General features: G+C 68.5%; 44 protein-coding genes and 2 pseudogenes (1 of these 46 running past the window's edge). 18 read left to right on the top strand and 28 right to left on the bottom strand.

Annotated features, from left to right (window positions below; genetic code table 11):
• The 3 genes from RHCRD62_RS24045 to RHCRD62_RS24035 all read left to right on the top strand — a co-directional run.
• Positions 1-3,230, top strand: partial view of an arabinosyltransferase domain-containing protein gene (locus tag RHCRD62_RS24045; RefSeq protein WP_253277468.1) — the 3' portion only. 55 nt of this gene lie to the left of the window's left edge; only the last 3,230 of its 3,285 coding nucleotides appear in the window; its start codon lies off the left edge, out of view; the stop codon is at positions 3,228-3,230.
• 122 nt (positions 3,231-3,352) lie between these two features.
• Positions 3,353-6,637 carry an arabinosyltransferase domain-containing protein gene (locus tag RHCRD62_RS24040; protein ID WP_050067298.1) on the top strand — a complete coding sequence of 1,095 codons (3,285 nt, stop codon included), beginning with the start codon at positions 3,353-3,355 and terminating at the stop codon, positions 6,635-6,637.
• A 202-nt stretch (positions 6,638-6,839) separates the two neighbouring features.
• A complete protein-coding gene (locus RHCRD62_RS24035) occupies positions 6,840-7,820 on the top strand; it encodes a hypothetical protein (RefSeq protein ID WP_050067297.1) in 981 nt (326 codons plus the stop codon).
• 87 nt (positions 7,821-7,907) lie between these two features.
• Here RHCRD62_RS24035 and RHCRD62_RS24030 read toward each other — a convergent pair whose 3' ends face one another.
• The 7 genes from RHCRD62_RS24030 to RHCRD62_RS24000 form a co-directional block, all read right to left on the bottom strand.
• Positions 7,908-9,452, bottom strand: a complete 1,545-nt coding sequence (locus RHCRD62_RS24030; RefSeq protein ID WP_050067296.1) for an acyl-CoA carboxylase subunit beta — start codon at positions 9,450-9,452, stop codon at positions 7,908-7,910.
• Positions 9,453-14,435, bottom strand: coding sequence for a polyketide synthase Pks13 (gene pks13, locus RHCRD62_RS24025; RefSeq protein WP_050067295.1), 4,983 nt, complete (start codon positions 14,433-14,435; stop codon positions 9,453-9,455). It abuts the gene before it with no gap.
• A gap of 67 nt (positions 14,436-14,502) precedes the next feature.
• On the bottom strand, positions 14,503-16,386 hold the full coding sequence (gene fadD32 / locus RHCRD62_RS24020) for a long-chain-fatty-acid--AMP ligase FadD32 (RefSeq protein ID WP_050067294.1): 1,884 nt from the start codon (positions 16,384-16,386) through the stop codon (positions 14,503-14,505).
• Between the two features lie 171 nt (positions 16,387-16,557).
• Entirely contained in the window at positions 16,558-17,550 is a 993-nt protein-coding gene (locus tag RHCRD62_RS24015) for an LLM class F420-dependent oxidoreductase (protein WP_050067293.1), read from the bottom strand.
• Positions 17,551-17,651: 101 nt separating this feature from the next.
• Entirely contained in the window at positions 17,652-18,617 is a 966-nt protein-coding gene (locus RHCRD62_RS24010) for a cutinase family protein (protein ID WP_050067292.1), read from the bottom strand.
• A gap of 3 nt (positions 18,618-18,620) precedes the next feature.
• Positions 18,621-19,166 carry a DUF732 domain-containing protein gene (locus RHCRD62_RS24005; RefSeq protein ID WP_050067291.1) on the bottom strand — a complete coding sequence of 182 codons (546 nt, stop codon included), beginning with the start codon at positions 19,164-19,166 and terminating at the stop codon, positions 18,621-18,623.
• A 125-nt stretch (positions 19,167-19,291) separates the two neighbouring features.
• Entirely contained in the window at positions 19,292-20,998 is a 1,707-nt protein-coding gene (locus RHCRD62_RS24000; RefSeq protein WP_084734460.1) for an alpha/beta hydrolase-fold protein, read from the bottom strand.
• Here RHCRD62_RS24000 and RHCRD62_RS23995 point away from each other — a divergent pair.
• Complete coding sequence (locus tag RHCRD62_RS23995) at positions 20,928-21,365, top strand: hypothetical protein (RefSeq protein WP_157051049.1); 438 nt, start codon at positions 20,928-20,930, stop codon at positions 21,363-21,365. The two genes, RHCRD62_RS24000 and RHCRD62_RS23995, sit on opposite strands and share 71 nt — an antisense overlap.
• 289 nt (positions 21,366-21,654) lie before the next feature.
• Here RHCRD62_RS23995 and RHCRD62_RS23990 read toward each other — a convergent pair whose 3' ends face one another.
• The 7 genes from RHCRD62_RS23990 to RHCRD62_RS23960 all read right to left on the bottom strand — a co-directional run bounded on the left by RHCRD62_RS23990 (position 21,655) and on the right by RHCRD62_RS23960 (position 30,285).
• Positions 21,655-22,650, bottom strand: coding sequence for an alpha/beta hydrolase (locus tag RHCRD62_RS23990; RefSeq protein ID WP_050067289.1), 996 nt, complete (start codon positions 22,648-22,650; stop codon positions 21,655-21,657).
• A gap of 288 nt (positions 22,651-22,938) precedes the next feature.
• Positions 22,939-24,852 carry an arabinofuranosyltransferase AftB family protein gene (zomB, locus tag RHCRD62_RS23985; protein ID WP_301280734.1) on the bottom strand — a complete coding sequence of 638 codons (1,914 nt, stop codon included), beginning with the start codon at positions 24,850-24,852 and terminating at the stop codon, positions 22,939-22,941.
• The gene (locus tag RHCRD62_RS23980) at positions 24,830-25,735 is read right to left on the bottom strand and encodes a decaprenyl-phosphate phosphoribosyltransferase (protein WP_050067288.1); all 906 of its coding nucleotides are present in this window, start codon (positions 25,733-25,735) and stop codon (positions 24,830-24,832) included. Before RHCRD62_RS23980 ends, zomB begins: the two co-directional genes overlap by 23 nt.
• Complete coding sequence (locus RHCRD62_RS23975; RefSeq protein ID WP_050067287.1) at positions 25,732-26,247, bottom strand: phosphatase PAP2 family protein; 516 nt, start codon at positions 26,245-26,247, stop codon at positions 25,732-25,734. Before RHCRD62_RS23975 ends, RHCRD62_RS23980 begins: the two co-directional genes overlap by 4 nt.
• Positions 26,231-28,150 (bottom strand): glycosyltransferase, encoded by a 1,920-nt coding sequence (locus RHCRD62_RS23970; RefSeq protein WP_050067286.1) that lies wholly within the window; start codon positions 28,148-28,150, stop codon positions 26,231-26,233. The genes RHCRD62_RS23975 and RHCRD62_RS23970 overlap by 17 nt, the downstream gene beginning before the upstream one ends.
• A complete protein-coding gene (glf, locus tag RHCRD62_RS23965; protein ID WP_050067285.1) occupies positions 28,147-29,367 on the bottom strand; it encodes a UDP-galactopyranose mutase in 1,221 nt (406 codons plus the stop codon). The genes RHCRD62_RS23970 and glf overlap by 4 nt, the downstream gene beginning before the upstream one ends.
• Positions 29,368-29,502: 135 nt before the next feature.
• Positions 29,503-30,285 (bottom strand): MerR family transcriptional regulator, encoded by a 783-nt coding sequence (locus RHCRD62_RS23960; protein WP_050067284.1) that lies wholly within the window; start codon positions 30,283-30,285, stop codon positions 29,503-29,505.
• A gap of 102 nt (positions 30,286-30,387) precedes the next feature.
• Here RHCRD62_RS23960 and RHCRD62_RS23955 point away from each other — a divergent pair, with 102 nt between their 5' ends.
• Both RHCRD62_RS23955 and RHCRD62_RS23950 read left to right on the top strand, forming a co-directional pair.
• Positions 30,388-31,200, top strand: coding sequence for an arylamine N-acetyltransferase family protein (locus tag RHCRD62_RS23955; RefSeq protein WP_050067283.1), 813 nt, complete (start codon positions 30,388-30,390; stop codon positions 31,198-31,200).
• Between the two features lie 57 nt (positions 31,201-31,257).
• Positions 31,258-31,992 carry a VIT1/CCC1 transporter family protein gene (locus RHCRD62_RS23950; RefSeq protein WP_084734459.1) on the top strand — a complete coding sequence of 245 codons (735 nt, stop codon included), beginning with the start codon at positions 31,258-31,260 and terminating at the stop codon, positions 31,990-31,992.
• Here the strand turns inward: RHCRD62_RS23950 and RHCRD62_RS23945 are convergent.
• Both RHCRD62_RS23945 and RHCRD62_RS23940 read right to left on the bottom strand, forming a co-directional pair.
• A complete protein-coding gene (locus RHCRD62_RS23945; protein ID WP_050067282.1) occupies positions 31,968-32,549 on the bottom strand; it encodes a TetR/AcrR family transcriptional regulator in 582 nt (193 codons plus the stop codon). The genes RHCRD62_RS23950 and RHCRD62_RS23945 overlap by 25 nt on opposite strands.
• Positions 32,546-33,781 (bottom strand): cytochrome P450, encoded by a 1,236-nt coding sequence (locus RHCRD62_RS23940; RefSeq protein WP_050067281.1) that lies wholly within the window; start codon positions 33,779-33,781, stop codon positions 32,546-32,548. The genes RHCRD62_RS23945 and RHCRD62_RS23940 overlap by 4 nt, the downstream gene beginning before the upstream one ends.
• A gap of 211 nt (positions 33,782-33,992) precedes the next feature.
• Between RHCRD62_RS23940 and RHCRD62_RS23935 the strand changes: the two genes are divergently transcribed.
• Positions 33,993-35,315 carry a lipase family protein gene (locus RHCRD62_RS23935; RefSeq protein WP_253277478.1) on the top strand — a complete coding sequence of 441 codons (1,323 nt, stop codon included), beginning with the start codon at positions 33,993-33,995 and terminating at the stop codon, positions 35,313-35,315.
• A 13-nt stretch (positions 35,316-35,328) separates the two neighbouring features.
• Here RHCRD62_RS23935 and RHCRD62_RS23930 read toward each other — a convergent pair whose 3' ends face one another.
• The 4 genes from RHCRD62_RS23930 to RHCRD62_RS23915 form a co-directional block, all read right to left on the bottom strand.
• Positions 35,329-35,973 (bottom strand): TetR/AcrR family transcriptional regulator, encoded by a 645-nt coding sequence (locus tag RHCRD62_RS23930; protein ID WP_050067279.1) that lies wholly within the window; start codon positions 35,971-35,973, stop codon positions 35,329-35,331.
• A gap of 32 nt (positions 35,974-36,005) precedes the next feature.
• The gene (locus RHCRD62_RS23925) at positions 36,006-37,202 is read right to left on the bottom strand and encodes a methyl acetate hydrolase AcmB (protein WP_050067278.1); all 1,197 of its coding nucleotides are present in this window, start codon (positions 37,200-37,202) and stop codon (positions 36,006-36,008) included.
• Between the two features lie 147 nt (positions 37,203-37,349).
• Entirely contained in the window at positions 37,350-38,333 is a 984-nt protein-coding gene (locus tag RHCRD62_RS23920; protein WP_050067277.1) for an AraC family transcriptional regulator, read from the bottom strand.
• 69 nt (positions 38,334-38,402) lie between these two features.
• The gene (locus RHCRD62_RS23915; protein WP_050067276.1) at positions 38,403-39,926 is read right to left on the bottom strand and encodes a SpoIID/LytB domain-containing protein; all 1,524 of its coding nucleotides are present in this window, start codon (positions 39,924-39,926) and stop codon (positions 38,403-38,405) included.
• Between the two features lie 202 nt (positions 39,927-40,128).
• Here RHCRD62_RS23915 and RHCRD62_RS23910 point away from each other — a divergent pair, with 202 nt between their 5' ends.
• A complete protein-coding gene (locus RHCRD62_RS23910; RefSeq protein WP_050067275.1) occupies positions 40,129-42,309 on the top strand; it encodes an N-acetylmuramoyl-L-alanine amidase in 2,181 nt (726 codons plus the stop codon).
• A gap of 60 nt (positions 42,310-42,369) precedes the next feature.
• Here RHCRD62_RS23910 and RHCRD62_RS23905 read toward each other — a convergent pair whose 3' ends face one another.
• The 4 genes from RHCRD62_RS23905 to RHCRD62_RS23890 form a co-directional block, all read right to left on the bottom strand.
• Positions 42,370-43,767, bottom strand: a complete 1,398-nt coding sequence (locus RHCRD62_RS23905; protein ID WP_050067274.1) for a cytochrome P450 — start codon at positions 43,765-43,767, stop codon at positions 42,370-42,372.
• 133 nt (positions 43,768-43,900) lie between these two features.
• Entirely contained in the window at positions 43,901-44,734 is an 834-nt protein-coding gene (locus tag RHCRD62_RS23900) for an HAD family hydrolase (protein ID WP_253277466.1), read from the bottom strand.
• A gap of 81 nt (positions 44,735-44,815) precedes the next feature.
• On the bottom strand, positions 44,816-45,484 hold the full coding sequence (locus RHCRD62_RS23895) for a SanA/YdcF family protein (protein WP_172671130.1): 669 nt from the start codon (positions 45,482-45,484) through the stop codon (positions 44,816-44,818).
• 1 nt (position 45,485) lies between these two features.
• The gene (locus RHCRD62_RS23890) at positions 45,486-46,238 is read right to left on the bottom strand and encodes a lysophospholipid acyltransferase family protein (protein ID WP_050067272.1); all 753 of its coding nucleotides are present in this window, start codon (positions 46,236-46,238) and stop codon (positions 45,486-45,488) included.
• A gap of 153 nt (positions 46,239-46,391) precedes the next feature.
• Here RHCRD62_RS23890 and RHCRD62_RS23885 point away from each other — a divergent pair, with 153 nt between their 5' ends.
• Positions 46,392-47,939, top strand: coding sequence for a Rieske 2Fe-2S domain-containing protein (locus tag RHCRD62_RS23885; protein WP_050067271.1), 1,548 nt, complete (start codon positions 46,392-46,394; stop codon positions 47,937-47,939).
• A 114-nt stretch (positions 47,940-48,053) separates the two neighbouring features.
• Positions 48,054-48,494: a hypothetical protein gene (locus RHCRD62_RS23880; RefSeq protein WP_050067270.1), complete on the top strand. Its 441-nt coding sequence runs from the start codon at positions 48,054-48,056 to the stop codon at positions 48,492-48,494.
• Between the two features lie 88 nt (positions 48,495-48,582).
• Here the strand turns inward: RHCRD62_RS23880 and serS are convergent, their stop codons facing one another.
• Positions 48,583-49,842, bottom strand: coding sequence for a serine--tRNA ligase (gene serS, locus RHCRD62_RS23875; protein ID WP_050067269.1), 1,260 nt, complete (start codon positions 49,840-49,842; stop codon positions 48,583-48,585).
• Between the two features lie 24 nt (positions 49,843-49,866).
• On the opposite strand from serS, the gene RHCRD62_RS23870 reads away from it, so the two are divergent.
• The 7 genes from RHCRD62_RS23870 (at position 49,867) to RHCRD62_RS23840 (ending at position 55,274) form a co-directional block, all read left to right on the top strand.
• Positions 49,867-51,111 carry a septum formation family protein gene (locus RHCRD62_RS23870; RefSeq protein ID WP_253277465.1) on the top strand — a complete coding sequence of 415 codons (1,245 nt, stop codon included), beginning with the start codon at positions 49,867-49,869 and terminating at the stop codon, positions 51,109-51,111.
• A complete protein-coding gene (locus tag RHCRD62_RS23865; RefSeq protein ID WP_050067268.1) occupies positions 51,111-51,461 on the top strand; it encodes a metallopeptidase family protein in 351 nt (116 codons plus the stop codon). Before RHCRD62_RS23870 ends, RHCRD62_RS23865 begins: the two co-directional genes overlap by 1 nt.
• Positions 51,462-51,564: 103 nt before the next feature.
• Entirely contained in the window at positions 51,565-51,873 is a 309-nt protein-coding gene (locus RHCRD62_RS23860) for a PE domain-containing protein (RefSeq protein ID WP_050067267.1), read from the top strand.
• A 30-nt stretch (positions 51,874-51,903) separates the two neighbouring features.
• Complete coding sequence (locus tag RHCRD62_RS23855; RefSeq protein WP_050067266.1) at positions 51,904-53,073, top strand: PPE domain-containing protein; 1,170 nt, start codon at positions 51,904-51,906, stop codon at positions 53,071-53,073.
• Positions 53,070-53,864 (top strand): ESX secretion-associated protein EspG, encoded by a 795-nt coding sequence (locus RHCRD62_RS23850; RefSeq protein WP_050067265.1) that lies wholly within the window; start codon positions 53,070-53,072, stop codon positions 53,862-53,864. The genes RHCRD62_RS23855 and RHCRD62_RS23850 overlap by 4 nt, the downstream gene beginning before the upstream one ends.
• 70 nt (positions 53,865-53,934) lie before the next feature.
• Positions 53,935-54,561 (top strand): TetR/AcrR family transcriptional regulator, encoded by a 627-nt coding sequence (locus RHCRD62_RS23845; RefSeq protein WP_050067264.1) that lies wholly within the window; start codon positions 53,935-53,937, stop codon positions 54,559-54,561.
• Between the two features lie 143 nt (positions 54,562-54,704).
• The gene (locus RHCRD62_RS23840) at positions 54,705-55,274 is read left to right on the top strand and encodes a DUF6630 family protein (protein WP_050067263.1); all 570 of its coding nucleotides are present in this window, start codon (positions 54,705-54,707) and stop codon (positions 55,272-55,274) included.
• 40 nt (positions 55,275-55,314) lie between these two features.
• Here the strand turns inward: RHCRD62_RS23840 and RHCRD62_RS23835 are convergent, their stop codons facing one another.
• Both RHCRD62_RS23835 and RHCRD62_RS23830 read right to left on the bottom strand, forming a co-directional pair.
• Positions 55,315-56,106, bottom strand: a complete 792-nt coding sequence (locus RHCRD62_RS23835) for an enoyl-CoA hydratase (RefSeq protein WP_050067262.1) — start codon at positions 56,104-56,106, stop codon at positions 55,315-55,317.
• A 14-nt stretch (positions 56,107-56,120) separates the two neighbouring features.
• A complete protein-coding gene (locus RHCRD62_RS23830; RefSeq protein ID WP_050067261.1) occupies positions 56,121-57,089 on the bottom strand; it encodes an NADPH:quinone oxidoreductase family protein in 969 nt (322 codons plus the stop codon).
• Positions 57,090-57,263: 174 nt separating this feature from the next.
• Between RHCRD62_RS23830 and RHCRD62_RS25645 the strand changes: the two are divergent.
• Positions 57,264-57,521 (top strand): annotated as a pseudogene (locus tag RHCRD62_RS25645) (enoyl-CoA hydratase/isomerase family protein); the annotation flags it as partial.
• Here the strand turns inward: RHCRD62_RS25645 and RHCRD62_RS26770 are convergent.
• Positions 57,513-57,671 (bottom strand): annotated as a pseudogene (locus RHCRD62_RS26770) (enoyl-CoA hydratase-related protein); the annotation flags it as partial. The pseudogenes RHCRD62_RS25645 and RHCRD62_RS26770 overlap by 9 nt on opposite strands.

Below are 57,671 nucleotides of genomic sequence, written 5' to 3'. Positions count from 1 at the left end.
GTTCGGCTCCGAGGATCGCGCGCCTGATCGCGGTCGTCGCGGGGCTCGTCGGATTCCTGCTGGCGATCGCGACGCCGTTGCTTCCGGTGTCACAGCAGTCCGCGAGCGTGTCGTGGCCGCAGAACGGGGAACTGACGGGCGTCGATGCGCCCCTGGTGACATACGAGCCGCTGTCCCTGGACATGCACATTCCGTGCTCCGTGTTCGCGGGCCTGCCCGACGGCGGGACCGTCGTCTCGACCGTCCCGAAGAACGCCCCCGACGCCGACGAGGTCGGACTCTCCGTCACCGTCGGCTCAGACGCCGAGCGAACCGTCGCCGTGGATCTGCGTGGAACCCGCCTGGTGTCGGCGCCGCTCGCCGAGGTCGGTGGATGCACCGCCCTCCTCGTCCGTTCGGACGCCGATGCCACCACGGCGTCCTTCGCGCCCGTGAGTGCTTCGGGCCCGGAGGCGGACGAGAAGGACTCACGGGTCGAGGGTGACCAGCGCCCGCAGATGGTCGGGTTCTTCACGGATCTGCAGGGCGGCGCGCCCAACGCTTCGGGGGGCACCGCCCCCGCGGGCCTCCAGGTGACCGCCGACATCGACTCCCGATTCACGTCGACCCCCACTGCCTTCAAGGTGCTCGCGATGGTCGTCGGGGTGCTCGCGACCGTGCTGTCGCTCATCGCGTTGCACCGCCTCGACCTCACCGACGGCCGCCGCGCGCGCCGCTTCCTCCCGCGGCACTGGCTGCGGTTCACCGGAGTCGACGCCGTCGTCATCGGCACCTTGATCGTGTGGCACTTCATCGGCGCCAACACCTCCGACGACGGCTACCTGCTGACCATGGCCCGCGCGTCCGAGCACTCCGGCTACATGGCCAACTACTACCGCTGGTTCGGGGTGTCGGAGGCCCCGTTCGGCTGGTACTACGACGTCCTCGCCGCGATGACGAACGTCTCCACCGCCAGCACCTGGATGCGCCTGCCTTCCCTCGTCGCGGGCATCCTCTGCTGGCTCGTCATCAGCCGTGAGGTGATCCCCCGCCTCGGACGCGCCGTGCGCCGCAACCGGATCGCCGTGTGGACCGCCGGGCTGGTGTTCCTCTCCTTCTGGCTGCCCTACAACAACGGGCTGCGCCCCGAACCGATCATCGCGCTCGGCGCACTCCTGACCTGGTGCTCCATCGAGCGGGCCATCGCCACCGGCCGACTCCTCCCGGCAGCGATCGGTGTGCTGATCGCCGCGTTCTCCCTCGCCGCCGGTCCGACCGGCGTCATCGCGGTCGCCGCCCTGATCGTGAGCCTGCGGCCGCTCGTGAACCTCGTCGTCGCGCGCGCCCGCGTCGTCGGTGTGGCGGCCCTGCTCGCGCCCGTGCTCGCGGCGGGCGCCGTCGTGCTGATCGCGATCTTCGCCGATCAGACCCTCGGCGGTGTCCTCGAGGCGATCAAGGTGCGCACCGCGATCGGCCCGAACGTGCAGTGGTTCGGCGAGTACCAGCGCTACGAGGCACTGCTGAACATCTCGCCCGACGGCTCGCTCGCGCGTCGGTTCGGTGTGTTCGCGATGTTCCTGTGCCTGATCGTGTGCGCGATGCTGCTGCTGCGCGGTCGCGGGCGCATCCCCGGCGCCGCAGCGGGCCCGTCGCGACGCATCCTCGGCATCGTCTTCGTGTCGCTGCTGCTGATGATGTCGACGCCGACGAAGTGGACGCATCACTTCGGCGTCTACGCAGGCCTCGCCGGATCGATCGCCGCCGTCACCGCAGTCGGGCTCGCGGCCGCGACAGTCCGGTCGAGCCGCAACCGGGCACTGTTCGCGTCCGGCGTGCTGTTCCTGCTCGCGTTGGCGTTCACCGGATCGAACGGCTGGTGGTACGTCTCCAGCTACGGGATCCCGTGGTGGGACAAGCCGCCGTCCATCAGTGGCAAGCCGTTCTCCACCGGGTTCCTCGTTCTCGCCGTGCTCGCGCTGCTGTACGCGGGCTGGCAGCACCTGCGCGAGCCGTACCGCGGACCCGAACAACCCGTCCGCCCAGGACTGCGCACCCTCGTCGCGTCACCCCTCACCGTGGCGGCGGCGTTCATCGTCCTCGTCGAGGTGCTCTCGCTCGCCAAGGGCGCGGTCGGTCAGTACCCGGCGTACTCGCTGGCCCGCTCCAACATCGACACCCTCACCGGCGACACCTGCGCGCTCGCCAACGACGTCCTCGTCGAACCCGACGCGAATGCGGGCATGCTGACCCCGGTCGACGCGACACCCGACCCGCTCGGGGCGGGCGAGAACACCGGGTTCACCCCCAACGGCGTCGCGGGTGACCTGACCGCCGACGAGGAGTTCAAGGCCGCGGGCGGCGCCAACACCGTCGACACGGGATCGAACGAGACCACCGGAACCACCTCCGCGGGCACCGGCGGCGGGTCCGGCGACGCAGGCGTCAACGGCAGCACCGTCGCGCTTCCGTTCGGCCTCGACCCCGCGACGACACCGGTCCTCGGCAGCTACGGCGCCAACGAGCCCGCGCACCTGACCAGTGGCTGGTACGCGCTGCCCGAGCGTTCCGAGGACACCCCGCTGCTCGTGGTGACCGCGGCGGGACGGATCCGCTACGTCGATCCGGACGGCATCGTCACCGAGGGTCAGGAGCTGCTCGTCGAATACGGCTCCCGGCGTCCGAGTGGCGACGTCGAGGTCCGCGGCGCCGTCGCTCCGATCGACATCGGCCCGGCGCCGTCGTGGCGGAACCTGCGTATCCCGATGGAGCAGATTCCCGCCGACGCCGATGCCGTCCGCATCGTCGCCGACGACACCGACCTCACCCCCAAGCAGTGGCTCGCCGTCACTCCGCCCCGACTGCCGCAGACGCAGACGCTGCAGGACGTCGTCGGATCCGAGGCACCGGTGCTGCTCGACTGGTCCGTCGGCCTGTCGTTCCCCTGCCAGCGTCCGTTCGACCACCGGTACGGCGTCGCCGAGGCGCCGGAGTTCCGCATCCTGCCCGACCGGGTCGGGGCCGACTCCACGAACGCCTGGCAGGACGCGTTCGGCGGCGGCCCCCTCGGCTGGGTGGACCTGCTGCTGGTCGCGGAGACGATGCCGAGCTACCTGAACGACGACTGGGCCAGGGACTGGGGATCGTTGGAGCGCTACGAGCCGATCGACCCGTCCGCGACCACGGCCACCGTCGACACCGAGACGGTGACACGGTCCGGCCTGTGGTCGCCGGGCCCGATCGCCGCCAGGTAGGACGTCCGCCCGTCGGCGATGTGACAGCACCTGGTCGCCGACGGGAGCGCCGCCGCGGGACCGAAAATCGCATCGTCGATGTGGTGCTGCCCTCTCAGGTCGCTCGCCTACCATCGACACTCGTGCCCGACGCCCTGACAACCCCCGCACCCGCGCCTGCGCCTGCGCCGGTTCCCGATCTGCGCACGCAGTATCGGACTGCCCGACTGATCGCGATCATCACCGGTCTGCTCGGATTCGTGCTCGCCGTTGCGACCCCGTTCCTGCCCGTCAAGCAGACGACGTCCGCGTTGAACTGGCCGCAGGGTGCCGTCGGCAGCGTCGACGCGCCGCTGATGGCGCAGGTGCCGATCGACCTGACCGTGTCGATTCCCTGCCGCCTCGTCGACGACCTTCCCGCGAGCGGCGGACTCCTGCTGGGGACGGCACCGCCTCAGGGCACCGATGCGCCGCTGAACGCGCTGCTCGTTCGTGTCACCGAGTCGAGCGTCGACGTCCTCGACCGCAACGTCGTCGTCGCGTCCGCTCCTCGTGACGCCGTCGCGGGCGGCGAATGCTCCGCGATCACCGTCACCTCCGACATCGCAGACACCACCGCCACGTTCGAGGGCATGTCCGTCGACGGCAACCCCGTCACCGGCAGTCTCACCGGAGACCTCCGCCCGCAGGTCGTCGGCGTGTACACCGACCTCCCCGACACCGCGTCGACGGCTGATCTGTCCCTGAACGCGAACATCGACTCCCGCTTCTCGTCGACGCCCACCGTCCTGAAGCTCCTGTCGATGGCGCTCGCGGTGCTGCTCACGATCACCGCACTCGTCGCGCTGCACACCCTCGACGGAACCGACGGACGCACGCCCCGTGGGTTCTTCCCGACTCACTGGTGGCGACTGCGGCCCCTCGACGGCGTCATCGTCGGTGTCCTCGCGCTCTGGCATTTCGTCGGCGCGAACACCTCCGACGACGGCTATCTGCTGACGATGGCGCGGGTCTCCGAGCATTCCGGCTACATGGCGAACTACTTCCGCTGGTTCGGTGTCCCCGAGGCCCCGTTCGGCTGGTACTACGACGTTCTCGCCGCCATGGCGAAGATCTCCACCGCCAGCCCGTGGATGCGCCTGCCCGCGCTCCTCGCAGGCATCCTCTGCTGGTTCGTCATCAGCCGCGAGGTGATCCCCCGCCTCGGCCGCGCCGTCCGCCTCAACCAGGCCGCGGTGTGGACCGGTGGCCTCGTGTTCCTCGCGTTCTGGCTGCCCTACAACAACGGACTGCGCCCCGAGCCGATCGTCGCGCTCGGCGCACTCCTGACCTGGTGCTCCGTCGAACGATCCATCGCCACCGGACGCCTGCTGCCCGCCGCGGTCGCGATCATGATCGCCGCGTTCTCCCTCGGCGCGGCGCCCACCGGTCTGATGTGCGTCGCGGCACTGCTCGCCGGCGCCCGGCCGATGGTCCGGATCCTGGTTCGCAGGCACCGAAGCGTCGGCACCTGGGCGCTCGTCGCGCCCCTGCTCGCGTCGGGCGCCGTCGTCCTGGTGGCCGTGTTCGCCGACCAGACGTTCGCCGGTGTCCGCGAAGCGACTCGCGTGCGGACGCTCATCGGGCCCAACATGAGCTGGTACCAGGAGTTCCTGCGCTACTACTACCTGTTCGTGCAGACGGTGGACGGGTCGGTCTCCCGCCGCTTCGCTTTCCTGGTGATGATCCTGTGCCTGTTCACGACGCTGTTCGTGTTGCTGCGCCGTAAGCGGGTACCGGGCGCCGCGGTCGGACCGTCGTGGCGTCTGCTCGGTGTCGTGTTCGGCACCATCTTCTTCATGATGTTCAACCCCACGAAGTGGACCCACCACTTCGGGGCGTACGCGGGCATCGCGGGCTCCCTCGCCGCGCTCACCGCCGTCGCGGTATCCGCGACGGCCCTTCGGTCGAGGCGCAACCGGACCATGTTCGCCGCGGGACTGCTTCTGGTGCTTGCCTTCTCGTTCTCCGGCATCAACGGCTGGTGGTACGTCTCCGCCTACGGCATCCCGTGGTTCGACAAGACCATTTCGCTCGCCGGGATCCAGGTGAACACCGTCATGCTGGCCCTCTTCCTCGCGGCCGTGGTCCTCGTCGGCTGGCAGTACTTCCGTGAGGACTTCATCGGCAAGGAGGTCACGGCGTCCGGCCCGCGTGGCCGACGGATCAAGGCGCTCGCGGCGATGCCGCTGACCGTCATCGCCGCGCTGATGGTCCTCTTCGAAGTGCTGTCCCTGGTCAAGGGTGCGGTCGCGCAGTACCCGGCGTACTCGTTGGCGCGCTCCAACATCGACGCCGTCACCGGGTCGCCGTGCGGCCTCGCCGACTACGTCCTCACCGAAGCCGACGCGAACGCCGGGCGGCTGCAACCCCTCCCCGGTTCGGCCGCCGACCCGCTCGGTGGCGTCGATCCCGTCGGATTCGGCCCCAACGGAGTGCCGTCCGACCTGTCCGCCGACTACACCGAAGTCAAACCCGGACAGGCCAACACCGACGGCCAGTCCGTCGGCGCCGAGTTCGTCAACGGCGCCAGCGCCGGAACCGAAGGCGGCGTCGGTGCGCGGGGCGTCAACGGTTCGACCGTGAAACTCCCCTTCGGGCTCGACCCCGCCACCACGCCCGTGCTCGGCAGCTACCAGACCGGCGTCCAGGAACCGGCATACCTGACGTCGAGTTGGTACGCGCTGCCCGAGCGCAGCGGCGACGCTCCGCTGGTCGTCGTGTCCGCCGCCGGACGCATCTGGTCCGAGAGCAAGGACGGCGAGGTCACCTACGGTCAGTCACTGCGCCTCGAATACGGCCGACGCGAAGCCGACGGCACCGTCACCGTCCTCGGAAACTACCTGCCCAAGGACACCGGACCTGCACCGTCGTGGCGCAACCTGCGCATCCCCCTCGACGAACTGCCCGCCGACACCGACACCGTCCGCGTCGTCGCCAACGACCCCAACCTCACCGGCGACCAGTGGCTCGCGTTCACCCCGCCGAGGGTGCCGCAACTGCAGTCACTGAACGACTACATCGGCTCCGAGCAGCCGGTGCTGCTCGACTGGGCCGTCGGCCTGCAGTTCCCCTGCCAGCGTCCCTTCGACCACCACTACGGCGTCGCCGAGGTCCCCGGCTACCGCATCCTCCCCGACCGGCCCCTCGCCGTCAGCTCCACCGACACCTGGCAGGCCGGAGAGAACGGCGGTCCCCTCGGCTGGACCGAGATGATCGCGGAAGCGTCCACCGTCCCCACCTACCTGCGCGACGACTGGGGCCGTGACTGGGGTGCCCTCGAGCGGTACACCCGCCACTTCCCCGACGCCACCGCGGCCACCATCGACACCGACGAGGTGACCCGCTCCGGCTTCTGGAGTCCCGGCATGATGCGGGTCTACCCCTAACCCTCCACTCCCCTCCCCCTTGGGTTTCCTGAATGGCCCATTCATTCAGTCCAAGTGAATGAATGGGCCATTCAGGTAAAGGTGGCGGGGTTGCAACCCATTCGCGGCGCGGGTTTGTCCACAACCGACAGGTTGTCCACATCTGGCCCGATTCGACGCCCGGAACGGCCTTCGGCCGGATGCCATGCCCCATCCTTGCCTCATGCGACGAGGCAGGTGGGCCGACGATCTCGACATGATCCGTGCGCACGCCCACAATGGCGTGATTCGCTCAGCAGTTCTCGGCGAAATGGGGCTGGCACCGGCCACCATCGCCGCACGGTGCCTGCCGGGTGGACCATGGCAACGCATACTGCCGGGATACGTACTGCTGCACAACGGTTCCCCCACGCAGCTCGAGCGGGCCGGCGCGGCTCTGATGTATGGCGGGGATGACAGCATGCTCACCGGGCATGTAGCTCTCGCTGCGCACGGCTACCGCCGATCTGCATCGATGAATGACGTGCTCATGCTCGTCCCTGCCTCCCGGAAGCGGGCTTCTACCCACTTCGTCACCGTGGAACGAACCTGGCGGCCACCTGAACCAGTACTTCGTGGGACGCTCCGCTGCGCACCCGTCACGCGGGCAGTCCTCGACGCGTCCCGCCGGATGCGGTCACGGGATGCGTGTCGCGCCCTGCTCGCCGCCGTGATTCAGCGCGGGGACACCTCGATCGAGGAACTGGCGATGGAACTGGCCGAGGGCACGACGCACGGCACGGCATTGCCGCGGTCGGTACTACGCGAACTCACAGGCGGTGCGCACTCCGTCGGGGAGGTTCACGCGCAACGCCTGTATCGACGCAGCGGACTGCCGACGATTGTGCACAACCGTGAGATCGAAACTCACAGGGGCGAATTCATCGCCATCCCCGACGGCTGGATCGACGACGTCGCAATGGCCTGGGAAATCGACTCGCTCGACAATCATTTCACCGTCCCGGACCACGAGGCGACCCTCGAACGCCGTGAGCGCATGCAGAGCTTCGGAATCATTGTCGTCACGCATTTGCCGCGCACCATTCGCGACAAACCGGATCTGGTGATCCGTGAGCTGCGCTCGAGCTACGAACTTGCCCGCTCCCGAGCCAGGCCGAGCGTGCGGCTCCGCGCTGATCGGTCCCCGCGCCGGCCCGCTTCCTGAGCGCGGAGCCTCTTCCTGAATGGCCCACCCATTCAGTTCAGTTGAATGAATGGGCCATTCAGGAAGAAAGGCGGCGGGATAGAACGGTCAGAACGGCAGCAAGTGATGCTTGCGGGGGTTCTTGTAGACCGTCTTGTCGCGCAGCAGGGTCAGTGCCTTGCGGATCTCGAGGCGGGTGGCCGACGGGTCGATGACGGCGTCGACGTAGCCGCGCTCGGCCGCGATGTAGGGCGTCGCGACGTGCTCGTTGTAGAAGTTGATCAACTGCTGACGCACGGCGGGTGCGTTGTCGCCAGCGGACTCGATCTGCTTGCGGCCGATGATGTTGACGGCACCTTCGGCTCCCATGACCGCGATGCGGGCGGTGGGCCAGGCGAAGTTGACGTCGGCACCGAGCTGCTTGGAGCCCATCACGGCGTAGCCACCACCGTACGACTTGCGCACGACGACGGTGACCTTCGGGACGGACGCCTCGACGTAGGCGAACAGGAACCGACCACCACGCTTGATGACGCCGATCTTCTCCTGTTCGACGCCGACGAGGAAGCCGGGGGTGTCGACGACGAAGACGAGCGGAATGTTGTAGGCGTTGCAGACGCGCACGAAATGCGCTGCCTTGTCGCCCGCTTGGGCGTCGAGTGCTCCGGAGAGGTACATCGGCTGGTTCGCGACGACTCCGACGGGGCGGCCGTCGACGCGGGCGAATCCGGTGATGACGTTCTGCGCCATCTGGGAGCGGATCTCGTGGAAGTCGCCGTCGTCGAAGATCCGCATCAGGATGTCGTGCATGTCGTAGCCGGCGTTGTCGGCGTCGGGCATGAACGAGTCGAGGGCGAGGTCGTCCTCGGTGATCTCGGGTTCGAGGCCGGGGTTGATGATCGGCGGCTGTTCGGTGCAGCTCGACGGCATGTAGCTCAGGTACTTGCGGACCCACTCGAACGCGGCCTTCTCGTCGGGCGCGACGTGGTGAATGTTGCCGTATTCCACCTGGTTTCGGGCGCCGCCGAGTTCGTCGAGGCTGACTTCCTCGCCGGTGACCGACTTGATCACGTCGGGGCCGGTGACGAACATGTACGAGTCCTCGGTCGCAACCACGACGTCGGTGTTGATTGGCGCGTACACGGCGCCGCCCGCGTTCTTGCCGAGGATGACGGAGATCTGTGGGCACATGCCCGACAGCGGTTCCTGGCGTCGTCCCATCTCGGCGTACCACGCCAGCGACGTGACGGCGTCCTGGATACGGGCGCCTGCCGACTCGTTGATGCCGACGACGGGGCAGCCGATCTTGATGGCGAAATCGTTGACGGCGGCGACCTTTCGGCCGAATATCTCGCCTGCGGCACCACCGAACACGGTCTGGTCGTGCGCGAAGACCGCGACGGGGCGGCCGTCGACGAGCCCGTGCCCGGTGACGACGCCGTCGCCGTACGGGTTCGACGGGTCGCCGGGCTGACGGGCGAGCTGACCCAACTCGACGAAGGTGCCCGGATCGAGCAGCATGTCGATCCGCTCGCGCGGGGTCGGCAGGCCCTTCTCCTTGCGCCGCTCGATGGCACGGGGGTTGCCCGGGGCCTTCGAGATCTCGAGCTTCTCCCGAAGCTCGGCAAGCTTTTCGGCGGTGGTGGTGCTCACTCAGTTACTCCGCTTCTCGGCCTCGATGGCGGCCAGTTTCTTGGTCAGGTCGGCCCCCACCTTCCCGATGTACGGTTCGTCGACGATCTGGATGTGATCGCCACCGACGTGCACGATTTCGAGGTCCGACGCGACCTTCGCCCAGCCGCCGTCGGGCGTGCGGGTCCCGAACGCGGGCTCGAGCGCGATGGCGTCGTCGTGGTACTTGTCCGCCATGTAGAGCACCACGGGACCGTCGTACTTGCCGGGCTTGACGGTCTGCAGGGCCCTGTTGTCCAGCCACGACGTGCGCTGGTGCTCGATGATGCCGCCGGGGATCTTCGCACCGCTCACCTTGAGCAGGTTCATCAGGATTTCGATCTGCTCTTCGTCGGTCTCGGCGGCGGCGAGCATGTCGAACGGCAACGGCGCGTCGACGTTGTAGGTCTTCTTCGCGAACGCCGCGTACCGCTGCCAACGCTTCTTGATCTCGTCGGGCGTGTCCTCGATTTCCTCGCCCGCCATCACGGTGTCGATGAGGCCGACGATCCGGACGTCCTTGCCCTGTTCGCGCAGGAGCGTCGCCACTGCGTAGGACAGGGCGCCGCCCAGGGACCAGCCGTACAGCACGTACGGACCGTCGCCCTGGATCTCCGTGATGAGCGGCAGGTACTCGCGGGCACGCACGTCGAGCGGGCCCTCGGTGCGTTCGAAGCCGTACATCGGGGTGTCGGCGGGCAGCCGCTTGAGCAGCGGCTCGTAGGCGACGGTCGACCCACCTGCCGGATGGAACACGAAAACCGGTACGGCAGTGGATCCTTCGGGTCGGGCACGCAGCACGCGCACGAGGCCTTCGATCTTGCCCTCGTCCTCGAGGTGCGGGCGCACCTTCTCCGCGAGCTGCTCGACGGTCTCGCTGTCGAGTACGTCGTCGAAGCTCACCTCGCCGCCTGCTCGTTCGGTCAACCGGGCGGCCAGCTTCTCGGCGGTGACGTCGTCGAGGACGGGCAGGATGTTGAAGATGCCCTTCGCGGACTTGCCCGTCACGACCGCCCACGTCGCGAACGTCAGACGTTCGGCGGCGTCACGCGGCGGGACGTTGACCTCCTCGTCGGACGCGTCGCCGACGGTCGGTGCGGCGTCGGCGACGATCTGCTCGGCCTCGGCGACCGGACTCGTGGTCTCGTCGTCGAGCACGGAATCGAGTGCGGGGGCGTCCTTCTCGGCCTGCTGCGCAGCGGCGAGCGCCTCGACCTCTTCGCGGTTCTCGACTGCGTAGCGCAGGTACTTCTCGACCTCGCGCAGGTTCGCGTCCTTGACGGCCTGCAGCTGCAGCTGCGGGATGTCGAACTCGTACTCGACACGGTTCTTGATCCGCACCGCCATCAGTGAGTCGAGCCCCAGCTCGATCAGCGGGATCTCGGCGGGCAGGTCCTCGACGGCGTATCCCATCGACTCCGCGACGATCAGGGCGAGCCGGTCCTCGAGTGCCTGGGTGCCGTTGGGATCCCACTTGTCGCCGAAGGATTCGACGACCTCGGGCAGTTCCTCCATCGGCGAGCTCGACCGCTGCGGCGAGGCCGCACCTGTGCGCGGTTCCGGTGCGGCGACGACCAGTTCGGGCAGTGCCTCACCGGAACTGACGACCGCGTCCAGCAGCAGCGTGAAGGCACCGTTCGACTTCGCGTGCACCTGCAACGAACCGCCGCCGGGGTGGGGGCTCAGCGTGGTGGTCAGCGTTCCCGATGCAGGCACGTCACCGCGCGGGACGGCAGCGGTCAGGGTCACGTCCGAGAGCACCTGCGCCGCAGCGGAAGTCACGAGCTCGTTCAGGTTGGAGACGGCAGAGGCGGCAACCTCCCACACGTGCCGACCGTCGGGAAGCGACACGTGCGACCCGGGCGCGCGACCCGATCCGGATGCGCTGACCTGGACGTCGAGCCAGAACTCCTTGCGCTGGAACGCGGTGCGCGGGGCGTTCGCGTACCCGCCGGCAGGCAGCAGCGACGCCAGGTTCACCGGCTGCCCGTGCACGTACAGCTGAGCGAGCGCGGTGAGGACGCCGACCTCCTCGTCCTCCTTGCGCTTGAGCGTCGGGATCAGCTGGGCGTCGTGCAGCCCGGCGTCGAATGCGGTGGCGGCCACCGACATCAGCGTCGCCGGGTTCGGTGCGAGCTCGACGAAGGTGGTGTGGCCTGCGTCGACGGCCATGCGCACGGCGTTGGTGAAGTAGACGCTGTGCCGCATGCCCTTGGTCCAGTAGTCGACCGGGTGAATCGGGGCGTGTCCGGCACGGTAGTACGTCTCCTTGTCGACGGACGAGAACAGTCCGACGGTCAGGGTGTGCGGTTCGATGCCCGCGAGCTCGGCGGCGAGTTCGCCGAGGATCGGGTCGACCTGCGAGGTGTGGCTGGCACCCTTGGTCTGCAGGATCCGGCCCATCTTCTCCTCGGCCTCGGCGCGGGCGACGATCGCCTCGACCTCGGGCTGGGGACCGCCGATGACGGTGTGGGTAGGCGCGGCGTAGACGCAGACCTCGAGGTGCGGGAAGTCGCCGAGGACGGCTTCGATCTCGGCCGCGGTGTACTCGACGAGCGCCATGAGGCGGATGTCGTCGCCGGACAGCGTCGCCTCGGCCTCACCCATCAGGCGCGAGCGGGCGGTGATGACGCGGACGGCGTCCTCGAGGGACAGTCCCCCGGTGACGTACGCGGCGGCGGCCTCGCCCATCGAGTGGCCGACGGCGGCTTCCGGTTCGGCGCCGTGGTGACGCAGCAGTGCCGCGAGCCCGATCTGGATGGCGAAGATGCCGACCTGCGAGGTCTCGACGTCGTAGTCGAGGGAGTCGTCGAGGAACTTCTCGGCCATCTTGTAGCCGGATTCGAACTCGATCAGCTCGTCTACCTGGTCGATCGCGGCGCGGAAGACGGCGTTGTTCGTGTAGAGCTGCTTGGCCATCTTGCGATGCTGCGACCCAAAGCCGGAGAACACCCAGACGGGGCCCTTGCCCGCGGGCGAGTCGGCGGAGAAGACGCCCTGCCCGGGCTTGCCCGCCGCAACCGCGCGCAATCCGGTGATGGCCTCGGCGTGGGTCCGGGCGAGCACGACGGCGCGGGAGCGGCCGTGGTTGCGTCCCGCGAGTGTCCGGGCCAGGTCCGCCAGCGCAGTGGTGCTGCCGGCCTCGGTCTCGAGCCAGTCGGCGAGGTCCGACGCGGCGCGGCGGCGTCGCGACGGCATCGACGCGGACACCGGCAGCAGCACCGGCAGCGGTTCCTCGCGCTGCGGCGTCACGAGCGGTTCGACGCCCATCGACGCGGCGGCGTCGGCCAGCACGGCCTCCGCCTCGGTCTCGACGTCGACGTGCTCGGCGTCGAGGGACTCCGTCGCCTCCGACGGTGATTCGTTCGCGGACGCCTCGGGCGCGACCGCGCCGTTGTACTCGCGTACGACGACGTGCGCGTTGGTGCCGCCGAAGCCGAAGCCGGAGATGCCTGCGACGGCGCGGCCCGTGTAGCGCGGCCAGTCGGTGGCTTCGGGGATGACACGCAGGTGGGTGCCGTCGAAGTCGATGTACGGGTTCGGGCCTGCGTAGTTCAGCGACGGCGGGAGCTTGTCCTCCTGCATCGCGAGCACGACCTTGATCAGGCCGGCCGCACCGGCCGCGGATTCCAGGTGCCCGAAGTTGGTCTTCGCGGAGCCGAGCAGCGCCGGCTTGTCGGCGTCACGGCCACGTCCGACGACGCGACCGAGAGCGTCGGCCTCGATGGGGTCGCCGAGGATGGTGCCGGTGCCGTGGGCCTCGATGTAGTCGACGCCGGACGGCACGATGCCCGCGTCACGGTAGGCGGCGCGCAGGACGTCGGCCTGGGCGTCGGGGTTCGGGGCGACGATGCCGTTGGACCGGCCGTCCTGGTTGACGGCGGAACCGGCGATCACGGCGAGGATGGTGTCGCCGTCCCGTTCGGCGTCCTCGAGTCGCTTGAGGGCGACGAGTCCGCCGCCCTCGGCTCGCACGATGCCGTTCGCATCCGACGAGAACGCCTTGATCTTGCCGTCGTCGGTGAGCACACCGGTCTCGTTGAAGCCGAGGGTCGCGGCGGGCGCGACCAGCATGTTGACGCCACCTGCGAGTGCGATGTCGGACTCGCCGGATCGCAGCGACCGCACAGCCTGGTGCACGGCGACCAGCGACGACGAGCACGCGGTGTCCAGTGCGATCGACGGACCGCGGAAGTCGAAGTAGTAGGAGACCCGGCCCGCGACGATCGATGTCGACGTGCCGGTGAGCGCGTACGGGTGCGCCTGGAGCGGGTCGCTGATCGCGAGCAACTGGTAGTCGTTGGCGGAGGTGCCGATGAAGACACCGACCTGCTCGCCCTTGAGTTCGTTGGCCGGGATGTGCGCGTGTTCGAGTGCTTCCCAAGCCAATTCGAGTGCGAGACGCTGCTGCGGGTCGACGTTACGGACCTCGAGCGGGGACATCGCGAAGAACTCGGCGTCGAAGCCCTTGACGTCGTCGAGGTAGCCGCCCTTGGTGTTGGCCTTCTCGATGGCGGCGGCGATCTGCGGGTCGGCCGCGAACTCGGACCAACGCCCCTCGGGCAGGTCGGTGACGGCGTCACGGCCCTCGATCAGCAGTCGCCACATCTCGTCGGGCGTGTGGCCGGAGCCGGGGAAGCGCGATGCCATACCGACGATCGCGATGTCGTGGGACTGCGAGGTGTCCTTGACCGCGTAGTACGCGTCGTCCGACCCCGCGGGCAGCTCCGGCTCACCCTCGATGATCCGCGTCGCGAGGGACGCGATCGTCGGATGCTGGTAGGCGATCGTCGCGTTCAGCGTGATGCCGAGCAGGTCCTCGATCTCGCCCGACAGGGCAACGGCGTCGCGGGACGACAGACCGAACTCCTCCATCGGGCGGTCGTCGGAGATCTGCTCCACCGGCTGCCCGGTCACCCCGGCAACCCAGTTGCGTAGCCATTCGCGCAGCTGCGCGACCGTCATCTCAGTTTCAGCCATCAGTGCACCACGCTACTCGTCGTCGGAGGTCTCGTCGGGGACGTAGTCGATCTCAGACGCTGTCCGGGAACGCTGTCTGCTGGTACCCGCCGCGCAGGGTGCCCTCGATGTACGCGGCCTTGCAGGCGCGGCGCGCGATCTTGCCGCTGGAGGTACGCGGGATCGACCCGGCGGGCACGAGCAGCACATCGCGCGCCGTCACGCCGTGTCGCGCCGAGATCGCGGCGCGGACCGCGTCGGCGATCGGCCCCGGTTCGGCCTTGCCCGCACCGGGGGCGCGTTCGGCGACCACCACGAGCTGCTCGGCGCCGTCGTCGGGGTCGTAGCTCAGTCCGGATCCGAACTCGAACACCTCCTTGGGCAGCTGGTTCGCGGGCACGGCGAACGCGGCCACGAAGCCGGGACGCAGCGCGGTGGACGCCTCCTGCGCGGAGTACTCGAGGTCCTGCGGGTAGTGGTTGCGTCCGTCGACGATCACCAGGTCCTTGACGCGACCGGTGATGTACAGCTCGCTGTCAACGTAGACGCCGTAGTCGCCGGTGCGCATCCAGTTCGCGTCGTCGGGCGCGCCGTCGGTCTTGCTGCCGTCCGCCTGCCGCGAGGTGATCCGGTTGTGGAAGGTCTGTGCGGTCTCGTCCTCGCGACCCCAGTAGCCCTGGCCCATGTTGTTGCCGTGCAGCCAGATCTCTCCGACGTGCTCGTCGGGCAGCTCGGCGCCGGTCTCGGGGTCGACGATCGCGGCCCACTGGCTGCGTGCGACGTGCCCGCAGGACACCTGGGAGATCGCTCCGGGCGCGTCGGGGGAAACCTTGACCATCCGGCCCTGGTTGAGCTGGTCGCGGTCGACGTAGATGACGCGGGCCTCGTCGGCCTGGTCGGTGGTGGAGACGAACAGGGTCGCCTCCGCCATGCCGTAGGAGGGCTTGATGGCGGTCTTGGGCAGCCCGTACGGCGCGAACGCCTCGTTGAACTTGCGCATCGACGAGGTGGTGACGGGCTCGGACCCGTTGATGAGCCCGATGACGTTGGAGAGGTCGAGCGTCTCGCCGTTCTTGGGCAGTCCGCGGGCCGCGGCATGCTCGAACGCGAAGTTCGGCGCGGCGGCGAAGGTGCCCGCACCGTCGGAGACGGCGGCGAGTTCGTTGATCCAGCGGGACGGCCGGGCGACGAACGCGCGCGGGCTCATGATGGTGATGTACTTGCCGCCCAGCGCGGGCAGGATCACCGTGAGCAGGCCCATGTCGTGGAACAGCGGTAGCCAGGTGACACCGCGCGACTCGGTGCTCAGCCCGATCGCGTCGGCCATCTGCACCGCGTTGGTGCCGACCGCGAGGTGGGTGATCTCGACGCCTGCGGGAGTGCGGGTCGAACCGGACGTGTACTGCAGATACGCGATGTCCTCGAGCTTCGGCTCCGGGTTCACCCACGTCTCGCCGACGGTGTCGGGGATCGCGTCGACGGCGATGATGCGGGGACGCTGCGCGGCGGGCAGCGAGCGGAACAGCTGACGGACACCGGCCGCGGACTCCGTGGCGGTGAGGATCGCGGCAGGTTCGCAGTCGCCGAGCACGGCGTGCAGCCGATCGGTGTGACCGGGCTCGTCCGGGTCGAACAGCGGCACCGCGATGGTGCCCGCGTGGATCGCAGCGAAGAACGAGATGACGTAGTCGAGGCCCTGCGGGGCGAGCACGGCGACGCGGTCGCCGGGCTTGGTCACCTGCTGCAGTCGGGCCGCCACGGCGCGCAGCCGGATACCGAACTGGTTCCAGGTGAGCTCCTGCGCCTCACCGTCACGTGCGGTGGAGTAGTCGATGTAGCGGTATGCCAGATCGTCGGCATTCTCTCGGGAATGCTGCTCGACGTAGTCGACGAGTGTGTTCCCGGGCTGCAACTTGATATGCCCGGTCTCGTCGATGTAGTCATCGAAGTTCTTCATACCTTCTCCTCCAAGGCAAGCCCTCGACGCCTGTTTCTGCACCGGTGGGCTTCAACTCCCTGCTCCCGCGGGAATCATGCAATCAATGTCTAGCGGCAACATGCAGATCTCGTTACGGTAACGAACCGCTTCGCATCCCAAACCAACAGGATGTTACAGAAGCCCGCCTCGTCATTCACCCTTGAGCAGGTCGATGACGGGGGCGAAGGCCTCCATCTGGGTCGGGAAGATGCCGACGTACGACATCGACGTCCGATCCCGAACTCTTCTTATCTGATCGGCGATTTCGTCGTACGTGCCGATCGCCAGATAGGGCGAGTCGAGGATGTCCTGGACGGTCAGCGTGACGTCCGCCTCAATATTCGGCGGGTACCCGTTGGAGATGGCCCCCAGTGCCATCTCGGCCATCGCCTCGCGATCTTCGGTCGGCATGACCGCGGTGATCGTCCAGTTCAGCTCGATGTCCTTGAAGCGGTCACCCGCGGCCGCACGAATTCCGTCGACACGGGCCGCGGTCGCTTCCATCGTGATCCCGGAGAGCAGCATCTTGCCCTCCTTGGTCGACGGAGGCGCGACGGACACGATGTCGGCGTACTTCGCCGCGAGCGCGAGCATCTTCGGTCCCCCACCGCCGACGGCGATCGGCGGACGCGGACCCTGACGCGGCCGCGGGCTGCCCTTGAGTCCCGAGATCCGGTAGTACTCGCCCTCGAAGTTGCACTCCTGGCCACGCAGCAGCGTGTCCAGGATCTGCAGCGACTCCTCGAGCTTCGCGATGCGCGCACCGGGCCGCTCGTATGCGATGCCCGCCTGATCGAACTCGTCCTTCATCCAGCCGGCACCGATACCGAGCTCGAGCCGACCACCGGAGAGCACGTCGATGGTGGTCGCGTCCTTAGCGAGGATCGCCGGATGACGAAAACCGTTGGCCAGCACTGCAGTTCCGATACGGATCTTGTCCGTTGCCACAGCGAGCGCACCGAGTGCGGCGATCGGGCCGACCTGGTTTCCGACGTGGTCGGGGATCATGAAGCTGTCGTACCCGAGCTCCTCGGCCTTCTGGGCCAGCTTGACGAAGCGCCTGGCCCCGCCCTCCTCGGCGTTGCCCTCGCCACCGGCTGCAAACCGGAACTTGCGCGGCGCGGGCGCGTCGGCGGAACTCATCTATCAATTCTCCTGGTGGCGGGCAGTGGTGAAAAGTGCAGGTAACCGGTTGTCCACTCTAACTGCTGGACACGGTCCCCCCTATTCCTGTCAGGACTCGATCACTCATGGGCGGGGGCGGGCGCGGAGCGCACCTTCTCAGCGGCCCAGTTTGTCATCCACTGCGTAGCGGTGGTGCCGTTTCCATCAACACTGAAGCTGTTGTACATCGCATGCACAGGGTTGTTGACGTACTCGAGCAGACGCGACGCGCTCCCCAGCCAATTGCCAGGTTTGAATGCACCTTCCGGAGCGTCGCAGATGCCGTCCGTGGGCGCACAGATCTGCACGACCCGGTCGCCGACCGACCCGAAGCCGCCCGGCCTGGCACCGGTCATCGTGATGCCCGGCAGCTTGACACCGGCCAACGCAACCTCGGCACCGACACCGGCGACACCCGGACCGACGTCCTCCGCCGTCCCTGGATCCCGACGACCGTCCGCGATGAGCCCGGCCCCCAACAGGAGGTCGGCAGGGACGGGCCCGTTGCCCGCTCCGATGCTCGCAGCGAGATCACCGGCAATGACGGCGCCCTGCGAGAACCCGGTGAGCACGTAGCTCGTCAACGGGCACTCGGTGTGCATCGCCGACATCACCTCGGTCGCCTTCGCGGTGCCATCGCCTCGGCTGACGTTGTACGACACCTGACCGTCCGGCGGAAGCGCGACCGGATTCGAGAACTGCGCCACGTACGGCACCGTGTACACCTGCGCCCGCTCCGGCCCGAACTGCGCCTGCAGCGGCCTCGTGACGTTGAGCATCAGCGACGCCGGATTCGCGGTCGGATTGAACGGGTCGTCAGCGGCGCTCGACTCCCAGGTACCCGGGATCGCGACCACCTGGACATCCGGACAGCTGGCCGGCTGCGCGGACGGCCGCTCCGGCCCCGGCGGCGTCACCGGCGGCTTCGGCACCCGCCCGGCAAGCAGGAACCACGCCAGCAACGCGACCAGCGCGACGACGAGTAGGACGATCAGGACGAGCAACGTCCGCAGCAGGCGGCGTCCCCGACTCTTCCGGGCTGCCATCGGCTACGAGCAGTAGGTCGAGGTCGCGGCGTCGATGTACACCTGCGCCATCCGGGCGGCGTCCGCCTCGGACGGCGTTCCGCCTGCCAACCCGGCCTCGACACCTGCCATACCCGTCACGTAGGCGAGAATCTCCTCGCTCGCGACCCCGCTCTCCTTGGCCGAGCAGATGTAGTTGGCGGTGGAGATCGCGATGTCACCGTTGGCGGCGGGCGTGACGCCTCCCTTCTTCAACGCGTCCAGGTAGGCCTGTCCACGGGCGTCGATCGGGGGCGCCTCCGTCGGACCGGGGAACCCGCTCGGCACCGACTGCGGCGTCTCCGGCGGCGCGGTCGCCGCCACCGACGGGGTCGTGTACTCCGGTACCTCGATGCCGGTCGCGAGCGGCGGCGCGGTCGGCGAACCCGACCCCGCTGCCGTCGTCAGTGTCGGCGTGTTCGACGCCGTGGAGTCGTCACTGCCGCATCCGGCGAGGACGCCTGCCGAGACGAGCGTGAGCGCGCCGACGGCGAGCACACGGGTAATCGGGGTACGAGAAGAAACGCGCATCAATTTCACAGTCCTCTTCGGTCATCGGCGGGACGTCCCGCCGCGACTGGGGTCATCGGTGTCGAGGGTACCGACGTGCGTCGGGCCGGGTTCGCGCCGCGAACCCGGCCCGCCACGTCATTCACTCAGGCGACCTGGATGTTCCCGCCCTTGACGGTGATGGTGCCGAACTGGAAGTTCTGGCGGACGCCACCCTCGAAGGCATATTCGTCACTGATCGGGTAGCCGAGTCGGCCGCCCTCGTAGCCCTGGCGTCCCCATTCCTCGAAGATCGCGCCGTGCCTGATCGACCAGGCACCGCTCGCCGGGCTCCAGTAGATGTTGCCGCCCTCGAACTCGTTGAAGCGGCCGTTGTCCCGGATCGGGCCACGCTCGCTGGACCGCGGGAAACCGAGCCAGCTGTTCTCGTAGCCCATCTCGCCGTACTTGCGCATGATCAGGCCCTGGACACCGTTCGCCCCCGTGGTGGGGCTCCAGTAGATGGCTCCGATCTCGAAGCCCTGCACGGCGCCGTCCTTGGACGGGGTGTTGATCTCGTCGCCGACGGGGTAGCCGAGCGGACCGGTCTCCCAGCCCTGCGAGGACCACAGGTCGCGGATCGCGCCGCGTACCGCATGGGCTCCGGTCTGCGGGGTCCAGTAGATCGAACCGGCCTGGAAGTGGTTGCCGCGGCCACGGCCGTCGGGGGTGCCGAACTCGCTGGTGGTCGGCAGGCCGAGGGGTCCGGACGGGCCGCCCATCGCCTGGTACTCGCCGCCGATCATGCCGGTGACGACCTGTGCGCCGGTGCCACCGGACCAGAAGATGCGGCCGTTGCGGAAGTCCTGGGCGAGCCCGCCCGCGACACCGTATTCACCGGTGACGCAGCCGCCGAGCCACGGGTTCGCATTCGCCATCGCGCCGATGTCGCCGTTCAGGCCGCACGCGGGTGCCGAGACCTGGACACCGAGGGCGTTGGCGACCTGCGGCCACGCCTGGTGCATCTCGAACTGCCAGTACGGCCACGAGTGGGTGCCCGACGGCCGGTAGTTCACCTGCGCGGCGATGCCGAGCTTGTTCAGCTTCGTCGCGAACGACTGCGAGGTCAGACGCGAGAGGATCTCCAGACCCATGCCCGCGTAGTTCGTGGACACGCCGGGGATGCCGGACGGCTGATCGTACGGACCGGTCATACCGCTGCCGCTGGAGATGTACAGGCTCGTGCCCTTGAGGTTCTCCGCCTGGATGTACGGGTCGTGCGCGGCCCATTGCGGATTGCTCGGCTGGCCCCACATCTTGGTGACGTTGTATCCGCCCGCGTCCTGCATCGCGTACTGCAGGGCCTGCGGCATACCGAGGGACGTGGTGCTGAGGTAACCGGAGAACGAGCCGGCGAACTTGAAGAAGCCGGGATTGCGGGCCGCGAGGAACATCGCGGACGTGCCGCCCATCGACAGGCCGATCACACCACGCGTGCTGGTGGTGCGCATGCTGTTCTCGAGCACCGGCGGCAGTTCCTTCGTCAGGAACGTCTCCAGTTGGTAGAACTTGCCGTTGTCACCTTCGAGCCAGTCGGAGTAGAAGCTGGACTGACCGCCGACCGGGAGGATGACGTTGACGTTCTTGTCGGCGTAGAAGCTCGCCGCGTCGGTCTCGATGGTCCAGCCGCTCTCGTCGTCGCGGGCGCGCAGACCGTCGAGCATGTAGAGGGCGGGGAACGTGGCGTCGGGCCGGGAGTTCCAGTCACGTGCCAGCAGGATCTGCACCTGGAACGGTGCGCCCATGGACGGGGAGTCGACCCACAGCGCGACGCGGCGGTCGGTGATCCACTGCACCTTCGACACACCCGGCATCGACCGACCGGGTGCGGCTGCGGATCGCGCCGAGATGACCGGTGCGGGTGCGGGGGCCGCGACGGTGGTCGTCGGGGCGACCGTGGTGGTCGGCGCGACGGTCGTCGTGGGCGTCACCGCGGTGGTGGTCGGCGCAGCAGCGGTAGACGTCGCGGCCGTCGTCGTGGTCTTCCCGGCGCTGGACTTCGGCGCGACGGTTTCCTGGACGTCCTCGGGGGACTTCTTCGCGGGGGTCGAGGTCGGCGTCGCGGTGATCGACGTGCTCGTCGCCGGCTGTGCGGCGGCGACACCGGCGGTCGTCAGCCCAGCCGCGGTCGGCAGAACAAGCGCAGCGGCCAACAGTGCGAACGCACGCCCCTTGCGGTGATGCGATCGGGCGCCCGATCTTGTTGATCCTGGTCGCATGTGAGGTGACTCCTCTTTCTTCTGTCGGCCGGTCTACTACCCGGCACCGTCGGTTGACTGACCCGACCCGCGCGTCACGCTGCTGTTACGCCTGGACACTCGCGTGTCCCCTTTGTACACGGCGGACAGGAGTGACGCGTGTGACGCGCGGCATCTACGAGGTTTTGTTATGTGCAGGAAACGGCAGATGCCGCCCTGCTCACCCCCGGAGGGGTGTGCAGGGCGGCATCGTGGCGATCATGGTTATCCGGTCACCAGGCGTTCAGGGAGTCCAGAATCTGGGTGCGGGCCTTGAACAGCTCGCCCGACCAGTACGGCCACGAGTGGGTGCCGTTGGACGGGAAGCTGTACGTGGCAGGAATCTTGAGGGCGGCCATGCGCGCCTGGAAGGCCCGTGTGTTGACCAGCGAGATGGCCTCGAGGCCCATGCCGTTCGCGGTGTTGTAGTAGTCGATCGGCTTCTGCGGCTTGTCGAACTCACCGGGCAGACCACTGGCCGCCGAGATGTACAGGGACAGGCCCTCGAGCTTCGGCGCGAACACGAACGGGTCGTTGCGCAGCCATGCCTTGCTCCACGGCGGGCCCCACATCGCGTCGACGTTGAACCGACCGGCATCGAGCATCGCCACGCGGATCGCCTCACGCATACCGGGCGCTGAGATGTTCAGGTAGCCCGACAGCGAAGACGCGAACTTGAACTGATCGCGGTGGTAGGCCGCCAGCGTCAGGGCAGCCGAGCCGCCCATCGACAGGCCGAGCACACCGTTGTTGGTGCGAGAGACACCACGGGTCTCCAGGTAGTCGGGGAGCTCCTTGGTCAGGAAGGTCTCCCACTTGTAGGTGGTGTCCTGGCCGTTGAAGTTCGACGACGCGATCCAGTCGCTGTAGAACGACGACTCGCCACCCACCGGCATGACCAGGGTCAGGTTGTCGTTCGCGAACTGCTCGAGCGCGTTGGTCTCGAAGGACCACGCGTTCCTGTCGTCGCGTGCGCGGAGTCCGTCGAGCAGGTAGAGGGCAGCTCCACCGCCACGCTTGGCCCACTGGATCTGCACCTTGATCGGGCCCATGGAGGAGGGCACCGAGACCTCTTCGTAACCACCGGACGGCGCCCGGTGCGTGACCGGTGCGGCGCCGGCGACGGCGGTCCCCGCGATACCGGCAGTGACGGGCAGCACGAGCGCTGCGGCCGAAAGGCCGAGGAGGCGTCGCTTGAGGTTCTGGAACCTCGGTCTGCCAATACGCATGAATACTGCTCTCTTTCTCTCCTGCGGTACCCGCCTGAGCTGGCCCGGAAGTCTGGCACTAGGCCACGGCTCTGCCGTACGCACACATGCGCGTCCGGCAGTGGAACGGATCAAGGTCACACTGCGCTCGCAGGAGCGTATGCGAACGGGTGTGACGTGACAACCGCGGTTCTTCCCCCTGAAACCCGCCGCGCCGGACGAGTTGCAAGGGCCTTCATGTATCTGTACATCGCGTTACGGTTACGACCGTTACGTAAACGTGATTTGGAATACAGTTTTGTGATTTTCCTAGCGGGGACGCTCGGGTGGCATCTCCAAACCGCAGCGCTGGATCTCGTATGCGGGCACCCGGTCGATGCGATACCCCGCGTAGTGGAACGCCCGTTTGAGGTTGCGGATGAACAACTGGCGGGTCAACTCACCCCGCGACGACGCCAGCAACTCCTGAGTGTCCGGACAGGTCAGCGCGACCTGCGCCTGCGCCACCCAGTTCTCGTCGAGATACCAGGGCATCCACGGATGCTGATCGACCATGCCCGTGTCGGCGACCACCCAGTCCGGGTACAGGGCCTTGTCGTGACCGATGCGTCCGTCACCGAGGCGCTCGGTGTGAGCCGCCAGCGGGTAGGCGAGACCCATCTGGTCGATGACCTTCACATCCAGACCGACATTCATGCTCGTCATGCCCAGATTCAGGAAGTACACCGTGTGACCTGCCCCGCCCTCCGGAATCGGCAGCGGCGGCGGCACCAGATCCCAGTAGGTGTAGTACGCCGCGGGCAGCAGCAGACCACCGTCGGGGTTGTTGTTGATCGTCTCGACCATCGCCCGCATCCGCGGATAGTCGAGGTAGTCCTCGGCCCGGATCGGATGGTCGCGTCCGGTCCCGAGCATGTAGAAGTTCCGCTCGTCGACGATGCCGGACTTACCGACGAACGTGCCGTTCGGCATGCCCTGCGCGGTCGAGGCGACGATCGCCCACACCACGACTGCAATCCAGGCCAGCGATCCCGCGGCGAACACGGCGATAGCCGGGGTCGAGCCCCACTGGTCGCGCCGCGGCACCCGCACCGGCAGCACGGCGATCGGGAGGATCAAACAGAACAGCACCGGCAGCAGGACGCGGCCGTGCATGAAGTCACCACCGACCCGCACCGAGTAGATCCCGAGCAGGATGCCGGTGCCGACGAACAGCGCGATCACCGCCGCGGGGGTGTGCAGGCGCGCGAGTCCGGTGACGCCGGAGCCGTCGCCGGGTCGCCCGAGTCCGTAGCGCCGGTACGCCAACCACCCCAGATAACCTGCGAGAACGGCGAGCGGAAGCCACAACCAGTACGGACCGACGAGGTTCCACAGGTAGGTCATGCCCTGCGACCACTTGGCGCCGCCCGCATCCTTCGACACGGCGGTGTTCGGGTAGGGCAGGCCGTAGTAGCCCATCCGCCAGATCTGATAGCCGACCGGCACCGCACCCGCGACCGCGACGATCGCCACCCGACGCCGCCACGACCCCGGTGTGAGAAAGATCATAAGGAGGACGAGCCCGGCGAGCATCACCATCTCGGGACGCACCAGCGGACCGAGACCGGCGATGAACGCCAGGATCAGTACACGCGTGGTGGACGGCTCACGCTGTGCCCACTGAACCATCAGCAGCCACAGCAGGCCGATCCAGAAGATGACGAGGCAGCTCTCGAGTCCGGACGTCGCGAAGTCGCGCGCCGGGGGAACGGCGATGTAGACGAGGGCGCCCGCGGGGAGAAGCAGCAATCCGGCACCGGTCCTGCCACCGCCGGCCCGCCAGAGGGAACCGGTCCCGACCATCGCCAGCACGATGGCGGCGACGGACAGGACCAGCGCGAGGGTGAGGACCACGTACTCGAGGCGGATCTGCGTGATCCAACCGAACGCGTAGACGAGGTAGGTCCACAGGGTGCTGGTGTTCGCCTCGACCCGCTCACCCGCGTTGAACACCGGACCGTTTCCGGCGAGCAGGTTGCGGACGGTCCGCAGCACGATCAGTCCGTCGTCGGCGATCCAGCGACGCTCCCAGGCACCCCAGAAGAACAGGGCGCCGGTGAGCGCGATCCCCGCAACGTAGACGAACCGGGCAACGGTCGACGACACGGACTCCGACGTGCCGCGATCAGGGATCGCGACGTCGTCGGCCCGCGTCGTGTCAGGCGATGTAGACAGCGACACCCACCACTCCGATCCACGCGATCGCGAGGACTTGGAGCACCCGGTCCCGGAAGGCGATCTCTTCGGGTTCGCCCGCTTCTCCGCCGTCGATGTCGACGGCGTACCGCAGGATCGCGATGGTGAACGGGATCATGGAGACGGCGAACCAGTTGGAGCCCGTCGCCTGGTCACGTTCGAAGGCCCACAGGCCGTAGCAGATCACCACGGCGGTCGCGGCCAGCGTCCACACGAAACGCAGGTACGTGGCGGTGTAGTACTCGAGCGACTTCCGGATCTTCGCGCCGGTCGACTCGGCGAGCGACAGTTCCGCGTAGCGCTTGCCCGCCGCCATGAACAGCGAGCCGAACGCCATGATCAGTAGGAACCACTGCGAGAGCGGGATCTCGGCGGCGACGCCACCGGCGATGGCCCGGAGCAGGAATCCCGACGACACGATGCAGATGTCGAGGACGGCCTGGTGCTTGAGGCCGAAGCAGTATGCGAGCTGGATCGCGATGTAGACGGCCATGACGAGCGCCAGTTGCCAGTTCGCGAGGAACGACAGGCAGATCGATCCGCCGAGCAGGGCGACCGCCATCGTGTACGCCAGGTTCACGGGCAGAACGCCGGCGGCGATCGGGCGGAACCGCTTGGTCGGGTGTGCGCGGTCCGCCTCGACATCCATCGCGTCGTTGACGAGGTAGATGCCGGACGCCGCCATGCAGAACACCACGAAGGCGAGCGCGACCGGCATCAGGACGTCGGTCTCGGTGACCGAACCGGCGGCCAGCGGCGCAGCGAGCACCAGGACGTTCTTCACCCACTGACGCGGGCGGAGCGCCTTGACGATGCCGGATGCCAGGGACTTCGGCGGTCCGGCGACCTCGGTCGGGTGCTCGCTCATCTCTCTCCAAACTTCTGTTCGGCACGCAGAACCACTGCGGCCGAGGCAGCTCCGAGGGCGGACCCCGCGAGCACGTCGGTCGGGTAGTGGACGCCGAGCACGAGCCGCGATAGCAGCATCGGAGGCACCAGCACCGCGGGCAAGGGTAGCCCGGTGAGCCGGCCGAGCAGCACCGCGGCAGCCGTGGTGGACGTCGCATGCGACGACGGGAAGCTCAGCTTGCTCGGCGTCGACACGTTGACCTGCACCGACGGATCGTTCGGCCGGGGGCGTCGGACGACGCGCTTGATCACGATGGACGCGGCGTGGGCGCCGACTGCGCCCACCGCGACTCCGGCCCACTGCCTGCGCCGCGGCTTGTCGAGTACGGCACCGACACCGGCGACCGCGATCCAACCGAGCGCGTGCTCACCGAAATGGGACATGCCGCGCGCGGCCTTGATCACTGCGGGTTCGGCGCCGATCGTCGACTGCACCCGGTTCAGGATCCTGACCTCAGATGCCGAAGACACTCTCCCACCTCTCCTTGCTGGTCAGCGCAGGCACGGCGGCCGCGTACTCGTCCTTGAGTGCAGGGAAGCGCTGGGCGAGTTCGCGGCGCAGGCGCATCGCCTCCTTGAGCAGTCCCCACGCCTGGCGCGGGTCGCGCTTGCGGTAGACGACGCCGCGCCCGTCGGCGGTGGTGACGGTGACGCCGTCGACCTGCGAGAGCAGGAACCAGCGGGCGTCGATGGTCGGCACGTTCAACTGCGGGCGCTCGTGGTGTTCCTCGTGCGCGGGCTTCGCGTTGTGGACGAGTCCCTTCCCGAGGCGGACCAGCTTGGCGAGCGGGTTGCCGGGGTCACCGACGGCGCCGACACCGGCGCCGGACGGCAGCGGCAGCTCCGTCGACGACGGCAGCACGACGGCGTCCGGGTACTCCTTGCGCATCGCGTGCACCTGGCCGAGCGCGGTCGGCAGCAGGTCGAAGATGTGCTCGGGGCCGCCGAGGAAGTCGCGGATGGCCTGGTTCTGGATCGCGACGGTCGAGTACTCGAGGCACAGCAGGTGCTTGAGGGTGGCCTTCACCGTGTTGACGACGAGCCCGCGGCCGTTGCCCGGCATGTGCAGCGACGCGACGACGAGACGGTTGCGCAGGTGGAAGTAGGCCTGCCAGTCGATGGCGTCGTCCTTGTCGGACCAGGCCATGTGCCAGATCGCGGCGCCGGGCATCGTCACCGTCGGGTAGCCGGCGGCGCGGGCGCGAAGTCCGTACTCGGCGTCGTCCCACTTGATGAACAGCGGCAGCGGCTGCCCGATCTCCTCCGCGACGACGCGCGGGATCATGCACATCCACCAGCCGTTGAAGTCGACGTCGATGCGGCGGTGCAGCAGTTTCGAGTTCTCGCGGTCGCTGAGCGGGAAGCGGGAGAAGTCGTGGTCGTACTCGACGTTCGGTGCGGCCGACCACATGAAGATGGACCGGTTCACGACCTCGCCCATCGTGTGCAGGTGGCTGCGTTCCTGCAGGTTGAGCATCTGGCCGCCGACGAGCATCGGGGACTTCGCGAAGCGGGACATGGCCAGCGCACGCAGGATCGAGTCGGGCTCGATCTCGATGTCGTCGTCCATGAACAGGATGTGCTCGGCGGAGGTCGTCTTCAGCGCCTCGTACATGACGCGGCTGTAGCCGCCCGAACCGCCGAGGTTCGCCTGGTCGTGGATCGCGAGGCGGTCGCCGAGCACGGCGGCAGCTTCGGCGAAGCCGGGTTCGTCGCGGACCTTGCGGGTGCCCTGGTCCGGGATGATGACGGCGTCGATCACGTCCAGCACCAGCGGGTCGGCGCCGAGCGCCGTCAGCGCCTTGACACAGTCGGTGGGCCGGTTGAACGTCGGGATGCCGAGGGCGACGCGACCCGAGCCGGGCGCCTCGATCGGGGCGTACCACCCCGCGGCGACCAGTTCGACGTCGGTGTCGGTGGTGATGTCGAACCAGATCCAGCCGCCGTCCTCGAACGGCGCGAGCTCGACCTCGAACTCCACCAGTGCAGACGTGCCCTCGCCACGGAATTCCTTGCCCTGCACGTGAATCCGCGAGGAATCCGCCTTCGAGCGGTACACGTCGACGCGGCCGTGCCCGACCAGCTCCAGCCGCAGCACGACCGTCTTCAGGATCGTCCAGCGCCGCCAGTAGCTGGCCGGGAAGGCGTTGAAGTAGCTCGCCATCGACACCTCGGACTCCGCGACGAGCGAGAGGGAGGTGCGGGAGAGCGAGTGCGCGCGACGCGAATTGGTCGGCGATTCCTCCAGGTACAGGGTACGCACGTCGAGCGGCTCACCCGGTCGCGGCAGGATGACCCGCTGCAACAGGGCCTTCCCGAGCAGTTCCTGATCGCCGAACAGGGTGTCCTGCTCCAGCAGGTGCTTCGGGGTCATGCCTCGACCCCGCCGCCGAGAGGGGCGCCGGACTCGAGGTGCGCGCGCAGGGTGTTGTCGAACATGCTCAGCGCGCTCGCGATCGCCATGTGCATGTCCAGGTACTGGTAGGTGCCGAGCCGGCCGCCGAACAGGACCTTCGCGTTCTCGGTCTCGGCCTTCGCCCGCGCCCGGTACGCCTCGAGCTTCGTCCGGTCGTCGGGCGTGTTGATCGGGTAGTAGGGCTCGTCGGTGGACTCCGCGAACCGCGAGAACTCGCGCATGACGACCGTCTTGTCGGCCGGGTAGGTGCGTTCGGGGTGGAAGTGACGGAACTCGTGGATGCGGGTGAACGGCACGTCCGCGTCGTTGTAATTCATCACCGGGGTGCCCTGGAAGTCGCCAGTCGGCAGCACCTCGGTCTCGAAGTCGAGGGTGCGCCAGCCCAGCTCGCCATCCGCGTAGTCGAAGTAGCGGTCCAGCGGCCCGGTGTAGACGACGGGGGCGTCGGGGCTCGCGGCGCGCAGCTCGTCGCGGACGTCGAACCAGTCCGTGTTCAGCCGGACCTCGATGTTGTCGTCCTTCGCCATGTTCTCCAGCCACGCGGTGTAGCCGTCGACGGGCAGACCCTCGTAGGTGTCGTTGAAGTAGCGGTTGTCGAACGTGTAGCGGACGGGCAGCCGGGTGATGTTGCCCGCGGGCAGGTTCTTCGGGTCCGTCTGCCACTGCTTGGCGGTGTAGTCGCGGACGAACGCCTCGTAGAGGGGGCGACCGATCAGGGAGATCGCCTTCTCCTCCAGGTTGGCCGCGTCCTTGGTGTCGAACTCGGATGCCTGCTCGGCGATCAGGGCGCGGGCTTCGTCCGGGCTGAAGTACTTCCCGAAGAACTGCGACACCAGACCAAGGCCCATCGGGAACTGGTAGGCCTGGCCGCCGTGCATCGCGAAGACGCGGTGCTGGTAGTCGGTGAACTCGGTGAACTGGGTGACGTAGTCCCAGACGCGCTTGTTGGAGGTGTGGAACAGGTGCGCCCCGTACTTGTGGACCTCGATGCCCGTTTCGGGCTCCGCCTCGGAGTAGGCATTGCCACCGATGTGGTGCCTGCGGTCGAGGACGAGGACCCGCTTACCGAGCTGCGTCGCGGCCCGCTCGGCGATCGTCAGTCCGAAGAATCCTGACCCGACGATGATCAGGTCGTACTGGCCGGAGGTCACGGAGTCTCGAGATACAGAGGTCACGGGCAACCAGGGTATCGGACAGCGGCGGTGCCGCTTGTGTGTGCTGTCGGCGGCACCGCTCGTGCATGGCGGCTCCGCCGCTCGTGCGCGGTTTCCGGGTCCGGGGACCCCGAATCGCGCACGAGCGCGAAGCGCCTACTTCATGTATGTGCGCAGGGCGTCGCGGACGAACTCGGCACCCGCCCGTCCGCCGTAGTTGGCGGCGAACCGCTCGTCGTCGACATACATGTCGGCCAGGCCGAGCACGTATTCGCGGACCGGGGCCCTGCTGTGTCCGGGAGTGGAGCCTGTGGAATGACCCGACCAGGCTGGTGTGCCCGGCACCGACGACAGCCACTGGACGTGCCTGCGAGCCAGGTCCTGCGCGTGCGCGCTGTCGGGCGCGACCCCGGACTCGGCGGCCGCGATCCAGTCCTGCGAGAGGCGCGCCACGTCGGCTTTCCAGTCGCGGCGCTGCGCGTCGTCCATCGACGTCCACCAGCGGTTGCCGTCGGCGTACGCCTTCGTTCCCCAGCGCTGCTCGACCTCGTCCTTGTACTGGGTGTGCTCGAACCCGTCGAACATTTCCTCCGCCATGAGCGGTTCTCCCTTCTCGGTTCGGTACAGGGTGGTTCGGACGGCGTCGATCTGCCGTCCGAGCCGTTCGCGCTCGCGTTCGAGCAGGTCGAGGTGGGTCTCCAGAGCCGAGGCGGCGTCCTGCCTGCCGGCGAGAACACCGGCGATCGCGGTCAGTCCGAGCCCGAGGTCGCGGAGCAGCAGGATCCGCTGCAACCGCAGGAGCGAGTCCGCGTCGTAGTAGCGGTACCCGTTCGACCCGATCCGGCTGGGTTCGAGCAGCCCGCGGTCGCCGTAGTGCCGCAGCGTGCGACTGGTGACGCCGGCCGCCCTGGCCAGGTCCTGTATCGACCATTCCTGCATGAACCCAGCGTGCACATTGACGCTGCGTCAATGTCAAGGTGCTTCGGGTCCCGTGTGGTCCCCCACGGACACACCGGCGGCGGAGCCGCCTAGCCTGGCGACGTGAGCCTCGACCTCGACGCGTACCTGACCCGGATCGGTTTCGCCGGAGACCGGGCGCCGACCCGCGCGACGCTGGACGCCATCGCGGCGCACCACACCGCCGCGATTCCGTTCGAGAATCTCGACCCGTTCCGCGGGGTGACGAACCGTCTCGACCTGGAGTCGCTGCAGGCGAAGCTGGTTCGCGGCGGGCGCGGCGGCTACTGCTTCGAGCACGGACTGCTGCTGCGGGCGGCGTTGCGGGAGATCGGGTTCAGCGTCACCGGGCTCGCGGCCCGCGTCCTGTGGGGCTCCGCGGACCTCGACGCGCTCGCCCCCCGCACCCACATGCTGCTGCTCGTCGACCTCGGCGACGAGCGCCGCGTCATCGACACCGGGTTCGGCGGCATGACGCTGACCGGGACGCTCCGCCTCGAACACGACACCGAGCAGCCCACGCCGCTCGAACCGTTCCGGTTGGTCAACCTGCACGGCGACTGGGCGATGCAGGCCCTCGTCGGCGGCCGGTGGCGCACCACCTACCGCTTCGACCTGCATCCCCAGCACGCCGTCGACTACGAGCCGACGAACTGGTACCTGTGCACGTGGCCGCAGTCGAAGTTCGTCACGACGCTGATGGCGGCGCGCGCGACCGCGGACTGCCGCTACGCGCTGGCAGGTCGCCGGCTGACGGTCCATCATCTGGACGGACGGACGGAGCGGCACGAGCTCGCCGACGGCGACGAACTGCGAGTGGTTCTCGAACGCGACTTCCGCATCGACACATCGGCCCTGCCAGGGCTGGACGAGGCATTCGCCAAACTCGACCGATGACTTCGGCAAGCCTTCCTTTGCTGGTGACGGACGTGGCGCGTCGCTAGCGTCGACAGTATGGATTCGGTTGAGCGACAACGCACCGAGGACGAACCTCGGGAGCCGGAAGCGTCGGGGCAGGGTCTGAACGCGAAGCTGAACTGGCTACGGGCGGGTGTGCTGGGCGCGAACGACGGCATCGTCTCGACCGCGGGTCTGGTGGTCGGTGTCGCGGCGGCGACGGTGGACCGCGGACCGATCCTCACCGCGGGGATCGCGGGCCTCGCCGCGGGTGCGGTGTCGATGGCGCTCGGCGAGTACGTGTCGGTCAGCACGCAGCGGGACACCGAGCGGGCGCTGCTCACGAAGGAACGCGCCGAGCTGCGGGAGCTGCCGGAGCAGGAGCTGGAGGAACTGGTCGACCTCTACGAGGCGAAGGGCCTGTCCCCGGCGACGGCCCGCCTGGTTGCGGAGGAGTTGACGGAGCACGATGCATTCGCCGCGCATGCCGACGTCGAACTGGGTATCGATCCCGACGACCTCACCAATCCGTGGCAGGCGGCGGTGTCGTCGGCGATCTCGTTCACGATCGGTGCACTGCTGCCGCTGATCGCGATCCTGTCGACGCCGCCGCACCTGCGCATTCCGGTCACGTTCGTCGCGGTGCTGGTCGCGTTGGCGTTGACCGGCAGCATCAGTGCCCGCCTCGGCGGCGCACGCCGGGGTCGCGCGGTGGCGCGGGTGGTGATCGGCGGCGCCGTCGCGATGGTGGTGACCTATGTGATCGGTCAGGCGTTCGGCACGATCGCCTGACCGGGTACGAGTGCCGGCACCACGAACTGTTCGACCATGGCCCGCTCGTCGGCGTCATCGACACCGGGAACGGTCAGCAGCGAGACGATGACGCGAACGACCCACCGCGCCTGCCGCGGAAGTTCGGCGGGGTCGCCGCCCGCCGTGCCAGCGAGGAACGTCACTCCGAGCACTTCGATCACCTCGGAGGTGCTGGCGAGTTCGGACGCGATTCCGGCGTCCCCTACTGCGAACCAGGCGGCGAGAGAAGGCGTTTCACGAACCGCGCGAACCGAAGCGAGGATTGCGTCGGTGATCCGCTCGGCGGGGTCGGCGATGTCGGCTACCTCGGCTGCCACCTGCTCTCCCAACCGGCGCGCCTCGCGGTGCACGAACGCACGGTGCAACGCCCCACGACCGTCGAAGTAGCGGTACAGGGTGGCACGCGAACAGCCGGCAGCCTTGGCGATGTCGCCCATGCCGGTGGTCGCGACGCCGCGCTCGACGAAGAGCTCGGCTGCTGCGTCGAGGATCTTCTCCGCGGCGGCCTCGGACTTCTCGTCACGCAACCAGGTCACGGACGCACCCGGAACGGAACGTGCGTGGGCCTGCGAACGTAATTACCTGGAGCGTAGACGATTCCCTCGACATCGACCTCGAAGTCGGGGCACCGCGCGAGCAGTTCCTGGAGGGCGACACGCGCCTGCATGCGCGCGGCGGCAGCACCGAGGCAGTGGTGACCTCCGTGGCTGAACGTCATGATCTGCCGCGGCGCGCGCAGGACGTCCAGCTCGGCGGCGTCGGGCCCGTACATGCGGGGGTCGACGTTGGCGGATCCGTAGACCAACAACGTCTTTCGGCCTGCCGGGATGGTGACGTCGTGGAGTGTGACGTCGCGCGTGGTGGTCCGGGCGAGGCCCTGCACGGGCGAGGTCAGTCGGAGCAGTTCGTCGACGGCATCGGGGATCCGGGACGGATCCTCGAGCAGCAGCGCGCGCTGGTCGCGCCGCTGGGTCAGCAGTGCGGACGAGCCGCCGAGCATCCCGGTCGTGGTGTCGTTGCCGCCGGTGACCATGGTGAACGCGAATCCGAGGATCGACAGCATGCCTGCGATGTCGCCATCGGCGCCCATTCCCGCCGCGACGAGGTGCGAGATCGTGTCGTCGCCGAGCTCACCGGTCGCGGCGTCGGCATGCCTGCGAGCGATCAGTTCACCGAAGTAGCCCATCAGCTCCCCGACCGCGGTGGCCGCCTCGAGCGGGTCACCGACTGCGGTCGCAGCGACGATCGAGTCGGTCCACACGTCGAAGCGTCCCCGATCCTCTTCGGGCACACCCAGATAGTGCGCGACCACCATGCTCGGCAGTGGCTTGAAGAGTTCGCTGACGATGTCGCCCTCCCCCACCTCCCGCAGCCTCTCGATGCGTTCGACGACGAAGGCCCGCACCGCGGGTTCGACGGCCTCGACCTGCCGGGGCGTGAAGCCGCGGGCGACGAGCTTGCGGAAGTCGGTGTGCTGCGGTGGATCCTGCATGACCAGCGGCGGGTTGTCGCGCAGACCGATCTTGTCGAGTTCACCGTAACTGGTGGTCAGTCCGTCGGCGGACGAGAAGGTCTCGTGGTCGCGGGCGGCGGCGAACACGTCGGCGTGCCGGGTGAGCACCCAGTAGTCGTCCTGCGGTGCGCTCGCGGGAACGACGTGATGGACGGGGTCGTGGTCGCGGAGTGCCGCGTACATCCCGAAGGGGTCACGCCAGGTCTCTCCGGTCGGCGGCACGTACGCGGCCCGTCCAGACATTGTCGATGTCATGTCTTGAGAATGAGACAGATTTGAACTTATGTCAACGGATGAATCGGACATTGTGTGTTTCTCGGCGCACCAGTAATCTCTCGAAACAACTGAGACTGACTCGTCTCACATTTGATGCATCTGGGGGTTCGACGTGAAACAGTGGAGACTGTGGACTCGGCTCGGCCGGGCGACGACGGCAGTGGTCGCCGCCGTCACCCTGACCGCCTCGATCGGAGCCGGGACAGTGCTCGCACAGCCGGCGACACCGATACCGTTCGCCGGGCTACCCGTGCCGCCCGAGCTCGACCAGGGGTTCTACGCGCCACCCCTGGCCTCGTACGCGGATCTCGCGCCAGGCGACATCATCGCGTCGCGGCCCGTCACGGTCGCCAACCTCAGCCTGATCCCCGTCAACGTCGATGCCTGGCAGCTGTCGTACCGCTCGACCGACACGCGCGGGGAGCCCGTCGCCGCCGTCACCACCGTGCTGAAGCCACGCGGACCCGGCCGCGACAAGCTGGTCTCGTTCCAGATGGCAGAGGACTCCACGGCTCAGTACTGCGCCCCGTCCTATGCCCTGCAGCAGGGGTCGATTCCGGCACTCGTCACCGGCTCCGCGGTGATTCCGGCGGAGTTCCTCGCCGTGCAGGCCGCCCTCGCACAGGGCTGGGCGGTGTCGGTCCCCGACTACCAGGGGCCGAACTCGGCGTACGCCGCCGGCCCGCTCGGCGCCCGCCTCACCCTCGACGGCGTCCGCGCCGCAGAGCGATTCGATCCGCTCGAGCTCGCCGGCGACAACACCCGGGTCGGGCTGTGGGGCTACTCCGGCGGGGCCATCGCCACCGGCCACGCCGCCGAACTGCACCCGTCGTACGCGCCCGAACTGAACGTCGTCGGCGTCGTCGAGGGTGGCGTTCCCGCGGACCTGTCGGCCCTGCTGAACAACGCGAACAACGCTGCCCCGGCGGGCCTGGCGCTGGGCGCGGTGCTCGGCCTCGGGCGGGAGTACCCCGATTTCCAGCAGTTCCTCGACGAGCGGATGAACCCCCTCGGTCGTGCGTTGACGACCGTCAAGAACCCGCTGTGCGTCGCCTACCACGCGGCCCTGATTCCGTTCGCGAACAACAAAGAACTGCTCGACGTTCCGGGCGATCCGCTCGACGTTCCGGTCGTGCGATCGGTCATCGACCGCACGCGCATGGGCACGTCGGTTCCCACTGCCCCGATGTTCGTCTACCAGTCCAATCCCGACTGGATCGTGCCGGTGGGACAGGTGAACACGCTGGTCGACACCTACTGCCAGGACCCGTCCGCGCGCGTGCAGTACACCCGCGACCACTTCAGCGAGCACCTGACACTGGAGGTGACGGCCGCACCGACCGCGCTGCTGTGGATGCGGGATCGCCTGGACGGCGTCCCCGTCGAACCCGGTTGCCGCACCACTGATGTCGGCTCGATGGCCCTCGACCAGGCCGCCTGGCCCGCCTTCACCGACACCGTGGGCGAGGTCGTCGCGGGGTTGTTCGGCAGGCCGCTCGGCGCTGGACGCTGATCTCCACCGGTGGTCAGCGAGCGGCAGGGGGGCGCTCGCTGACCAGGGCGACCAGGATCGTGCTGAGCACCTCGACCAGATCCGTGAGGGGCGGCCGCGGATCGGTGATCGTCCATTGGTGTGCCAGGCCGTTGACGGCACCGATGAACGCCGTCGCGGACATCTCGTAGCCGCCGGGCGGGGTGACGTCGGGACCGACGAGCGCGGAGATCAACGTCTCGAACACGGTGGTCCACGCCTGCCGCCGCGCGAGCCGGTGCCGTTCGACGGCGTCGCTGACCCCGACTATCTCGACGAACGCGATCTTGGCGCGGCGCGCATCGGTCCCGACGGCGGTCACGTAGGCCGTCATGACCGTTGCGGCGGCACGCCACAGGTCGGTCTCCTCCGCGTCGTACGCGGCGGTCACTGCCGCGCCGGCCTCCCGGTGGATCTGGTCGTAGAGCGCGACCAGCACCTCTTCGCGGCCACCGAACTCCTCGTAGAACTGGCGACGGGACAACCCCGCCTCCGCGCAGATCGTGCTGATCGTGCTCTTCGCATACGACTGGTCCGCGAACACCGTCAGCGCCGCGTCGAGAAATCGGGCACGCCGCTCGGATCGCCGCTCGGCAACCGACCGGCCGCCGTAACTCCGACTCGACTGCGCAGCTGACACCAAGCGAGCCTAGACCGTCTCGGGCGGAACGTTCACCCGACCAACGTGCGGTAGACCGCCGTCTCGAAGTCCAGGTACCCACCGAACGACACCGCGTCGGCGAACGGCAGGATCTGGGTCCCCCAGATCCCGGCCACACCGTTGGTCCGATCGATCCAGTAGTACAGATTGGCCAGCCCGGCCCAACCGAGGGCACCCGCGGGACGCCCGGTGGGCGCCTGCTCGTCGTTGACCATGAAGGTGTACGCCCACGACTTCGACTGTCCCGGAAAGAATTCTGCAGGATTGGTGTACTCCGGCTCGACCGCGCGGAACGCGGTGATCTTCCGACCGCCCAGACCATCCAGGACTGCTGCCTGCACCGTCTCCGGCCGAAGCACCCGGCCTCCGGGCCCGTCGCCGTCGTTCAGCCACATGCGCAGGAACTTCGCGTAGTCGCCCACCGTCGAGTACAGGCCGTGTCCGCCCATGTGCTGCTCCGGATCCTGCGGGAGCACCATGTCATCGAGCGGCTCGAGTGCGCCATCCGAGCCCCGCTGGTGGATCGAAGCACGCCGCCCGGCCATCTCCGCGGTCATGGTGAATGCTGTGTCGTGCATTCCGAGTGGGGCGAAGATCCGCTCGGCCATCACCTCACCGAGTCGCTTGCCGCGTACCGCTTCGACCACCCTGCCGGCCCAGTCGATGTTGGTTCCGTAGCTCCAGCCGTCGCCCGGATCGAACAGCAACGGGGCCTGCAGCGCGGCGCGAGTCGCAGCGATCGGACTGACCAGGCCGTGTTCTGCGGCCAGCCGGTGGTAGGTCTCATCGAAGAACGGGTAGCCAAATCCCGCGGTGTGCAACAACAGCATTCGAGTTGTGATCGGGCGTTTCGGCGCCCTCAGGACGGGCTGCCCCGCCGGGTCGAAGCCATCGATCACCGCGACCGCGCCGAGTTCCGGCACATACGTGGACGCGGGAGCGTCGAGATCGACGAGATCCTCCTCGACGCACTGGAGCACACTGGTACCCGCCACCGCCTTCGTGGTCGAGAACATCGCGAGCACCGTGTCCGTCATCATAGGGGTACCGGTGGACAACGACTGCACTCCGGCGGCGGAGGCGAACCGCGTCGACTCCCGATCGGTGACCGCGGCAACGACTCCCGGTACACGGCCGGGAGCGTCAGCACTGGTGACCGCGTCCAGGATGGGTGGCAGGGCGGTGTCGAGCGAATCGCACGTGAGCATGTCTGTCCCTTCGTCGGAACGTCCTCGTCCGGACGTGACTGTGATGTCCGGCTGACGCTAGAAGCGCTGTGCCCGCGGTCACGTCTGCGAGCGGCAGCATCCGTCTGCGAGCGGCGGAATCCTCCCGGCCCGACTGGCGCACCCGCTTCAGTGAGCTCGACGCAGGGTGTCCGACGGGTTCTCGCCGAACCGGTGCCGATAGGCGGCGGCGAACACGCCCATGTTCACGTAGCCCCACGCGCCGGCTGCCGACACCACGGTCGCCGTCGTGTCGGCGAGCAGTTCCCGGCGCACCCCATCGAGGCGGCGGTCTCGGAGCATCTCCCGCGGTGTGGTGCCGAGATACTCGCGGAATCCGCCGGACAGGGTGCGCACGCCGACGCCCGCCGCGCGCGCGACGTCGGCCACCGTCGGAAGCGATTGCGCGTTCGCGTCGATGTACGCCGCGGCACGCCGCACGTAGCCTGGACCGCACCGCGCGGAATCGCCGAGTGAGACCTGTGCGCTGCCGGCCCAGTCGGCAACGAGCTGGGTCACGATCAACTCCTGCAGGTTCTTCGCCAGCGGACCGGTCGGCACCGGAGTCGGCGCGGACGAGAGAGTCGACACCATGTACCGCATGAGCATGGGCCACGGACTTGCCGGTCCGCCGATCTCGCACTTGTGGGTCCACAACCGATCGTCGGCGGGCCGGCCCGACCAGCGGACCACGAAGTCGGCGACCAGATCGTGCGGAATGGTGAGGTTCAGTTGCAGATGGTCGTCATCGGCCTCGAGCCGATACCGGGTGCGACTGCAGTCCGCGACGAACGACTGCCCCGCACCGATTTCCACCGCGCTGCGTCGGTCCACCCAGTGCCGTGTGCCTCCGCGCAACGTGGTCAGAACGAGGATGCGGCCCGCCTCGGGGGCGAAGTTCCCGAGATCCACGGGGACGCCGTAGCTGAAGTGGGTGAGGGTGATGTCCCCCACCTGCGCCGAGTACGTCAGCGCCGAGGGCGTCGCCCGCCCGGTTGGCCGGACCGTGAAGGGCATGTACGCGGCGTCGGTGAACTCGCGGATCTCGTCCCAGTCACCGATGGGGGCCACGGCACGTTCTGCCGCGGTGCGGGGGTCGAGTCCCGACAACATGTCCCTGAGGCTAGCGGGACCGAACGCGCGGGGAAACCCTCGGCCGTACCGGCTCTGTCGGCGCGCGTGTCAGCCGTCACTTCCCGTCGGGAGTTCCGAGATCACGATGCTGGCGTCGACGACCTGCACGCCGAGCGTCTCGGTCCAGACGATGGCACCACCTTCGAACATACGGAACCTTCCCGATTCGTCGGGCATCGACATCTCGGGGCCGATCGGCTTGCCGAGAGGTCCTGCCGGGCCGCCGATCTCGGCGTACTTCTTCTCGATCTCGGTCGGCTCGACGGCCGCGTCGGGGCTGCCCGGCTCGGCGAGCACGTCGGGCCCGGGAGCCGGCGTCGGCGCGGCGGGGACGAGGCCCTCCGTGACGGTGAACCAGTCGGATTTCAGGCCCAGCTTGGTGCGGGCGTCCTTGCCGGACACGCGCGCGGTGCCGTCTGAGCCGACGACCTCCAGCTCCTTGACCCGTCCACCGTCGGCACCGAGGTTGTTGCGTTCGACCACGGACACACTGCGCAGTTCGCCGACCTCGAACGCTTTCCCGATCTCGCCTGCGGTGAACGTCTGCGTCCAGTTGTGATTGGGCGAACCGGCGTCGCCGAGGTCTTCGACGGCAGCGAACTCGCCGCCGGCGGTGTATCCGCCTGTGGATGCCGAGAATTCGGCTGCAACGGGCTGGCCATCGCGGGTGATGACCTTGCCCGTGGTGGTCCGGACGGCGTCCGTGGTGCGGGGGTCCTCCTTCGCGGATCCCCCGTACACCTGGCAGTCCTGGGTGTCACAGGTTTCGGCATAGGGGTAGCGGTGCTCGGCGGCGGCGTACGACCGCGCGGCGATGGCCTGCGCCCGAAGCGCTTCGGCGCCGCCGGTGTCGGCCCAGTCGGCTCGCGCCTCCACCGGAACGACACCGAGGAGGTAGTCCTCGATGTCGACGTGGTTGAGGACGCGCGACTCCGCGCCGTCGAGCGCAACACCGAGCGACCCCCGGTAGGCGGGGCCACCGCAGATCGTCAGGTGTTCGTTCGCGGGACGATCGACGCCGGGATCGATCGGGTCCACCCACGGATGGTCGGTTGTGGTCTGCCACAACACTTCACCGTCGCAGCCACTCGTCACGACGACGCCCGCACCCCCTCCGGGCGTCGGGGTCAGGTGCACTCCCTCACCCGGCGCGACATCGCGGCCCGCGACGCGCGCACCGGCGTCGGAGTACGCGGCCAGGGTCTTGCCGTCGAGTCCCGCGAGCCGGACCCCGAGTCGGCGGTCGGTGACGTCACCGAGCTCGGTGCCGCCGTAGTAGTGGCCGACGATCCGTTCGGCGGACCAGCCGTCGTTCTTGGCGTACCCGTACGCGCCCCACTGCCCCATCCCGCGGCCGTGACCGTGACCTCGACCGGCGATGGTGAACGGGGTGTCCGCGGCGACGGCGGGTGCCACGCCGGGATCGATGCGATCGACGGCGGCCACGCCGACGACACCCGCGACGAGCAGTGCCGGGACGGCACCGAGCGCGAGCACCCTCCGGACCGATGAGGTGCGTCCTCCACGGTCGATACGACCTCGCAGAGTGGTCGTGCGGCGGATCTTCGCCATGTGCGGCCTCCTCGTCGGCTGCGGCTTTCGCAGGTCGAGACGTCATCGTGACATCGGACTCGACTCAAGTCTCAATCTAAGGTTGAGGCTTAGGTATTGTGTGGCTAGTGTTGCAAGAGTGCTTGACATTGGCAACATCTGTCACACCAGTCACACGAGCAACAGCAGTAACGCCCGCCGTTCCACCAACTAGGGAGCCGACTTGCCGCACCGTCGACCGAAGTCGTCGATCGTCCTGGGGACGGTCGCGGCCGTTGCCATCGCAACCCCCTTCGCTGTCTGGGGCGTCACGAGTACGTCCGGCGTCCGCTCGACCGCCGACTCGACACCCGTCGCCATTCCCACCCAGATCGACGAAGTCGCCCTCATGCAGGTGCCCGACATCGTCATCCCACTCGGCGACCTGGTCGGACTCGGCCTGCCGAACTTCCGGCTGTCCGATCTCAAGAAGCTGCCGATCCCGTCGGAAATTCTTGTTCCGCAGGGCCTTCCGCTCCCCGAGGGAGTCACCCTCCCGGAGACGATCAAGATCCCGACCGAGCTGATCCCGTCGCCGCCCGCCGACAACACCCCGCCCTCGACCGATGCCGCCGCGCCGTCGACGGCCATCGCGCCGAGCGACGCAGCCCAGCCCATCGCCCCGCGGTCGGGAGCCGACGCTGCACCCGACGTCACGGACCCGACCGAGCAACTCGGAGCCGCGGTCAAGGAGATCACCCGCGACACGCCGTTCAGCATGGTCGCCCTGACCTCCGAACTCGGCACCACCGCGGCACAGATCCGGGCCCGGCTCGCCGACGGGTCCTGGGGCCCGTGGTACGCGACCGAACAGCTCGAGACCAACCGGTCCGACCTGACCGGACCGTCCGGCAAGAACGGCACCGAACCGATCTTCGTCGGTGCGACGACAGCGGTGCAGGTCCTCGTCACCAAGGCGGCCGAAGCCGTCGGCGTGCCCTCGACCGGGTCCTCCGACTCCGCGCCCGCCGTACCGAACGTGCTCACTCCGACCGAGCCGGGCGGCGCCCCGATCGCGTTCGCGCCTGCCGCGGTCAGCACTCCGCTGCGCGCTCAGGACCAGGCGGCCGAACTCGCCGACGCCGTGACCGCCGTACTGATCCAGCCCGGTTCCGGAGAATCCGACAACTCGCTCGCCGACATCGCGACGTCGCTCGGCGGCAACGGTCCGCGGGTGATCACCCGCGCCCAGTGGGGTGCCGACGAGTCGAAGCGCTGCCAGGAACCGGTCTACGACGACACCCTCGGCGGCGCGACGGTGCACCACACCGCGGGCAGCAACGACTACACCCGCGCCGAGTCCGCGGAAATCGTCCGCTCGATCTACGCGTACCACGCGCAGACCCTCGGCTGGTGCGACGTCGGATACAACGTCCTGGTCGACCGCTACGGGCAGATCTTCGAAGGCCGCGCAGGCGGATTGGACCGCAACGTCCAGGGCGCCCACGCGGGCGGGTTCAACGAGAACACCTTCGGCATCGCGATGATGGGCGACTTCTCGACGGTCGCCCCGCCGCAGGCGACGATCGACTCGGTCGGCCGGTTCCTCGGCTGGCGTCTCGCGAAGGCGGGTCTCGATCCGACAGGACGCACCACGATGTGGTCGGAGGGAACCGATTTCACGCCGTACGCGCAGGGCGAGGCCGTCGATCTGCCGATCATCTTCGCGCACCGCGACGTCGGCCTGACGAGTTGCCCCGGTGACGCCGCGTACGCGCTGATGGACCAGATCCGCGGGATCGCGAAGGCGAACCCGGACGGCGGTTCGGCAGGATCGGGTGTGCTTGCGGCGGCTCCGGCGAACCCGGTCGCGGACAACGTCCCGACACCCGGTACCGGTACCGGTACCGGCGCAGGATTGGACACCGGGTCGGTGGATTCGGTCACCTCGCTCGTCACGAAGATCCTCGCGATCACCGACCAGTCCCCGATCGCTCAGAAGTGGATCGCGGAGGGCGGCGACACCGGCAGGCTCGGCGCGGCACTGACCGGTGAACTGCCCGCCAAGGCAGGGAACCTGCTGGTCAAGTTCGCCAACGGCGCGATCTCCACGTCACCGAACGGTGGCGTGTGGACCGTGATCGGGAAGATCTACGAGGCGTGGCGGTCCAGCGGCCTCGACGCGGGCACGCTCGGCTTGCCGGTCAGCGACGAGTACCGGGTGCCGGACGGCATGCGCACCGACTTCGAGCAGGGATCGCTGATCTTCAACGAGGTCACCGGCATCGTCACCACCGTGCTCAAGACGTACAACGACACCTACGCGCAGACCCTCACCGCACCGGCGGACGCGTCCGCTCCGGTTGCCCCCGCTCCGGTTGCCCCCGCTCCCGCCGAGGCACCGACACCGGCACCGGTCGGCTGACCCGACTCGAGACGACAGTGCCCCGTACGGACTTTCCGTACGGGGCACTGTCGTCGTTGGTCACCGTCGACGCAGCCCGAGCCGCAGTCCGGCCGGCTTGAGGGTGAACTCCTCGACGACCTGCAGTTCGTAGCCGGGCTCGGGGACGAGGTCGTAGCGGTGCAGGATCAGGGCCAGCGTGAGCACCGATTCGTGCAGGGCCAGTTGACGTCCGATGCACGCCCGCACGCCGGTACCGAAAGGCTTGTAGATCCCCGGCGGTCGGGTCCGCGCCCGCTCGGGCAGGAACCGATCGGGGTCGAAGGCATCGGGATTCGGTCCCCACACCGGATCCCGATGCACCGCGAACGTGAGCGCGACCATCGCCTGCCCTGTGGCGACCGGATGACCGCCGATGGTGTTGTCCTGCACGGGTTCCCGGAAGAATCCCGGGGCGATCGGCCACAACCGGAGTGTCTCGTCGACAACCCGACGCAGGTACTTGAGTTTGTGGATGTCGCCGAACGCCGGGTCAGGATCGGTTCCGGGCGGCCACAGCCGGTAGATCTCCTCACGTGCCTGCTCCGCAACGTCGGGGTGGGTCGCGAGCAGATGCAGCGCGAACGACAGTGTGCCCGAAGTTGTTTCGTGCCCCGCGTTGAGGAAGGCGATCACCTGGTTGCGAATGTTCTCGTCGTCCAGGTGTTCGCCGGACTCGGGATCGGCGGTGGTGAGCATCAGCGCCAGCAGATCGTCGGTGGGTGGGTCCGGGTCGAGGCGTCGCGCCGTGATCACGTCGTCGACAACACGTCGGACGTAGGCGACGTCCTCGTTGTGCTGCTTGATGGCCCGATACCGGACGATGCCGTCGATCCAGTGCACGGGGATGTTGAAGCCGGCGCGGCCGACGAACGCGAACCCCCGCGCCACCGCCGCGGCGTAGGGATCGGGCTCGCCCCCGCCGAACGACCGGAACCGGTAGCCGAATCCGATGCGCGCGATGATCTCGAGCGTCAGGTTGCTGGTGTCGGTGTGTACGTCCACGAGGCCCTGCCCGACCGAGGCATCCCAGTGGTCGACGAGTTCGCGCGCGGTGTCGAGGATCGTCTCGTGGTAGTCCTTCATCGCCGCCAGCGAGAAGGCAGGCGCCAGGATGTTGTGCGCCTTCGACCAGTTGGGTTCGGTGGTGTACGCGGTCGGCAGGGCGTCACCGAAGTTCTCGCGAGCCGCCGCGAACCCGAAGCCGACGTGCTTGCGGAACCGCTTCTCGTCACAGACCTCGGCATACTCCCCCGGCCCGGCGACCACGATCAGATCCCGGTCGAACACCTTGACGCTGTATACCGGCCCGAGGCGGTGCGCATGCTCCGCAAATCTCTGGGCGGGCCGGCGAGCGTCCAGGGCGAGCAGGTCCCCGATCAGCGGCATCCGGTGAGCTGGGTGAGGGAGCTTGGTGGTGGCCGTGTTCGTCGCGGTCATGACGGTGCGCTCCTGTCCGGAGCGGCGAGACGGTGTCGTGCGGCACCTCTCGTCCGCATCCGCATCCAGTGTGCGCCGCGGCCACCGACAAGGGAACGAGTAGTCGCCTACTCCAATCGGCCGTGCGTGGCGGTCAGTTCGCCCACCAGCGTTCGAGCACTCGAGCGACGCCGTGATTGGAGTTCGATGCCGTGACCTCGTCGGCCGCCGCAATGGCGTCGTCGTGGGCGTTGGCGACGGCCACGCCGTGCCGCGCCATCGTCAGCATCGGGACGTCGTTCGGCATGTCCCCGAACGCGAGGACCGCCGAGTCGGGCATGCCGAGGTACTCGGCGAGCGCGGCCAGGCCCGACGCCTTCGTCACACCCGGCGCGGACACCTCGATCAGGCCGTTGTTCGTCGAGTACGTCAGGTCGACGCTGTCACCGACGAGCGGGGCCAGCCGGTCGATCATGTACGAACTCGCGATGCCGGGCATCCGGACGAGCAACTTCACCGCCGGATGCGCCAGCACCTCCTCCGTCGACACCTCGGTGTTGTCCGGGTTGAGCCAGGCGTGCTGGTAGTCGGGTGAGCTGACGAACTGCGGGGTCGCGGCGTCGTGGGCGCTGACCCCGACGCGTTCGGCGGCCAGTCCGCAGCCGGGCAACGCCGCCACCGCCAGCTGCGCCACCCAGGTGAGGGTGTCGGCGTCGAGGGTCCGGGCGCTGATGACGCGGTCCGCGGCGCTGTCGTAGAGGACGGCTCCGTTCGCGCACACCGCGAGCGGGGCGTAGTCGAGTCCATCGACGACCGGTTCGATCCACCGCGGCGGACGGCCGGTGGCCAGCACGAACCTGGCACCGTCGGCGACCACGGCGTGCACGGCCGCGCGCGTGCGGTCGCTGATCCGCTCGTCGTCGTCGATCAGGGTGCCGTCGACGTCGCTGGCGATCAGTTGGGGCTTCGTGTGACTGTTGTCCTGCACTGCATCCATATTGCCGCACGCGTGTCGGCGACGCCGACCGGTCGGCCGTGTCAGCCGCGCGCGAGCGCGCGGTCGGCACTGTCAGCCGCGCGCAAGCGCCCGGTCCAGGGCGTCCGTCGGCGGCGTCACGACCTTGGGCGCGCGGTCGGAGAACATGTCGAACACCGCCTTCGGGCGGGCCAGCCATTCGCGAGCGGTGTTGCGCGCCATCGTGATCGAGCGGCAGTCGAGGCACTCGCCGCGGACTCCGTCGGCATCGACGCCCGCGTGCCCGCACAGCGCGACGGCCCGCGACACGTGAGGTTCCTGGCTGACGATCAACGCGCGTGTCACACCGAACGTCTGCGCGGCCCGCACGCAGGTGTCGTACGTGTCGAGGCCGAAGTCGTCTCCGACGATCACGTCGCGGTCGACGCCCCGCTCGACGAGGTACTCCGTCATCGCGGCGATCTCGTTGCCGGACGTCCCGTTCGCGTCGCCGGAGACGAGGACCGCACGAGCCTTCCCGGTCTTGACCAGTTCCGCGCCCACGTCGAGGCGTCCGGCGAGCATCGACATCGGGGCGCCGTCCTTCACCTTGGCGCCGAGCACGATCACCACCGGCGCCTCGGGCGCATCGGCGACGTCGTGCACCCGGCCTGTCGCCGCGGTGGCGACCACGACCATCGACCCGACCGCGACGAGTACACCTGCCGCCCCGACGACACCGCCTGCGATCAGCAGCCGGCGCACCCCCCGCCTCATCGGCACGTCAAGAGCCGCCGCCCGCTGCCCGGCGCGCTGCCTTCGCCTGCGCCTCCTCGGCGTCCATCCGGTTGGCCTCCTCGAGCGTCGGCGCACTTCCGCCGAGCCGCGCCGGAACCCAGTACTGCCCGGCCGGATGGTCGTAACCCTCCTGCAGCGTGTGCAGCATCGTCTCCATCGTCGCGTGCAGGTTCGCCGACAGCACCTCCGCCGGTTCGATGGGTGCGATCGGCTCGCCGACGGCCATCGAGATCGGAGTATTGGTGCGTCCCAACCGCTTCGGGTGCCCCTTCGTCCACACCCGCTGCGATCCCCAGATCACCAGCGGAATGATCGGCACCCCGGCCTCGATCGCCATACGGGCCGCACCGGACTTGAATTCCTTGATCTCGAAACTGCGGCTGATCGTCGCCTCGGGGAACACCCCGATCAGTTCGCCTCCGCGCAGCGCGTCGACGGCGGCGCGGTACGAGTCGGCGCCTGCCGAACGATCGACGGGGATGTGCCGCATCGTCCGCATCATCGGTCCGGAGATCTTGTTGTCGAAGACTTCCTTCTTCGCCATGAAGCGGACGTACCGCTTCACCTCACGCACGGGGATCCCCGCGTAGGTGAAGTCCATGTAGCCGGTGTGGTTGATCGCGATCACCGCACCACCCGACGCGGGGATGTGCTCGGCACCACTGATGGTGAACTTGAGCCCCTCCGCGAAGAACAGCGTGCGGGCGACTCCGATGATCGATCTGTAGAAGGGTTCCACGCGGGCCAGCCTAGTGTGCGCGCCCGCACAGTGCCCCGTGCCGGCACCCTCGGGACGTTCGGCCCGAACCGGACAGCGCGACGCGTCGACCGGGGACGGTTTGCCTCACCGCCTACCCTGGTAGACGTCGTACATCCGTAGGAGGCAGTTGAAGTGCAGGTCACGAGCGTCGGACACGCCGGATTCCACATTCAGACCGAGGCGGGGTCCATCCTCTGCGACCCGTGGGTGAACCCGGCCTACTTCGCGTCGTGGTTCCCCTTCCCGGACAACACGGGCCTCGACTGGGACGCGCTCGGCGACGTCGACTACCTGTACGTCTCGCACCTGCACAAGGACCACTTCGATCCGCAGACGCTGATCGACCACGTCAACAAGGACGCGACGGTCCTGCTGCCGGACTACCCGGTGCCGGACCTGCGCCGCGAACTGGAGAAGCTCGGCTTCACGAAGTTCTTCGAGACGCAGGACTCCGTCAAGCACACGGTGACCGGGCCGAAGGGCGACCTCGAGGTCATGATCATCGCCCTGCGCGCCCCCGCAGACGGCCCGATCGGCGACTCCGGGCTCGTCGTCTCGGACGGCGAGACCACCTGCTTCAACATGAACGACGCCCGACCCGTGGACATGGACGTCCTGCACGAGGCGTTCGGCAAGATCGACATCCACCTTCTGCAGTACTCGGGCGCCATCTGGTACCCGATGGTCTACGACATCCCGTCCGGCACGAAGCGCAACTTCGGCAAGCAGAAGCGGCAGCGCGGCATGGACCGGTGTCGCAGCTACATCGAGCAGGTCGACGCGACGTGGGTCGTGCCGTCCGCAGGCCCGCCGGTGTTCCTCGACGATGCGCTCCGCGACCTCAACGACGACCACGGCGACGAGGGAAACATCTTCCCCGACCAGATCGTGTTCCTCGAGCAGATGCGCATCCACGGCAACGACGGCGGACTGCTCATGATCCCCGGTTCCGTCGTCGACATCCACGGCTCCGACGCAACCCTGTCGCACCCGCTCCCCGACGCCGAGGTCGACAAGATCTTCTCGGACAAGGCCGCCTACATCGAGGACATGGCGCAGCGCATGGCGCCGGTCATCGCCGCGGAGAAGGCGTCGTGGGCACCGGCGGAGGGCGAGCCGCTGCTCGGGCCGCTGAAGGCGAAGTTCGAGCCGATCATGGCGCAGTCGGACCTGATCTGCGACGGCATCGGCTACCCCATCGGCCTCGTCATGGGCGACGAAACCGTCGTCCTCGACTTCCCGAAGCGCCTCGTTCGCGAGCCGATCGAGGGAGAAGGCAAGTACCGCTACGGTTTCCGTATCGCACCCGAACTGGTCCGCACCGTCCTCCGCGACGACGAGCCGGACTGGGTGAACACCATCTTCCTGTCCACCCGCTTCGAGGCCTGGCGCGTCGGCGGCTACAACGAGTTCCTCTACACCTTCTTCAAATGCCTCACCGACGAACGAATCGCGTACGCGGACGGCTGGTTCGCGGAGGCGCACGACGACTCCGCGTCGATCGAGGTGGAGGGCTACGAGATCCAGCGCCGCTGCCCGCACCTGAAGGCGGACCTGTCGAAGTTCGGCGTCGTCGACGGCACCACCCTCACCTGCAATCTGCACGGCTGGCAGTGGGACCTCGAGTCCGGCCGCTGCAAGACGTCGAAGGGTCACGAGCTCCGCACCGCGAAGCTCTGACGTCCCTCCCCTTGTGGGCGCAGTGTCACATCGTGTATCTGACGCGCACGATGTGACACTGCGCCACCCGTCCGGGGGCGTTCACCGGCCTGACCCTGCGACTACGGTGGGGTCATGGCACCGACGCGCGATGCTGTGGACGAGTTCCTCACCGCCTACGGCAACACCCTCGTCGCCTACGACGCCGCCGTGACGGCGGCGATGTGGGGGATGCCGGGGACGATGGTCACCGATGTCTTCACGGGGTCGCTGTCGAGCCGTGACGAGATGGCAGCCGGACTGGCGCAGGGCTATCCGCTCTACCGGCAGCTCGGACTCGGCGGCATCGGCCACACTCTGCTCGAGTTCGCTCCGCTGACGGACGTGGTGGTCCGGGTCCGGGTGCGCTGGCACTTCACCGACGACGCCGGAGACCTCCTCACAGACAGCGACTACGAATACGTACTGCGCGAGGACCCGGACGGACTGCACGTGTACGTGGCGGTCGACATCGACGCCGACGCGAAGCTGCGTGAGCTCGCCGCACGACGTGGAGTCGACCTCCCCGATCGCTGAGGCCACCGAAGCCGAACGGGCGGTTACCGTTCCATCTTCTCGCGTGATGGTGTGGTAACCGCCCGTTCGGTGGAATCGGGGGCAGACGCTAGGGCGCGCGCAGCACGTCCGTCCCGACGAACGGCTGCAGCGCGGCGGGAACCTTGACGGACCCGTCGGCCTGCTGGTGGTTCTCGAGGATCGCGACCATCCAGCGGGTGGTGGCGAGGGTGCCGTTGAGGGTCGCGGCGGTCTGCGGCTTCCCGTTGTCGTCGCGGTAGCGCACGCCGAGGCGGCGGGCCTGGAAGGTGGTGCAGTTCGAGGTCGACGACAGCTCACGGTAGCGCTGCTGCGTCGGCACCCAGGCCTCGCAGTCGAACTTGCGGGCCGCCGAGGAGCCGAGGTCGCCACCTGCGACGTCGATGACCCGATACGGGACGTCGATCGCAGCGAGCATCTCCCGTTCCCAGCCGAGCAGTCGCTGGTGCTCCGCGTCGGCGTCTTCGGGCTTGCAGTAGGTGAACATCTCCACCTTGTCGAACTGGTGGACGCGGATGATGCCGCGGGTGTCCTTGCCGTAGCTGCCCGCTTCGCGGCGGAAGCACGACGACCAGCCCGCGTACCGCTTCGGACCGGCGCTCAGGTCGACGATCTCCCCCGAGTGGTAGCCGGCGAGCGGGACCTCCGAGGTGCCGACGAGGTACAGGTCGTCCTGTTCGAGGTGGTACACCTCCTCCGAGTGCTGCCCGAGGAAGCCGGTGCCCTGCATGATCTCGGGGCGCACGAGGACAGGCGGGATCATCATCGTGAATCCGTTGGCGGTGGCCTTCTGCGCAGCGAGCTGCAGCAGGCCGAGTTGGAGCAGCGCGCCGTAGCCGGTGAGGAAGTAGAAGCGGGCGCCGGACACCTTCGCGCCGCGTTCCATGTCCAGAAGGCCGAGCGACTCGCCGAGCTCGAGGTGATCCTTCGGCTCGAAGTCGAAGGTCGGCAGCTCACCGACGGTGTCGAGGGTGATGAAGTCGTCCTCGCCGCCCGCGGGAGCGCCGTCCTGGACGATGTTCGAGATGGCCCGCTGAGCGGCGTCGAGCGCGGCATCCGCTTCGTGCTGAGCGGCCTCGGCATCCTTGACCTGCTGTGCAAGTTCCTTCGCTCCGGCGAGCAACGCGGGCCGCTCCTCCGGGGAGGCCTGCCCGACCTTCTTGCCGAGCGCCTTCTGCTCGGCCCGCAGGTTGTCGCCGGCGAGCACGGCCGCACGGCGGGACTCGTCTGCCGCGAGGAGGGCGTCGACCAGCGCAGGATCCTCACCCCGCGTGCGCTGCGACTTGCGGACGACATCCGGGTTTTCCCGCAGGAACTTCAGGTCAATCACGCATGAAACCCTACTTGGTCGGTCGTGACGGCGACGCTTGTGGAGTGGTCGAGCAGGCCGACCGCTCGTTCCGGTTTCGGTGTGTCGGCGATCGGGACGCGCTCGGCAGGCATGATGGAAGCGATGTCCGACGAACACAACGCCCCAGGCGACAACCCGACACCCGACGGCGGCGACACCCCGGCAGCCGGTCGGTCAGATGCTGCCGCCGGGGACGCCTGGTCCGGGGTTTCGCGCTGGACGGGCGGCACGCAGTTGTCCGCGAAGACCACCCGGCGAGCTCTGATCGCGGTCGCCCTCGGCGCCGTCATCGCGGCACTCGCGACCATCGTGATCTCCGGTGGGTTCAAGGGCGGCGAGGAACTGACGACGAATGCGGGCAGCGCCGGACCCCGCGCGACCGGCGCTGTTGCGGGTGAGGCGTTTGCCACCGCCACCACCGGAGACTGCCTGACCTGGAACGAAGCGGACGCCAGTGACCTCGAGAAGGTCGACTGCTCCGGCGAGCACCTGTTCGAGGTGGCATCCGACATCGACCTCAGCGTGTTCCCCGGCGCCGAGTTCGGCCCCGGCTCGCGGTTTCCGAGCGTCCTGCGGTTCTCCCAGCTCCGCGACGAGCACTGCACCCCTGCCGTCAACGAGTACCTGGGTGCGCACTTCGACCCGCACGGCAAGTTCAGCGTCGGTCTGATCAACCCCGGCGAGGCCGGCTGGGCTGCGGGTGAACGGACCATCCGCTGCGGCCTGCAGCGGTCAAGCACCACGGGGACGATCCTGGCAGTGACGAATTCCGTGGCCGGTCAGGACCAGTCGAAGGTCTGGGACACCGGCACCTGCATCGGCATCAACCAGAACGTGCCGAGCGATCCGCTGGACTGCTCGCAGGCGCACGCATTCGAGGCCATCTCCGTGGTGGACCTCGCCGCGAAGTTCCCGGGCGGCTTCCCCTCGGTCGCCGATCAGGACGCCTACCTGGAGGAGACGTGCACCCAGGCGGCGAACGAATACCTCGGTTCGCCGGACGCGCTGCGCAACAAGACCCTCACGCTGTTCTGGGACAACCTCGAGCTGAGCAGCTGGCTCGCGGGTAGCCGCAAGGTCAACTGCTCCGTCGGCAAGGAGGTCGACGGCGGCGGCTTCGCCCCGATCGTCGGCAGCGCCACGGGCGACATCCTGATCAACGGTGTCCCGCCGGTCGCGCCGCCGCCGCTGCCCGAAGGCCGATCCATCCCGGTACCGCTGCCCGGCGCCGCGCCGCTGGAGAACTGATGGCGGTAGTCATGTCCGAGGCCCGGTTCGACGACCTGGTCTCCGAAGCACTCGACCTCATTCCTCCCCGACTGGCCGCCGCGATCGACAACGTGGTCGTCCTCGTCGACGCCCGTGATGCCGACGACCCCGGCCTGCTCGGGCTGTATCACGGCATCGCGCTCACCGAACGGGACAGCCACTACGGCGGCTCCCTGCCCGACACGATCACCATCTACCGGGACGCGATCCTGGAGATGTGCGACACCGAGGAGCAGGTCGTCGAGGAGGTCGCGGTCACCGTCATCCACGAGATCGCCCACTACTTCGGCATCGAAGAGGACCGCCTGCACGAGCTCGGTTGGGGCTGACCCCACCAGAACCCGCCGGACGAGGGCCGGGGAACCATTCCCGCCGCCGCTGCGTCCAACCCCCTGACAGATCACATTTCGATCCAGCCAGGAGGGCCGACCCTTGTCCGGACACGTCTTCGTCTCACCCGACGCCCTGCTCGCCGCGGCCGCCCAGCTCGAGGCCGTGGCGCACCGGATGCAGGCGACCCTCGACGCGTCCGCGCCCGCTCTCCACCTGCCTCCCGCGGGCACGGAGGAGGTGTCGATCCTGACCGCGTCCCATTTCAATTCGATCGCCGACAGTTTCCTGCCATCGGCCACGACCGGCATTGCGGAACTGCTCGGCGCTGCGGCGACGCTGCGGAAGCAGGCCGCCGAGTACGAGGGCCAGGACCACTCGTTCGGCACCGCGCTCGCCGCGGGCATGTGACCGCGACTCTTCGACAGTAGGAGAACTGCCATGACCTTGGGATTCACCGGTGTCGTCTGGTATCCGCGCGGCGCGACAGTCAACTCGACCACCCTCAACGGCGGGATCGGGCCGGCACCCCTGTCTGCGGCGAGCAGCGCGTGGGCGTCGCTGGCGTCGAGCTACGCCGACGCGACACTGACCCTCACGAAGGTGATGGCCGACCTGTGTGTCGGATGGGGTGGCATCGCTGCGGACGCGGCGCTGGCGAAGCTGGCACCGTTTCACGCCTGGACCGATCAGTCGTCGGTACTGGCAGGCGCGACCGCGACGAAGGCCGCGGCACTTGCGACCGCGCACACGGTGGCGCGCGCGACCATGCCGAGCCTGGTGGAGATCGCCGCGGTCCAGGCCGCGAAGGTCGCCGCGCACACGGTCGGTGGCTCGCTTGCCGGTGCCGGTGCCGCCGCCGAAGCCGCGGATCGGGCGATGGACCTGCGCGCGGCGTTGGTGATGGAGGCGTACGAGTCGGCGTCGAGCATCGCCGCGACACCGGCGAACTTCACGCCGCCGCCCCCGCTGTCGAACGTCTCCGCGGGCGGGCCCGCCGTTGCACCGCAGGCGCCGGTGCCCACTGTCGTCTCCGACTTCCTCGTGAACCCGGCGCAGGCAGTGCAGAACGCCGTCGGTGGGGCGCTTGCGCAGGTTCCGAGTCCCGCGGTGGTGAGCGCGGCGTCGCAGGCGGGCAGTGTCGTCGGTACGGGGCTGAGCTCGATCGCCCAGGCGACCGCGTCCCTCGCGCCGTCGGCGGTGTCGGCGATCGGTGGCGCCGGCATCGCTCAGCCGGGCCCGAGCACTCGCGGATCGTCCGGCGCGGAGGTTCATGCGGCGCGGGCGGGCGGCGGGCCTCTCATGTCGGGCGTCCCTGGTATGTCGTCGGGGTCGTCGCGTGTGACGCTTCCGGAGGGGTGGGGCGGCGCCGCCGAGTCGAGCGCGGGCCGAGGCACCGCCGCAGCCGCGACAACGACCCCGGTCGTCGAGTCGGCGCGTGTCGAGTCCGCGGCGTCGGCCCGGGCGGGAAGTGTCGGTGCCCCGCTGACATCCGGCCAGGGGCAGGCATCCGACGAGGAAGAGCGTCAGACGCCCGGCTACCTGAAGAACTTCGAGCATTTCGAGGACGGCCGCGTCGTCATTCCGTCCGTCATCGGCGGCGATCGGTGACCCCTTCCGGTCATCGCCTCCAGTCCGTCACGCTCGACGTCGACGAACTGGACCTGCTCGCGCACCTGGCGGGTGTCGACGAACTGCCCGTCGTACTGGACGTGAGGCCACGGTTCGACACCGCGGTCGCGCGCGACGCAGCGTTCGTCACCTCGCGCGAGTCGCTGTCGAAGCGCGGGCTGCTGCCAGGTGGGCATCCACACTCCGATCTCGTGGACCGGCTCGCGATCCTCGCCCGTCCCGACGTCGAGCTCGCCGTCCGCTGGTACCGCGGCGGCGCGGTGTCCCGGATGTGTCTGGCACAGGCGGGACCGTTGACCGTCCTGGCGTTGCGGGGGCCGGACTCCTACGTCCTGACCGAGGTCGCGACCGCGGAACCGGACCTGGTTCTCGACGTGATCGGGCGCGGTGCGGCGCTGGAGGTCGACTCGATCAGTGCACCCACCGACCATCTGGTGCTCGCGCTCGGCGACCTCACCGACCCTCCTGCCGTGGTCCGCAGGCTCGCCGAACTGGGCGCGCGGGACACCGAGCGGCTGGCGTCGGCCCTCTCGGCCTGCCACGCGCACGCCGAGATCGTCGCCCTCGTGCACGGCGACGGACGCCGGTGGACGAGTGCCCCCGTCTCGGTGTTCGACACCGATCACGGCCGTGTCGTGGGAACGTCGAGCATCGCCCCGGACGGCGTCGCGTGGTCGACGCTGGGTCCCGGCGGCGACACGCGAGTCCGTCAGGCGATCCGTGACCTGCTGAAATGGGCCGCCTCCCCGCGGGGAATCGAATCGTCCTGACGAGGGCACCGTTCGGCGACCGGTACCCTTCCAGTGACAATCGGGCGATCGAGAACGCGTGGGTAGGGCAATGGGTGAACCGGTCGGACCGGCACAGGACGAGTCGCACATCGACTGGCGGCAGCTCGAGGAGGTCCAGCTGACGCCGATCCTGTCGGCGTCCCTCGACGCGTTCTACGAGCTCGGTTATCACGGGACGACGGTTCGCGAGGTGGCACGTCGGGTCGGTGTGACGGTGCCCGCCCTGTACTACCACCACGAGAACAAAGAGGGGCTGCTGATCGCGCTGCTCGAGTTGTCGACGGCCGACGTCCTGGCCCGGGCGCACGCGGCGGACGAGGAGGGCGGCGACGATCCGGTGCGCCGGCTCGCGAACGTCGTCGAGGCGATCGTGCTGCGGATGACGACGCGGCCGCGGCTGGCGTCGCTCGAGGGCGAGGTCCGCTACCTGAGCGCGGAGAACCGTCAGCGGTACCGCGCGGTCCGCAAGGGCATCGAGGAAGTGGTGCTGCAGATCGTCGAGGCAGGCGCCGAGAGCGGTACGTTCGACGTCGACGATCCCGCCGAGATCACTCGCGCCATTCTCGGTATGTGCCAGTCGATTCCGCGGTGGTATCACGCGGAGGGCACCCTGTCACCGCAGGAGGTCGCGGGCAAGTACGTCGCGATCGTGATGAAGATCGTTGGCGTGAAATAAGGTTCGACACTGCCACTGTCGCCGAGGGCCTCGCGATCACCTTGGCCGTTCGTGGCGCCGACCGCTCGTGCCAGGTGCGTTGACCATCCCAATGATCGCAGCGACGACCTGCTCCGGGCGCGGCTCGTTCGTAGGCTGTCGGCATGAACGATATGGCGTTTTTCCTTGCGGCGGCCGAGCGGGGGTTCGTGCTCGATACGGATGATGTGGTGGATTCCTTGATCCGGGAGGGTGTTCTCTTGCCGGTCGACTGGTCCGGTGAGGACCGGCCCGGGCAGATAGCGCAGTTCGTGGCGGGTCGGGTGGCGGCCTTCGGGAAGGACCACGCGGTCGTCGCTGCGGTCGAGTCCGCGGCCAGGGAAGCAGCCGGGGCGGACGTGGAGCGCGGTGAGCACGTGCCGGCGATCCTGCGCGCAGTGGATGACGCCTTGGCGAGTGCGGGATTGGCGCTCGGCGAACTGCGTTCCGGAGACGACACGTACCGAGTCGGCGTCATGCGTCGCACGAAGGCATCGGGTCGGGTGTGGGGTCTGGATCGACCTTCTCCCGAGGTGCTTTACACCATTGTCTGTCCGTGTGGAGACATGAACGTGTGGCAGCTACCCAAGACGGAAGCGAAGCCTGTTGACGGCGAGTGCGACTCGTGTGGTCTGAACCTGTTCGATCCCGCGGGTAACCCGGTCGTGTCCATGGTCGAAGAGGACGCCGGGTAGCTGTGTGCTACCCGGTCCCGCCGCGCGCCTGATCCCGACGTCAGCGCCCGAACACCGCCGGACGCTTGGCGAGGAACGCGTCGACACCCTCGATGAAGTCGGGCGACACGAGCAGGTCGAGCTGCCCGGCGCGCTCACGCTCGAAGGCCGGGTCGAGCTGTCCGAGGGTCGCGTCGTTGATGGCGGACTTGGTGGCCGCGAACGCTTCCGAGGGTCCGTGGACGAAACGCTGCAGCAGGGCCTCGACGTCGGCGGCGAACGTGGCGTCCGGGTAGACCTCGGCGATCAGGCCCGCGTCGAGCGCGTCCGCGGCGGGAAGCCGCTCGGCGAGCAGCGCCATTTTCAGCGCGCGGGCGCGGCCGATGGACGCGGCGACGAGGGCGGTGGCGCCGCCGTCGGGCATGAGGCCGATCCGGGTGAACGCGAGCAGCAGGTAGCTCGACTCCGTCGCCACGGTGAGGTCCGCGGCCAGAGCGAGGGAGACACCGACACCGGCGGCGGGCCCGTTGACGGCGGCGACGACGGGCCTCGGGAAGGCGCGCAGGGCGGCGGCGGCGCGATTGGCGGCGTCGATGGTAGAGGCGTCGGCGGGGCCGGGTCCCCCGATCTTGTCCTTGCTCGCGGCGAGGTCGGCGCCGGTGCAGAACGCCTTGCCGGTGCCGGTCAGGAGGACGGCCTGGACCGAGCGATCGTCGGCGTGCTTGTCGAGGGCATCGGCGACGGCGTCGAGCGCCTCAGTGGTCACCGCGTTCATCGACTTCGGGCGGTTGAGGCTGATACGAAGGATTCCGTCGGCCAGGTCGACCAGGACCTCGGGGGTGTCGGTGCTCATGGTTGCCCTTCTCTCTACGTCGTCAGTGACAGCGCGACTTTGCCGGTGGCGCTGCGTGATTCGAGGCTCTTGAGTGCGTCGCCCGCCCGCTCGAGCGGGAACAGGGTCGGTTCCGCGACCTGCAGCGCGCCGGAGGCCAGCAGCGGTTCCAGTTCGGCCCACTGGCGGGCCGGGTAGCCGAAGTCCTCGCGGATGTACTCGCCCCACCCGGCACCGACCACCGAGATGTTCTTCAGCAGAAGACGATTGACCTTGACCGTGGGGATGTCGCCGCCGGTGAACCCGAGCACCACGTGCCTGCCGTTCGCGGCGAGGCTGCGCAGGCTGTCGAGGAACCGATCGCCGCCGACGGGGTCGAGGACGATGTCGACGCCACGGCCGCCGGTGAGTTCGGCGACGGCGTCCTTGAATCCGTCGGCGAGGACGGCGTGGGTGGCGCGGTTGGCTTTCGCCACCGCGGCCTTGTCCTCCGTGCTGACGACTGCGATCGTGTCGAGTCCGAGCGCGGCCGCGACCTGTAGGCACGCGGTCCCGAGTCCGCCCGCGGCGCCGTGCACGAGGACGGTCTCACCGGCGCGGATCCGGGCGCGCTCGGTGAGCGCGAAGTGGGCGGTGAGGTAGTTCATGAGGAACCCGGCGCCCGCGGTGAGAGTGACGGCGTCGGGCAGGGCGAACACGGTGCTCGGGTGCACCGCGACGGTGCGCTGCCACGCCCCGCCGAACGCGAGGACCACGACGCGGTCCCCCGGGCGGAATCCGCTGTCGCCGGGCGCTTCCCGGACGATGCCCGCACCCTCGACGCCGGGGACGAACGGAGTGGGGCGGACCACCTGGTATCCGCCCGACGTCTGCAAGAAGTCGGGGAAGGAGACGCCGGCGGCGTCCAGGTCGACGAGGACCTGGCCTGCGGGGTCGGGTTCGGGTAGGTCGACGGCCCGCACCCCGTCGGGTCCGATCGCTTCGACCACCTGCACTGCGCGCATGTCGGCTCACTCCCACATCGCTCGTCTCGACCGCGGTCACGGTCGAATTCATCAGTACCAGACCGAACTGAACGGGCGCTAGCTAACGTCGCCCATTGACGCCGTCCGCCACAGCGTGGTAACCATCTTAGCGAGCGTTCAGTAATCGATCACACACCGATCCGAGGAGCAGTCATGGCCGACGAGTCGACCACCGCACCCGAGCCCGCTGCGCTGTACGAGCGCCGCGGCAACGTCGCACTCATCACCCTGAACCGTCCGCGCGCGATGAACGCGGTCAACGGCGCACTGTCCACCGCCGTCGGCAACTTCCTCGAGCAGGCCGAGGCCGACAACGAGGTGCGGGTCATCGTCATCACGGGCTCCGGCCGCGCGTTCTGCGCGGGCGCCGACCTCAAGGCTCTGGGCTCCGGCCAGTCCCTCGAGGCCGAGCTGGGCGTTCTCGTCGACGACGGCGAGGTCGCTGGCAAGGACGAGTTCGGTGCCGCCGCCGAGGGCGAAGCCGTTGACCGCGGCGATCGTCGGCTTGCTCACCCAGTGCTGGACGAACCCGGCGAAGCCCCATTCGGGGTGCCCCTCGGC

Origin of the sequence: Rhodococcus sp. RD6.2, assembly GCF_001040705.1 — a bacterium.
Taxonomy (GTDB): domain Bacteria; phylum Actinomycetota; class Actinomycetes; order Mycobacteriales; family Mycobacteriaceae; genus Rhodococcus_G.
The sequence above is the reverse complement of the archived record's forward strand: the minus strand, read 5'-3'. Positions and strand labels throughout refer to the sequence as shown.

Bases quoted from the DNA above. Each gene is read 5' to 3' on its own strand.
- RHCRD62_RS24035 (WP_050067297.1), top strand. From the start codon at position 6,840: ATGCGACGAGGCAGGTGGGCCGACGATCTCGACATGATCCGTGCGCAC.
- pks13 (WP_050067295.1), bottom strand. From the start codon at position 14,435: ATGACGGTCGCGCAGCTGCGCGAATGGCTACGCAACTGGGTTGCCGGG.
- fadD32 (WP_050067294.1), bottom strand. From the start codon at position 16,386: ATGAAGAACTTCGATGACTACATCGACGAGACCGGGCATATCAAGTTG.
- RHCRD62_RS24015 (WP_050067293.1), bottom strand. From the start codon at position 17,550: ATGAGTTCCGCCGACGCGCCCGCGCCGCGCAAGTTCCGGTTTGCAGCC.
- RHCRD62_RS24010 (WP_050067292.1), bottom strand. From the start codon at position 18,617: ATGGCAGCCCGGAAGAGTCGGGGACGCCGCCTGCTGCGGACGTTGCTC.
- RHCRD62_RS24005 (WP_050067291.1), bottom strand. From the start codon at position 19,166: ATGCGCGTTTCTTCTCGTACCCCGATTACCCGTGTGCTCGCCGTCGGC.
- RHCRD62_RS23995 (WP_157051049.1), top strand. From the start codon at position 20,928: ATGGACGGGGAGTCGACCCACAGCGCGACGCGGCGGTCGGTGATCCAC.
- RHCRD62_RS24000 (WP_084734460.1), bottom strand. From the start codon at position 20,998: ATGCCGGGTGTGTCGAAGGTGCAGTGGATCACCGACCGCCGCGTCGCG.
- RHCRD62_RS23990 (WP_050067289.1), bottom strand. From the start codon at position 22,650: ATGCGTATTGGCAGACCGAGGTTCCAGAACCTCAAGCGACGCCTCCTC.
- RHCRD62_RS23980 (WP_050067288.1), bottom strand. From the start codon at position 25,735: ATGAGCGAGCACCCGACCGAGGTCGCCGGACCGCCGAAGTCCCTGGCA.
- RHCRD62_RS23970 (WP_050067286.1), bottom strand. From the start codon at position 28,150: ATGACCCCGAAGCACCTGCTGGAGCAGGACACCCTGTTCGGCGATCAG.
- RHCRD62_RS23960 (WP_050067284.1), bottom strand. From the start codon at position 30,285: ATGCAGGAATGGTCGATACAGGACCTGGCCAGGGCGGCCGGCGTCACC.
- RHCRD62_RS23950 (WP_084734459.1), top strand. From the start codon at position 31,258: ATGGATTCGGTTGAGCGACAACGCACCGAGGACGAACCTCGGGAGCCG.
- RHCRD62_RS23940 (WP_050067281.1), bottom strand. From the start codon at position 33,781: ATGACATCGACAATGTCTGGACGGGCCGCGTACGTGCCGCCGACCGGA.
- RHCRD62_RS23925 (WP_050067278.1), bottom strand. From the start codon at position 37,202: ATGCTCACGTGCGATTCGCTCGACACCGCCCTGCCACCCATCCTGGAC.
- RHCRD62_RS23920 (WP_050067277.1), bottom strand. From the start codon at position 38,333: ATGTTGTCGGGACTCGACCCCCGCACCGCGGCAGAACGTGCCGTGGCC.
- RHCRD62_RS23915 (WP_050067276.1), bottom strand. From the start codon at position 39,926: ATGGCGAAGATCCGCCGCACGACCACTCTGCGAGGTCGTATCGACCGT.
- RHCRD62_RS23905 (WP_050067274.1), bottom strand. From the start codon at position 43,767: ATGACCGCGACGAACACGGCCACCACCAAGCTCCCTCACCCAGCTCAC.
- RHCRD62_RS23880 (WP_050067270.1), top strand. From the start codon at position 48,054: ATGGCACCGACGCGCGATGCTGTGGACGAGTTCCTCACCGCCTACGGC.
- RHCRD62_RS23865 (WP_050067268.1), top strand. From the start codon at position 51,111: ATGGCGGTAGTCATGTCCGAGGCCCGGTTCGACGACCTGGTCTCCGAA.
- RHCRD62_RS23855 (WP_050067266.1), top strand. From the start codon at position 51,904: ATGACCTTGGGATTCACCGGTGTCGTCTGGTATCCGCGCGGCGCGACA.
- RHCRD62_RS23845 (WP_050067264.1), top strand. From the start codon at position 53,935: ATGGGTGAACCGGTCGGACCGGCACAGGACGAGTCGCACATCGACTGG.
- RHCRD62_RS23840 (WP_050067263.1), top strand. From the start codon at position 54,705: ATGAACGATATGGCGTTTTTCCTTGCGGCGGCCGAGCGGGGGTTCGTG.
- RHCRD62_RS23835 (WP_050067262.1), bottom strand. From the start codon at position 56,106: ATGAGCACCGACACCCCCGAGGTCCTGGTCGACCTGGCCGACGGAATC.
- RHCRD62_RS23830 (WP_050067261.1), bottom strand. From the start codon at position 57,089: ATGCGCGCAGTGCAGGTGGTCGAAGCGATCGGACCCGACGGGGTGCGG.